Genomic DNA, 57,013 nt, shown 5'->3' with positions numbered 1-57,013 from the left:
AACTCAATACAACCTCTATAACGCCACTACGTCACTTGCCTCTTCGACCTGTTCGGAATACTCGAGACGATGATCCACGTAGCTGAGAAAACCGAGTTGCACGGTGAGAAACAGCAGGCAGAGCGAGATGTTGAGTGCCATGGCGGCGGTTGGCTCGAAAGCGGGGAATCCCGCTCGCTGAGTATAGAAGATTGTCTTTTGAACGGCTGCTGTAGGTTAACCAAAAACGGCCCGCTCCCTATCGTGTCGGGGAGCGGGATGTCGCGTTTCGCTCAGTCAGCGGGCCGGGCTCAGCCTTTGGCGTCGCCCTTCTGCTGGCTCAAGTGCTCCATGAAGCGCCGGCGCCATTCGAGCAGGCTGTTGCGCCTGAGCATGCCGATCATCTGCTGGTAGCGTTCACGACGTTCCTCCTGCGGCATGTTCAGCGCCTGTTCGATGGCGCTGGCGATGGCGTGCACGTCGTAGGGGTTGACCAGCAGGGCGCCGCTCAGCTCGTTGGCGGCGCCGGCCAGCTCACTGAGCACCAGCACGCCGGGGTCGTCGGGGTCCTGGGCGGCGACGAACTCCTTGCAGACCAGGTTCATGCCGTCGCGCAGCGGGGTCACCAGGCCGACCCGGGCGGAGCGGAACAGACCGATCAACGCTTCGCGGGGGTAGGTCTTGTTGAGGTAGTGCACCGGCACCCAGTCGAGATCGGCGTAGGTGCCGTTGATGTGCCCAGCCATTTCCTCGAGCTGGCGGCGCAGCTCGTCGTACTCGGGGATCGCGCTGCGCGAGGGGCTGGCGATCTGCATGAACATCGTCTGCTGGCGTCGGTGCTTGAAGTGGGTGAGCAGCGCCTCGAAGGCATTGAAGCGCTGCACCAGACCCTTGGAGTAGTCGAGCCGGTCGGCGCCGATGATCAGGTCGCGCTCGCCGAGATCCTGCTTGAGCTGACGCGCCTGTTCATTGGCGCAGGAGCGCTCGGCCTCGTCGGCCAGCTCATCGGCGTCGATGCCCACCGGGTAGACGCCGGTGCGCACCTGCTTGCCGTTGCATTCGATGGTGTCGCCGAAGACCACGGCATCGAAGGTCTCGATCACCGCCTGGCGGAAGGCGTGCAGGTCGTTGTCGGTCTGGAAGCCGAGCAGGTCGTAATGCAGCAGGTCGTCGAGCAGTTCGCGATAGCCGGGCAGGGCGCGCAGCAAGTCGTAACTGGGGAACGGAATGTGCAGGAAGAAGCCGATCGGGTCGGTGACGCCTTGCCCGCGCAGCTCTTTGCCCAGCGGCAGTAGATGATAGTCGTGCACCCAGATCAGTTCGCCGCCTTCGAGCAGCGTGCTCAGCGAGCTGGCAAAGCGCTCGTTGACCCGCTGGTAGGCCTTGGCGTAGTTGAGCCGGAAATCCATGGCGCCGAGGTTGAAGTGGAAGACCGGCCAGACGACCTCGTTGGAAAAGCCGAGGTAATAGTCGTCGTAGTCTTCCTTGGACAACGGCAGGGTGGCGTAGGTGATGTTGTCGTGTTGCACGGTATTGGGGCGGCTGGTCGCCGACTGACTGACCTTGCCGTCCCAGCCGAACCACATGCCGCCATATTCGTTGAGGGCGCCGGTGATCGCCACGGCCAGGCCGCCGGCCTGGGGCTTGCCGGGTTCGGGGATGGATACGCGATTGGAAATGACGACGAGACGGGTCATACGGCCTCCTCCCAGCTACGACTGAGGTGTAATGCCGAGTTGATCAACCCGACCATGCTGTAGGTCTGCGGGAAGTTGCCCCACAGTTCGTGATTCGTGGTGTCCAGATCCTCGGAGAGCAGCCCTTGATAGTTGCGGCAGTCGAGCATGTTCTCGAACAGGCGCCTTGCTTCCTCCTTGCGACCGATCGCCCAGAGCGCGTCGATGAACCAGAAGGTACAGATGTTGAAGGCGTTCTCGGGCCGGCCGAAATCGTCGGCGGCGGCATAGCGAAACAGGTGGTCGCCGCGGCGCAGTTCGGCCTCGATGGCGCAGACCGTGGAGGCGAAGCGCGGGTCGTCGGCTTCGAGGAAGTCGAGCTCGTGCATCAGTAGCAGGCTGGCGTCCATGGTTTCGCCGCCGAAGCTCTCGGTGAAGGCCTGGCGCGATTCGCTCCACGCCTCGCGGCAGATGACCTCGTGCATGCGGTCGGCCTGCTGGCGCCAGCGGGTCGAGTCCTCGGGCAGCTTGAGCTGGCCGGCGATGCGCGCCAGCCGGTCGCAGGCCGCCCAGCACATGATCGACGAATAGGTGTGCACGCGGGCGCGGCCGCGGTATTCCCAGATGCCGGCATCGGGCTTGTCGAACAATCGCGCGGCCTGCTCGCCGAGCAGCGTGAGGCGGCGGAACAGCGCCTCGTCGCCGGGGCGCGCCAGGCGCTCGTCGAAGAATGCCTGGTTGGCCGCCAGCACCACGGCGCCATAGACGTCGTGCTGGACCTGCTGGTAAGCGGCGTTGCCGGTACGCACCGGGCCCATGCCGCGATAGCCGGCGAGCCCGGGCACGTCGAACTCGTCGAGCCGCGCCTCGCCGCCGATGCCGTAGAGCGGTTGCAGCTCGTGCTCGGCGGCACCCACGACCAGGTTGAGAATGTAGTTGAGGTAATTCTCCATGGTGGCGGTGGCGCCCAGCCGGTTGAGCGCGTGGACCACGAAGTAGGCGTCGCGCAGCCAGCAGTAGCGGTAGTCCCAGTTGCGCTGGCTGTCGGCGGCCTCGGGCACCGAGGTGGTCATCGCCGCGATCACCGCGCCGGTATCCTCGAAGGTGCTCAGCTTGAGGGTGGTCGCCGCGCGGATCACCGCGTTCTGCCAGTCGAAGGGGATCGACAGCCCGCGGACCCATTCGTGCCAGTAGGTGGCGGTCTCGCTATGAAAACGCTGGCACATGGTGGTCACCGATTCGGTGACGCTTTCGTCGGGGCCGAGCAGGAAGTTGAGCTCGCCGTCGAGCACGATCGGCGATTCCTGCTGAACGTAGGTGATCGAGGCGTCGGTGGTCAGGCGCGTGACCCGGTTGCGACCGATATAGCGAATATGATGACTGCCTTGCGTGGTATCGGGCGTCTGGGCGCCATACTCGCTGGTCGGACGCAGTTTGACACGGATCACCGGCGTGCCGGCGAGGGGCTCGACGCGACGCACCAGCGCGACCGGACGAAAGGCCCGCCCGAATTGGCTGAAGCGCGGGCAGAAGTCACTGATGCGAATGCGCCCGCCGTACTTGTCGGTGAGTTCGGTGCACATGATCGCGGTGTTGCGCTGGTAGTACTGCTTGGTATCGACCAGGTCCTGCAGTTCGATGCCGAAATAGCCGCGATCCTGGGTGTCCATCAGATACGAGAAGAACGGATCGCCATCGAAGCGGGGCAGACAACACCAGACGATGCGTGCCTGGTTGTCGATCAGCGCGCCGACCTGGCAGTTGCCGATGAGGCCGAGTTCGAGGTTGTGTTCCGCAGCGTGGGGCGGGATCAAGGGTCTTGCGTTGTCAGGCTCTCCAGCCATGTCAGTACCTCCTGTACTGATTCAAGGTAGCAGGTTGCGGCAGTCTCATCCTGGCTGCCGACACGCACGGAATGCCCGCCGCGAGCGTTGACAATGCGAAAGGCGTCTTCGTCGGTGACGTCGTCGCCAATGAATACCGGCGTGCGGGCCTGGAAGGCCGGCGTTTCGTCGAGCAGGCGGGCAACGGCGGTTCCTTTATGGTACCCGCTGGGGCGCAGTTCAAGGACACACTTGCCGGGGACCAGCTCGAAGGTTTCGCCAAGCGCTCGATGCTGGGTCTCGAAGAACTCCCGGCACGCCTCGGCGAGTTGCGGGGCGCCGCGGTAATGCAAGGTCAGCGAGACCCCCTTGTCCTCGTAATACAGGCCGGGATGGGCCTCGACGAAGGCCGCCAGGGCGTCGCGGCAGGAGGCCAGTTGGGCGGGCTGATCGACCGCCGTGTGGCGCGTGCCGTCGGCGTCACGCCACTCCAGCCCGTGAACGCCGGCCATCGGCAGGGAGATCGGCGCGAGCAGGCGCTCGAGCTGGTCCAGCGGGCGCCCGCTGACCACCGCCACGGCGCCGCCGAAGGTCTTGTCGAGTTCGCCGAGCAGCGTTTTCAGTCGCGGCGACACGCGTACGTCGTCGGGATGGGCGGCAAGCGACACCAGGGTACCGTCGAAGTCGAGAAACAGCGCCCAGTCGCGGCGCGCCAAGGGCAGTTGCGAAGAGGGAAGGTGCGTCGAGGTGGGCATTGGCCTGCGCGAGCTCATCTGAATGAATGGTCGGGGTCATGGGCGCATCCCGCCTGGAGGGCTCCAGGAGAGCGCCAAGTGAGACCTGCACATGATAGGCAGATCGGGGCGGCGGTTGGCAACGCCGGCTACTCGCCGGCGTTGTTCTGGCGCGCCCTGTCTCGGGCGGAATCGGTAGGGAGGGGTGCCGTACGGCTCAGTGTTCGGCTTGTTCGAAGTGCTCGGCGGCGCGCAGCGCCTCTTCCTGAGTGGCGTGCTCGGAGACGACGCTCTCGTTGTCGGGCTGGCTTTCGTCGATGACCACCCAGCCGGTGATCGTCTCTTTCAGGTCGCTGCTGTCGAAGACCGGTTCGACGCGGGCTTGTTTCTGCATCTCTTCATCCTCCGTGATGATGTCGTTGTGATGGCTTAAAAGCCTTCCCGAGTCAGCTCGCCGGACGGCGGGCGGTTGAGCTCGGTGCAGGGGCAGTCCTGGTGCGAGCAGGGCATGCCTTGCGGATGACCGGCGGCGCAGCCGGTGCAGCAGTATGCCTGGCCTTCGCTGAGCGCGGCATTGTCGCTGGTGACTTCGTTTTCGCAGCCCGTGCAGGCGCAGGTTCCCAACTCGGCCATCGCGTCTCTCCTTGGCGTCGGCAATGAATGGCCTTGTCAGCGTAGACAAGCCATCGAACCGATTGCCAGCCCGATCGGTTCAGGCGCCGTCCGCGGCTGCTGCCTGGGCGGCGTGACACTCACGTATCGTCCATAGGTAGCTTTGTGCCCGGGCGTTAAGGCGACGTTAAGCTGCATGCGCTGTGCTGCATGGGTAAGGATCGATAACGCGTGGCCGGCTCGCGACGTGCGGGAACGCGGTTACGCCCCTGGTAACGGGAGGCACCCGATGTCGCTTGCTCATATTCATCCCATGCTGGTCCATTTTCCTATCGTGCTCTGGCTGCTGGCCGTGGCCTGTCAGTGCCTGGTGGTGTTGCGCGGCGAGTCGTTCGAGCGGCGTCGAAGCTGGCAGCAGGCGTCGCTGTGGCTACTGGCCCTGGGCACCCTCGGCGGGGCTGTCGCGGCCGGTTTCGGCGATGTGGCGATGGATATCGCCAAAGAGAAGGGGTTCCCGACTGCGCCCATTGAGGCTCATGAGGGACTGGCGATGACCACCTTGACGCTGTTCGGCGTGCTGACCCTGGTGCAGGCAGTGATCTACTGGCGGCGAATCACGCTCAACCGGGTGCTGTCCTGGGTGGTACCGATCGCGGGGCTGGTGGGCATCGCGCTGATGCTGATGACCGCTGAGCATGGCGGCGAACTGGTCTACGAGATCGGCGTCAACGTGGCCGCGGTGCAGCCCTGAGCCTCGCGGACCGGGCCCGGTGCGTGGTCGGAAGCGGTAGCAGAGCTCTGCCATGGGCCCGCCGGGCAGTTGGCCCAGGAGACGACCGGATCAAGAAACGATGAACCCGCCGGGCGAGGCTTCGCCGGCGGGTTCGTGGAAGTTCCCTGAAAAGGTTACTTCTTGCTGGCGCGCTTGCGCTCGTTCTCGGTGAGATGCTTCTTGCGCAACCGGATGTGGTTGGGCGTGATCTCGACCAGTTCGTCGTCGTCGAGGAACTCGATCGCCTGCTCGAGGCTGAAGCGTACCGGCGGAGTCAGCACGATGTTCTCGTCGTTGCCCGAGGCGCGCATGTTGTCGAGCTTCTTGCCCTTGGTCGGGTTGACCACCATGTCGCTGGCACGGTTGTTGATGCCCACCAGCATGCCTTCGTAGACCTCGGTGCCGTGATCGATGATCAGCTTGCCGCGCTCCTGCAGGGCGTAGAGCGCGTAGGCCAGCGCCTTGCCGGGAACCATCGACACCAGCACGCCGTTGCGACGCTCGATGGAGGCGTCCGGCTTGAGCGGGCCGTAGTGGTCGAAGCGGCTGGTCAGGATGCCGGTACCGGAAGTCAGGGTCAGGAACTGGCCACGGAAACCGATCAGCCCGCGCGCGGGGATGATGAAATCCAGGCGCACGCGGCCCTTGCCGTCCGGGTTCATGTTGGTCAGCTCGCCCTTGCGATAGCCGAGCTCCTCCATGACCGCGCCCTGGTGCTGCTCCTCGCAGTCGATGATCACCTCTTCGTACGGCTCCTGCTTGACGCCGTCGATCTCCTTGATGATCACCTCGGGGCGGCCCACGGCCAGCTCGAAGCCTTCGCGGCGCATACTCTCGATGAGGACCGAGAGGTGCAGCTCGCCGCGCCCGGAGACCTTGAACTTCTCGGGCGATTCGCCCTGCTCGACGCGCAGCGCGACGTTGTGGATCAGCTCCTGGTCGAGGCGGTCCTTGATGTTGCGGCTGGTGACGTACTTGCCGTCCTTGCCGGCGAACGGCGAGTCGTTGACCTGGAAGGTCATCGACACGGTGGGCTCGTCGACGGTCAGCGGCGGCAGCGCCTCGACGGCGGCCGGGTCGCACAGCGTGTCGGAGATCGCCAGATCCTCGATGCCGGTAATGCAGATGATGTCGCCGGCTTCGGCCTGCTCGGTCTGCACCCGCTCGAGGCCCATGTGGGTCATGACCTGACCGATCTTGCCCTTGCGGGTGTTGCCTTCCTTGGTGATCACGCTGATCTGCTGGTTGGGCCTGACGTTGCCGCGCTTGATGCGGCCCAGGCCAATGACGCCGACGTAGCTGGAGTAGTCGAGCGCCGAGATCTGCATCTGGAAGGGGCCGTCGAGTTCGACCTTGGGCGGCTCGACGATGTCGACGATGGACTGGAACATCGGCGACATGTCGTCGGCGAGCTGGTCCGGCTCGGGGCCGGCGATGCCGTTGAGCGCCGAGCAGTAGATGATCGGGAAGTCGAGCTGCTCGTCGGAGGCGCCGAGGTTGTCGAACAGATCGAAGATCTGGTCGATGACCCAGTCCGGGCGCGCGCCGGGGCGGTCGATCTTGTTGACCACCACGATCGGCTTCAGGCCCTGATCGAAGGCCTTCTGGGTGACGAAGCGGGTCTGCGGCATCGGGCCATCGACGGCGTCGACCAGCAGCAGCACGGAGTCGACCATCGACATGACGCGCTCGACCTCGCCACCGAAGTCGGCGTGCCCGGGGGTGTCGACGATGTTGATGTGATAGACCTGCTCGTCGGGAGCCTGCCAACGGATCGCCGTGTTCTTGGCCAGGATGGTGATGCCGCGTTCCTTTTCCTGGTCATTGGAGTCCATGATCCGCTCCTGGCCCTCGGCTTTACGATCCAGGGTGCCGGACTGACTCAGAAGCTTGTCGACCAGGGTGGTTTTGCCGTGGTCGACGTGAGCGATTATGGCTATGTTGCGAAGTTTCTCGATCACGACGGGATCCTGCAGGGAAATAAGGGCCGCATTATAGGGTCAGGCCGTTTCCACTGCTACCTTCGTGAGCCGTCTTTCACTGCTGGCGGGGCTTACAGCTGACCCAGCAGGTGGTCGAACAGCCGCCCGGGACTCTCGGCGAGGCGTTGGTTGACGGCGATCCGCGGCAGCGCCAAGGGGTTGTCGTGACGGCCCAGCCAGCCGCCCTGGCCGGCCAGGGCCAGCGAAACCCCGCAACGATTGGCCAATTGCTGAACGCGCAACGAGGGCTGGCTCTCCGGGTAGGCGAAGGCCGCCAGCGGCTCGCGGCACAGACGCGCCAACTCCTGGCGCGAGTGGCGCACCTGCCAGCGTATGGCGGCGTCGTCCTGGACGTCGAGGGCGCGCATGTCGACGCCGCGGGCGCCGAAGCGGACCAGGCCGCCGTTTTCGAGTCGGCGAATGCTGAACGGGTCGAGCCCTTGGCGGGGCTGGCCGAGATCGCCATGCAGGGTGTCGCCGGTTGCCTCGAGCGTGCGCGAGTCGTGTCGGGCGAGCTGCAGCAGGTAGCCCAGCAGGGCTCGGCTGTAGGCCGTGTCGGGATGCTTCGGGGGCATGGGCGGCAACGGTAGCCCGGCATCGCCCAGCGCATCGCGAATGCGTGTCGGGTGCTGGCGCTGCCACAGGCCTTCGCCGATGGTTTCGCGCCAGGCGCCGTGTGGCCGATGCAGCCAGCTGGTGTTGACGAAGATGCTGGCGGGTAGCGCGTAATGCTCGAGCAGCGGTGCGGCGATCTCGAGGTTGTCGCGCCAGCCGCCATCGAAGGTCAGGCTGATGCGCGCCTGGGGATCGTGATGGGGCTTGAGGGCGGTATCCAGGCAGACCAGTCGCGAAAGCTCGCTGAGCGTCAGTAGCAGCCGCTCGAAGCTCTCGGGACCCAGACACCAGGGCGCGCGGTGCGGCAGCCGGGCCTCGGCCTCGCTGGGCAACACCCGCTGCAGGACGATGATTGCGCTGCGTCCCCATAGCGGTTCGATCAGGCTACGTCGCCAGTGACCGCGCAGGCGATAGGCCAGATCCTGGGCCAGGGACAGCGCCAGGCCGGTCATCGCCCGGCCCCGGTAATCGAGTTGCGACCAAGCATGCTGCTCTCTCCTTGTGCCCGGAAGGCACGGCACACACCAGTAACCCCAGTTTACTGCGATCTGCCCGCGGGCTCTAACTAACCGATCGTCGGCACTCCTCGGGCCGGCATTGCAGGACCCGGGCGTGGCAGGCCTGCAGGCGGCCCAGCAAATCGCGTTCGGCTTGGCTGTCCAGGTCGGGATCGAAGCCGCCGAGACGTTCGAACCATACCCGCTGTACGGCGAATACCTGGGTCTGCAGTCGCGCCCGGCCGATGCGCCGAAGCCAGACGGAAGCCGGCCAGCGTTCGGCGGCCAGCGCCAGTGCGTCCCAGGCCTGGATGCGCAGCGCCTGGTCGATGTCGTACAGCCATTTATCCGAAAGATCGCTGGTCGACTCGATGAATACCAGCACCTCGCCGTGGCTGCAGTTGGCGGCGGCGTTGAGTCGCGCGCCGCGCGCCAGCCCGGGCAGGGTCAGCGTTCGGGCGCCGTGGCGTTCCGCCAGCTTGCCCAGGGACAGGCGCGGTCGGTCGACGATAAGCCAGCGTTCGACATCGCCGTCGATCCGCTCGGCCAATCTCTCCAGCGTGATCAGGCAGCGTTCTGCGCGGTTGTAGCCTCGTCGGAAATCAACGACCACACTGTATGTATTCATAAGCCTGGCGACCTGGAATCCGGAAGGGCCCCGGTTACCGTGACGCTGACGTAGGCCGTCCGATGTCACGATGCGGCAACGGCATTGCTGCCAACGTCTCGCAGGCCTCTGCTACCCCCTATCTACTGCGATAGTTGTGTAAACAAGAGTAGCTCTGGGTTTCTGAGTGTTTCAATTGGCCAGCTGGCTGATTTTGCAGCCTTTCATGGTTGGTTTTCGCCGAGTGCGAAGGGCTGAGACGCTTCATCCGGCAAGCCCTCGCAGGGCTGAGTCGACGCTAATCCTTGGCGATGGGCATCGTTGCTCATTGGTGAACCAAAATGGTGCATCAAGGGTCATTTATGCTCTTCCATGGTGCACGAGCAGGGCGTGTGCACCGCCATGATGCGATCCAGGCTGATCGGAGAGCGCTTTGCGGCATCCTCACCTGGGCGCTTTCCGCTTGTAATTCATTGGCTTGATGAATGGTCGCGATTGCCCTTGCGCCATTTTGGCACGGCTTCTGCATTTGTTTTGTCAGAAATGGCATGCATGGGCAATCCGCGCCCCGACGTGCTAAAACGACGCTGGACACGCAAGCCAATGGCTCATCTGTGGAGGACACCATGTCTGAGAAGACTCTAGCCCTGATCGAAGAACACGACGTCAAGTGGGTAGACCTGCGCTTTACCGACACCAAGGGCAAGGAGCAGCACGTTACGATCCCGGCCGGCGCGGTCGACGATGAGTTCTTCGAGGACGGTCAGATGTTCGATGGTTCTTCCATCGAAGGCTGGAAGGGCATCAACGAATCCGACATGATTCTGCGCCCCGAAGACGGCACCGGCTTCCTCGACCCGTTCACCGAAGATGCCACCCTGGTGTTGCGTTGCGACATCATCGAGCCGTCGACCATGCAGGGTTACGAGCGCGACCCGCGCTCCATCGCCAAGCGCGCAGAGGCGTTCCTGAGTGCCTCGGGCCTGGGCGATACCGCATTCTTCGGCCCCGAGCCGGAATTCTTCATCTTCGACGAAGTGCACTGGAAGGCCGACATCGAAGGCGCCATGTACAAGATCACCTCCGAAGAGGGCGCCTGGTCGACCGATCGCAAGATCGAAGGCGGCAACCTGGCGCACCGTCCGCGCGTCAAGGGTGGCTACTTCCCGGTCCCGCCGGTGGACAGCTTCCACGACATCCGTAGCGCGATGTGCAACACCCTCGAGGCGATCGGCCAGAGCGTCGAAGTGCACCACCATGAGGTGGCTAACGCCGGCCAGAACGAGATCGGCGTCAAGTTCAACACGCTGGTCAAGAAGGCAGACGAGGTTCAGGAACTCAAGTACGTGGTCCACAACGTGGCCCACGCCTACGGCAAGACCGCGACCTTCATGCCCAAGCCGCTGGTCGGCGACAACGGTTCCGGCATGCACGTTCACTCCTCCTTCTGGAAGGATGGCGAGAACCAGTTCGCCGGCGACGAGTACGCGGGGCTGTCCGAGACGGCGCTGTACTACATCGGTGGCATCATCAAGCATGCGCGGGCGCTGAACGCCTTCACCAACGCCTCGACCAACTCCTACAAGCGCCTGGTTCCGGGCTTCGAGGCGCCGGTCATGCTCGCCTACAGTGCGCGCAACCGCAGTGCCTCGATCCGCATCCCGTACACCGCCAGCCCGAAGGGCAAGCGCGTCGAGTGCCGCTTCCCCGACCCGACCGCCAACCCGTACCTGGCGTTCGCAGCGATGCTGATGGCCGGTATCGACGGGGTGAAGAACAAGATTCACCCCGGCGACGCGATGGACAAGAACCTCTATGACCTGCCGCCGGAAGAGGGCAAGTCGGTGCCGACCGTGGCCAACAGCCTTGAGCAGGCGCTCGAAGCCCTCGACAAGGATCGTGCGTTCCTGACCGAGGGTGGGGTGTTCACCGACGACACGATCGATGCCTATATCGAGCTCAAGGGCGAGGACGTCGAGCGCCTGCGCATGACGACTCACCCGGTCGAGTTCGACCTCTACTACAGCTGCTAATCAGCCGAGCGAAGCCAGCCGCTCGATCACAGAGGCCCGCCTTCCCGGCGGGCCTTTTTGCATTACACTGGCGGATATCGTAAATCGCTCAAGTGTCGGCGACAGGCGCGGTGCAAAGGGGTGAAGGATCATGATCAAGCGCGTTTTCGCGGTTCCGCTGCTATGCGTCATCGCACTGGGGATAGCGCCGGGCATGGAGGTTGCCGGGGCGGCCAACGTCTATCGCACGACCGATGCGCAGGGCAACGTGGTGTTCACCGACAAGCCGGTCGGCAACGCCGAGCGGGTCGACCTCGAGCCGTTGACCGTGGTGCCTTCCGCACAGCTCGACGCCGCGCCGCCGCGCACGCAGCGTGCCGAGCCGGCTGCCTCGCGCGACGTCGGCCAGCCCTTCATGCCCTATTCGACCTTCCGCATCGCCGCGCCCGAGGACGGGCAGACCCTGCCCACGGGAGCTGCCGGCAACGTGCAGGTGCAACTGGCCATCGAACCGGCGCTGCGTGAGGATCACAAGGTGCGCTTGCTGGTCGATGGCGCGATAAGCCAGTCGGCCCTGCACAGCTCCGCGTTCATGCTCACCAACCTGGAGCGTGGCGAACATACCCTCATAGCCGAACTGCTCGATGCCGACGGCAAGGTGCGTCATCGCAGTGCGCCGGTCACGCTCTACGTGCAACGCGCCAGCGTCAATCTACCGGCCAATCCCAACAACCCCGCCGGACTGCCACCGAGCCGCACCGGCAAATAGGAAACACTGCACAAATGCCTGCGCGGGCGAATCGCTGCGTTGTGCGGTGCGCGGAATCCTCACATATACCCCATATGCTCCGGTTCCTGTGCTCCGTACGCCTTGCGCTTCATCCCGCTCACCTATTTGTTCCGCGCTTCCTTAGCGGCGCATCGCTCTCTTCGCTGTTTTTGTAAGCGCCGCGTTTTCACCAATGGCGCGCCATCGAGCAGCTTTCTCCGTCCCTATGCACCATAATAGTGCAGAGTGCCTCAGCGCCATGCCCGCCACCCCGCTCGTTTCGGGCCTGGCCAGGCTGGCGCGCTTCTTGCAATCACCAAGCTAACGGATCTCAGGATGTCGAGACGCGCCATGTACCAACGCTTGCTGGAAAATCTGACGACGGCGGTCGTTCTGCTCGACGAGACGCTATGCGTTCGCTGGCTGAACCCGGCTGCCGAAGCATTGCTGGCGGTGAGTCGTGGCCGGGTCGAGGGGACGCGCCTGGAGTGCCTGGAAGGCGAAGGCGGGGCGGTCGCCGGCGTGTTGCGCAAGGCGCTCGCTGAGTACCACCCCTTCACCCAGCGCGAGGCCATATTGCTGCTGGCCGGCGGCGAGGCGATTACCGTCGACTTCACCGTCACGCCACTGTCGGAAGCCGAGCTGCTGCTCGAGATCGAGCCGCGCGACCGGCTGCTGCGCATCTCCCGCGAGGAAGCGCTGGTCGCCCGCCAGGAAACCATCAAGGTGCTGTCGCGCGGGCTGGCGCACGAGATCAAGAATCCGTTGGGCGGGATTCGCGGCGCGGCGCAGCTGCTCGAGCGCGATCTGCCGGATCCGCAGCTGGCCGAGTTCACCCGGGTGATCGTCGAGGAGGCCGATCGTCTGCGCGACCTGGTCGATCGCATGCTCGGCCCCAACCATCTGATTCGCCACGAGCCGCTCAACGTGCACCGGGTGCTCGAGCGGGTGCGCGCACTGCTCGAGGCCGAGCATCCCCGGGTCGGCTATGTACGCGACTACGACCCCAGCCTGCCCGACCTCTACGGCGACGAGTCGCAACTGATCCAGGCGGTACTCAACGTGGCGCGCAACGCCGTCCAGGCGATGGAGGAGAGCGGCACGCCGTCACCCAGGCTGACGCTGCGCACCCGGGCCCGGCGTCAATTCACGCTGGGTGCCGAGCGTCACCGGCTGGTCTGCGAGGTGGCGGTGATCGACAACGGCCCGGGGATCCCCGCGGCGCTGCGCGAGACGCTGTTCTACCCGATGGTCTCGGGGCGCGCCGAGGGCAGCGGGCTGGGGCTGTCGATAGCCCAGTCGATCCTGCATCAGCATCAGGGGCTGGTCGAGTGCGACTCGCATCCCGGATGTACCGAGTTCCGTCTATTGATGCCGCTGGACGCCCATCACTAGCCGGACGGAGCACTACGACAGCGCCGGATGCGCTGAGACTGCGACATTCGCCGGAGGCGAAACCATGCTACCCGCTGGAGGGCTTTATGAATGATGTCGCCCGTATCGTCATCGTCGACGACGACCGAGCCATACGCTGGGTGCTGGAGCGCGCCCTGGCCCAGCCGGACCTGGAGGTGGCCAGTTTCGACCGGGCCGATACCGCCCTCGAGGAGATCCTGAGCTATCCGCCCGACGTGCTGCTCACCGACATCCGCATGCCGGGGCTCGATGGCCTCGACCTGCTGGCGCGCGTTCGCGAGGCCTGCCCGGACCTGCCGGTGATCGTGATGACCGCGCACTCCGACCTGGACAGCGCGGTGGCCTCCTATCAGGGCGGCGCCTTCGAGTACCTGCCCAAGCCGTTCGATGTCGACGACGCCCTGGCGCTGGTGCGCCGCGCGGTGGCTCATGCCCGCGAGCGTGCCTCGCCGGCGGTCGCGCCCGAGGGATTCTCGGCGGACATCATCGGCGAGGCGCCGGCGATGCAGGAGGTCTTTCGCGCCATCGGCCGGCTGTCGCAGTCGCATATCACCGTGCTCATCAACGGCGAATCGGGGACCGGCAAGGAGCGCGTCGCCCAGGCCCTGCACCAGCACAGCCCGCGCAGGGCGAAGCCGTTCATCGCCCTGAACATGGCGGCGATCCCCAAGGATCTGATGGAGTCCGAGCTGTTCGGCCACGAGAAGGGCGCCTTCACCGGCGCCACCGCCCAGCGTCGCGGGCGCTTCGAACAGGCCGACGGCGGCACGCTGTTCCTCGACGAGATCGGCGACATGCCGCCCGACACCCAGACCCGGCTGCTGCGGGTGCTGGCTGACGGCGAGTTCTACCGGGTCGGCGGTCATCTCTCGGTCAAGGCCGACGTGCGGATCATCGCCGCGACCCATCAGAACCTCGAGACGCTGGTCAAGGAGGGGCGCTTTCGCGAGGACCTGTTTCATCGTCTCAACGTGATCCGCGTGCACCTGCCCAAGCTCGCCGAGCGGCGCGAGGACATTCCGCGCCTGGCCCAGCACTTTCTCGCCGAGGCCGCCAAGGAGTTGTCCACCGAGCCCAAGGTGCTGACCCGCGATGCCGAACTGCATCTCACCAAGCTGCCCTGGCCGGGTAACGTGCGCCAGCTCGAGAATACCTGCCGCTGGCTGACGGTGATGGCCTCGGGCCGCGAAGTGCTGATCGACGACCTGCCGCCGGAGCTGCGCGACGTCGAAGGTACCGAGGCGGCCAGTGGCGATTGGCGCGGCGCCTTCCGCGAGTGGGCCGATCGGGCGCTCGCCGCCGGGCATACCCACTTGCTGGAGGAGGCGGTGCCGGATTTCGAGCGCATCCTGATCGAGACCGCGCTCAAGCACACCGGTGGGCGCAAGGGCGAGGCGGCGGAACTGCTGGGCTGGGGGCGCAATACACTGACGCGCAAGGTCAAGGTACTGCTGCCGGCGCTGGCGGAGGAGTGAACCCTCCAGCACCGCAGCGTGCTGGCGCGGGGGTTTATCCGCTATCCTTGGGTGAGATTGCCAAGCCGGATCGCAACGTTGACCATGCAGGGGCGTGCAAGGTGGAAAGCGCCGCGCGTTATCGCCAAGATGGGCGACGGATTCCGATCCGTGCGAAAAGCAAGGACCACACTCAAAGGGAGGCGCGCAAGCCAATGACCGATATTGCCAAACTGCTGGGCGACGAGGCCGATAGCCTGCTCAATCACACCTGCCGGGGTTTCGACAAGCAAAGCCTCTACCTGCCGGGGCCGGATTTCGTCGACCGGGTGATGAGCGACACCGACCGCGGCCCGAATGTACTGCGCAACCTGCAGGCGATCTACGACCACGGGCGCCTGGGGGGTACCGGCTATGTGAGCATCCTGCCCGTCGACCAGGGCATCGAGCACTCCGCCGGCGCCTCGTTCGCCCCCAACCCGCAGTATTTCGACCCCAAGAACATCGTCGAACTGGCGATCGAGGGCGGCTGCAACTGCGTGGCATCGACGCTCGGCGTGCTGTCCTCGGTGGCGCGGCGCTATGCCCATAAGATCCCGATGATGCTCAAGCTCAACCACAACGAGTCGTTGACCTACCCGGCGATCTACGACCAGACGCTGTTCGCGCAGGTCGAGCAGGCCCACGCCATGGGTTGCGTGGCGGTGGGCGCGACCATCTACTACGGTTCGCCCGATTGCCGTCGCCAGATCACCGAGATCAGCGAGGCCTTCGAGCACGCCCACCAGTTGGGCATGGTCACCGTGCTGTGGTCGTACCTGCGCAATCCCGATTTCAAGAAGGACGGTACCGACTATCACGTTTCCTCGGACCTGACCGGCCAGGCGATCCACATGGCGGCGACCATCAAGGCCGACATCGTCAAGCAGAAGCTGCCCGAGAACAATGGCGGCTATCGGGCGATCGGCTTCGGCCATACCCATGACAAGGTCTACGACGAGCTGACCTCCGATCATCCCATCGACCTGGCCCGCTACCAGGTCGCCAACTGCTACATGGGACGCATCGGCCTGATCAATTCGGGCGGCGGCTCGAAGGGCCACAGCGATCTCGGCGAGGCGGTGCGCACCGCGGTGATCAACAAGCGTGCCGGCGGCATGGGGCTGATCTCCGGGCGCAAGGCCTTCCAGAAGCCGATGAAGGAGGGTGTCGAACTGCTCAATGCGATTCAGGACGTCTATCTGGCCAAGGATGTCACCGTGGCCTGATTCTTGACTGCCTATCACCGGGTCGGCGGCCCGGTTCGTCTCGAGGCCCGGCGCATGCCGGGCCTCGCGCGTATGTGGGCCTCGCTCGCTATTCGCCGCGGCCTTCTCCGCCGAAGTCACTCGTCGCTACCGCCATTGCCTGGGCGACATGCAGCGGCTTGGCGAGTTTCACGCCTATCCGCTCGTGGAGAGCCGCGCGGAGCGCCTGGCCCGCCATGCGTTGCTGGGCGCGTCGCGTCACGCGACGCCGTTGCGCTGGCTAATGGGTGGCTATCTGCGTGACGGCATCGGACGGCGCTAGCGCGACGCTCGGTCGAGCCTCCCTATGTTCTTCAATAATTCCCGCATGAACGGTACGCAAAGGCGCCTCACGCCCGCTCGGGCGGGGCATGCCGGCGTTCGGCCCATTTTACCGTTGGCTACCATATCTTTGACTTGGGTCAGCAATAAACTACCATATATAGATAAAATGCATTGGCCGCTCGCCCGGCCAAGCGGTAGGATCGGGTCATCTTCGCGACGCCGACTCGCTGTCTTAAACTAAAACGGAATCATTGTCATGAGCATTAAGATCTATAGCAAGCCGGACTGCATGCAGTGTCACGCAACCTATCGGGCGCTCGACAAGCAAGGGCTCGATTACACGGTCGTCGACCTGACCCAGGATCGCGATGCCATTGAGACCGTTGAGTCGTTGGGCTATCGCCAGCTGCCGGTGGTGGTCGCCGCGGGCGAGCACTGGTCGGGCTTTCGTCCCGAGAAGATCCGCGGCCTGGCATGAGCCGTGGCGATCCTTCGTCACCGATCCATCAACGGGAGAGCGACGTGAGCGAACTGGTCTATTTCTCGACCAAGTCGGGCAATACCCGCCGCTTCGTGGAGAAGCTGGGAATACCCGCCGCACGCATCCCGTCGAGTCGTGACGAGGGCGCGCTGCGGGCCGAGCGGCCATATGTGCTGGTGGTACCGACCTACGGCGACGGCGACCCGCGTACGGCGGTGCCGGGTCCGGTGATCCGCTTTCTCAACGATGAACACAACCGTTCGCTGATCCGCGGCGTAATCGCCGGCGGCAACACCAACTTCGGTGCCGCCTATGGCCTGGCCGGTCGTGTCGTCGCCCACAAATGCCAGGTGCCGATGCTCTATCGCTTCGAGCTGACGGGTACTCCCGAGGACGTCGTCGCGGTTCGTCGGCACCTGGCGCCCCTTTTGCAAACCGAGCTCTCTCATGTTGGATGAAACGACGATGCAGACCCACGAACCCGGCGTGGCGGGCGGCCCGGCCCGGCCCAGGCAGGCGCTGGATTACCATGCGCTCAATGCCATGCTCAATCTGTACGGCGCCGAAGGCCATCTGCAGCTCGACAAGGACCGCGAGGCCGCGCGTCAGTACTTCCTGCAGCACGTCAACCAGAACACCGTGTTCTTCCACACCCTCGAGGAGAAGCTCGATTACCTGATCGAGGAGGGGTATTACGAGCGCGCGGTGCTCGAGCAGTACGATTTCGCCTTCGTCAGCGCGCTGTTCGATCAGGCCTATGCGGTCAAGTTTCGTTTCCAGAGCTTTCTCGGCGCCTTCAAGTACTACACCAGCTATACGCTCAAGACCTTCGACGGCAAGCGCTATCTGGAACGCTTCGAGGATCGCGTGTGCATGGTCGCGCTGAACCTGGCGCGCGGCGACGAGACACTGGCTCGCCGACTGGTCGACGAGATCCTGCATGGTCGCTTCCAGCCGGCCACGCCGACCTTCCTCAACTGCGGCAAGCGTCAGCGCGGCGAGCTGGTGTCGTGCTTCCTGCTGCGCATCGAGGACAACATGGAGTCGATCGGGCGGGCGATCAATTCGGCGCTGCAGCTCTCCAAGCGCGGCGGCGGGGTGGCCTTTTTGCTCAGCAACATTCGCGAGGCGGGGGCGCCGATCAAGCGCATCGAGAATCAGTCGTCGGGCATCATTCCGATCATGAAGCTGCTCGAGGACGCGTTCTCCTACGCCAACCAGCTGGGCGCGCGCCAGGGCGCCGGCGCGGTGTATCTCAATGCCCACCACCCGGACATCCTGCGTTTTCTCGACACCAAGCGCGAGAACGCCGACGAGAAGATCCGCATCAAGACGCTTTCGCTGGGCGTGGTGATCCCCGACGTCACCTTCGAACTGGCCAAGCGCAACGAGGCGATGTACCTGTTCTCGCCCTACGACGTCGAACGCATCTACGGCGTGCCGTTCGGCGACATCAGCGTCACCGAGAAGTACCAGGAGATGGTCGACGACGGGCGCATCCGCAAGACCAAGATCAACGCCCGCGAGCTGTTCCAAGCGATCGCCGAGCTGCAGTTCGAGTCCGGCTATCCGTACCTGCTGTTCGAGGACACCGCGAACCGCGCCAACCCGGTGGCCGGGCGCATCAACATGAGCAACCTGTGCTCGGAGATCCTGCAGGTCAATTCGCCAACCGAGTACGACGACGACCTGGGCTATCGAAAGATCGGCGAGGACATCTCCTGCAACCTGGGCTCGCTGAACATCGCCAAGGTGATGGACTCGCCGGACTTCGCCGCCAGCGTCGAGACCGCGATCCGCGGGCTGACCGCGGTTTCCGAGATGAGCGACATTCGCTCGGTGCCGTCGATCGCCGAGGCCAACCAGCGCTCCCACGCCATCGGCCTGGGTCAGATGAACCTGCACGGCTACCTGGCCCGCGAACATGTCCACTACGGCAGCGAGGAAGGCCTGGATTTCACCAATATCTATTTCTATACGGTGACCTTCCACGCGCTGCGCGCCTCCAACCGCCTGGCCATCGAGCATGGTACCGCGTTCGCCGGCTTCGCGGATTCGCAGTACGCCAGCGGCGCGTATTTCGACAAGTACACCGAGCAGGCATGGGCGCCCAGGACCGAGAAGGTACGCGGATTGTTCGAGAACAGCGGCATCGAGATTCCGACCCAGGCCGACTGGCGCGCGCTCAAGGAATCGGTGATGGAACACGGGCTTTTCAACCGCAACCTGCAGGCGATTCCGCCGACCGGCTCGATCTCGTACATCAACAACTCGACCTCGAGCATCCACCCGGTGGTATCCAAGGTCGAGATCCGCAAGGAGGGCAAGCTGGGGCGCGTCTACTACCCGGCGCCGTTCCTCAACGACGCCAACCAGGAATACTACCGCGACGCCTACGAGATCGGTCCCGAGGCGATCATCGACACCTACGCCGAGGCCACCCGGCACGTCGACCAGGGCCTGTCGCTGACGCTGTACTTCCACGACACCGCGACCACCCGCGACATCAACCGCGCGCAGATCTACGCCTGGCGCAAGGGCATCAAGACGATCTACTACGTGCGGCTGCGTCAGTCGGCGCTGGAAGGCACGGAGGTCGAGGGCTGCGTGTCCTGCACGCTCTGAGTCTTCGCAGAACCAATGCCCCGTCGCGACCCGACGGGGCCGAGCAACCCCATTTCGAGTGAGAGTCCGTTCATGACTGCCACCGCTTCTACCCCACGCCTGCGGCGCGTCGATGCCATCAACTGGAACCGGCTGCAGGACGACAAGGATCTCGAGGTGTGGAACCGCCTCGCCAGCAACTTTTGGTTGCCCGAGAAGATTCCGCTGTCCAACGACATCACTTCGTGGAACACCCTGACCGAGCTCGAGCAGCAGCTGACCATCCGCGTGTTTACCGGACTGACGCTGCTCGACACCATTCAGGGCACGGTCGGCGCGCCGGTGCTGATCGAGGACGCCGTCACTCCCCACGAGGAGGCGGTATTCACCAACATCAGCTTCATGGAGTCGGTGCATGCGCGCTCCTACAGCTCGATCTTCTCGACGCTGTGTGCGACCCGCGACGTCGATGCCGCCTATCGCTGGAGCGAGGAAAACACCCACCTGCAGAGCAAGGCCGAGCTGATTCTCGAGCGCTATCGCGCCGAGGACCCGCTGATGCGCAAGGTCGCCAGCGTATTCCTGGAGTCGTTCCTGTTCTACTCGGGCTTCTACCTGCCGATGTACTTCTCGAGTCGCGGCAAGCTGACCAATACCGCCGACCTGATCCGCCTGATCATCCGCGACGAGGCGGTCCACGGCTACTACATCGGCTACAAGTTCCAGCGCGCGCTGGAGGCCGAGTCGGCGGAACGCCAGCGCCAGATCAAGGAGTACACCTTCGACCTGCTGCTCGAGCTCTACGACAACGAGGTGCACTACACCGAGTCGCTCTACGACGAGGTGGGGCTGACCGAGGAGGTCAAGGCGTTTCTACATTACAACGCCAACAAGGCGCTGATGAACCTGGGCTACGAGCCGTTGTTCCCCGGCGCCGTGGAGCAGGTCAACCCGGCGATTCTCGCCGCGCTCTCGCCGGGTGCCGACGAGAACCACGACTTCTTCTCCGGGGCGGGGTCGTCCTACGTGATCGGCAAGACGGTGCGCACCGAGGACGAGGACTGGGCGTTTTAGCGACGGTGCGGCCATAGGCGCAAAAAAGCACGGCTCTCGCCGTGCTTTTTCGTTTTCGCGCATACGGCGTCGGGCGCCGTCGCTCAGTCGGCGCTGCCCAGCAATAATTCCTCGACCTGGGCGACGACGTTCTCGACGGTAAAGTTGTAGTACTTGAACAGGTCGCCGGCCGGCGCCGATTCGCCGAAGCTGTCCATGCCGACGATACGCCCGTCCAGGCCCACGTACTTGTGCCAGTAGACGCGATGGCTGGCCTCGATCGCCACCCGCTTGCGGACGTTCGGCAGCAACACCGCGTCGCGATAGCTCTGCGGCTGGGCGTCGAACACATCGGTCGACGGCATCGACACCACGCGCACCGCCTTGCCCTCGGCTTCCAGCGCATCGGCGGCCTGCATCGCCAGGTCGACCTCGGAGCCGGTGGCGATCAGGATCGCCGCGGCCGGCTCGTCGCTGTCCTTGAGCACATAGCCGCCGCGCTGGATGTCGGCCAACTGGTGCTTGTCGCGCTGCTGCGGCGCCAGGTTCTGGCGCGACAGCACCAGCGCGGTGGGTGCGCCGCGGCGATGGATGGCGGCATGCCAGGCGGCGGCCGTCTCGGTGGCGTCACACGGGCGCCAGGTCGACAGGTTGGGCGTCGAACGCAGGGCGCTCAACTGCTCGATGGGCTGGTGGGTCGGGCCATCCTCGCCGAGACCGATCGAATCGTGGGTGTAGACGAAGATCGCCTGACGATTCATCAGCGCGGCCATGCGTACCGCGTTGTGCATGTACTCCATGAAGGTCAGGAAGGTGGCGCCGTAGGGAATGAACCCGCCGTGCGCGCTGATGCCGTTCATGATCCCGCCCATGCCGAACTCGCGTACCCCGTAGTGCAGGTAGTTGCCCTCTAAGTGGTCGCGATTGATCGCCCGCGAGCCCTTCCAGAAGGTCAGGTTGGAGGGCGCCAGGTCGGCGCTGCCGCCGAACAGTTCGGGCAGGTCCGGGCCGAGCTCGTTGAGGCATGCCAGCGAGGCCTTGCGGGTGGCCAGCGTCTCGCCCTTCTCCTGGGCCTCCTCGATCAGCTTCTCGCTCTTCAGGGTGCTGGGCAGCTGGCCCTTGAGGCGCCGCTGGAGCTCCTTGGCGAGCTCCGGATGCTCGGCCTGGTAGCGTTCGAAGCGCTCGTTCCAGTCGGCCTCGGCTTTTTTACCGCGATCGTGGGCATCCCAGGCGCTGTAGATCTCCTCGGGCACGTGAAAGGGCGCATGTGGCCAGCCCAGCTGCTTGCGAGCCGCAGCCACCTCGTCGTCGCCGAGTGCGGCGCCGTGGGCCTCTTCCTTGCCCTGCTTGTTGGGCGCGCCGAAGCCAATGATCGTCGTGCAGATGATCAGACTGGGCCGGTCGTCGTGCTGGCGGGCCAGCTCGATCGCCGCCTTGACCTCGTCGGAATTGTGGCCATCGACGTTGGGCACCACGTGCCAGCCGTAGGCCTCGAAGCGCTTGGCGGTGTCGTCGGTGAACCAGCCCTCGATCTCGCCGTCGATGGAGATGCCGTTGGAGTCGTAGAAGGCCACCAGCTTGCCCAGGCCCTGGGTGCCGGCCAGCGAGCAGACCTCGTGGGAGATGCCCTCCATCAGGCAGCCGTCGCCGACGAACACATAGGTGTAATGGTCGACGATGTTATGTCCCGGCTGGTTGAACTGGGCGGCCAGGGTGCGCTCGGCGATCGCCATGCCCACCGCGTTGGCCAGGCCCTGGCCGAGCGGGCCGGTGGTGGTCTCGACGCCGGGCGTATAGCCGAGCTCGGGGTGGCCCGGGGTCTTGGAGTGCAGTTGACGGAAGTTCTGCAGATCCTCGAGGGTCAGCTCGTAACCGGTCAGGTGGAGCAGCGAATAGAGCAGCATCGAACCGTGACCGTTGGACAGCACGAAACGGTCACGGTCGGCCCAATGTGGATTGGCCGGGTTGTGCTCGAGGTAATCGTTCCACAGCACCTCGGCGATATCGGCCATGCCCATGGGGGCGCCGGGATGACCGGACTTGGCCTTTTGCACGGCATCCATGGACAGTGCGCGGATGGCATTCGCCAACTCGAAACGGGACGGCATTCTTGAGCTCCTCGCTGCGGCAAATCGGCAATGGCAGTCGTCGGCGGGCATCCCTGTCGATCAGCGCCCGACCCACTGCCGCTTGGCTGGACCACGCCGCAGTACAGCGCGGCACGATAATCAGGCGGTTATTGTCGCCGAGATGCGAGTTGCCATCAAATGCCGAGATCGCCGGCATGCGGCGCTGCCCGGCGCGTTCGCTAGGCAGCTAAGCGGGCAGCGTGTAGACTCTTGACCCCCGGGCCCGGCTCCATCGCCAATCCGGCTTGTCGCGCGTCGTCCTTGCCGTCCCGGCGGTCGCGGCGCTGTTTTCCCCTTTTCTCCGACGCATCGGAACGCCTACCAGAGAGGGTCGAGGACGCCATGAGCGAATATTCCCTGTTTACTTCCGAATCCGTATCCGAGGGCCATCCGGACAAGATCGCCGATCAGATCTCCGATGCGGTGCTGGACGCGATCATCGCCCGCGACAAGCAGGCGCGGGTGGCCTGCGAGACGCTGGTCAAGACCGGCGTGGCGATCGTCGCCGGTGAAATCACCACCAGCGCCTGGGTCGATCTCGAGGAACTGGTGCGCAAGGTGATCCTGGATATCGGCTACAGCTCCTCGGATGTCGGCTTCGATGGCGAAACCTGCGGCGTGCTCAACCTGATCGGCAAGCAGAGCGTGGACATCGCCCAGGGCGTCGACCGCTCGAAGCCGGAGGACCAGGGGGCCGGCGATCAGGGCCTGATGTTCGGCTACGCGACCAACGAGACCGCCTCCTACATGCCGGCGCCGATCCACTATGCGCACCGCCTGGTCGAGCGCCAGTCGGAACTGCGCAAGAGCGGCATGCTGCCGTGGCTGCGTCCGGACGCCAAGAGCCAGGTGACCTTTCGCTACGACGAGGACGGCAAGCCGCTGGCGGTGGAGGCGGTGGTGCTCTCCACCCAGCACGACCCGGAGATCGACCAGGACGACCTGCGCAAGATGGTCCGGCGCGAGATCATCGAGCAGGTGCTGCCGGCCGAATGGCTGACCGCCAGCACCCGCTACCACATCAACCCGACCGGCAAGTTCGTGATCGGCGGCCCGGTGGGCGACTGCGGGCTGACCGGGCGCAAGATCATCGTCGACACCTATGGCGGCATGGCGCGTCATGGCGGCGGCGCCTTCTCCGGCAAGGATCCGTCCAAGGTCGATCGCAGCGCCGCCTACGCCGGACGCTACGTGGCCAAGAACATCGTCGCCGCGGGACTCGCCGACAAGTGCGAGATTCAGGTCTCCTACGCCATCGGCGTGGCCGAGCCGACCTCGGTGTCGATCGATACCTTCGGCACCGGCAAGATCAGCGACGCCAAGATCATCGAGATGGTCCGCGAGCACTTCGACCTGCGGCCCTACGCGATTACCCGCATGCTCGATCTGCAGCATCCGATGTATCAGCTGACCGCGGCCTACGGTCACTTCGGTCGCGAGCCGTTCGAGGCGAGCTACACCTGGACCGATGTCCACGGCGAGGCGCAGACCGAAACCTTCACCGCCTTCCCGTGGGAGAAGACCGACAAGGCCGAAGCCTTGCGGAGCGCTGCCGGGCTCTAGGACGACACCGCCGGGCAGTCCGCGACGCCCCGCCACAATGGCGGGGCGTCGTCGTTTGTGGCTTGTCGTAGAGCCTTCTACGCTGTGTGTGGGAACTGGATATCGCTAATCAATGGATGAGGAACTTAAACATGGAAAATCGCAAACTTGCTTGGTTAGCCGCGATGGCGTTGTCCGGTGCGCTGTTGGTCGGTTGTGGTGACGACGGCGAAGAACAGCAGCCTGGTGGTGGCGACGAACCGGCCACCAGCTCGGAAGCCACCAGCGGTGGCACGGCCGATTCGGGCACGACCTCCGGTACGACCGGTACGACCTCCGGCACTACCTCCGGCACGACCGGCGGCGGCGCGACGTCCGGTTCGGCCGGTGGTTCGGCAACCGGCTCCACCGGGACCGGCGACTCCTCCGGCGATCTGGGCATGAGCGAGGATCAGGCCCAAGGCGGCTCGTCAGGCGCTACCAACGACGACATGACGGACGATCAAAGCGCCACCCAGGATGGCCAGGACGACCAGCAGCAGACTGAAGAGCAGCAGTGACTGCTGATGAATCCGAGCGAATCAGGCGGCCCTGCGGGGCCGCTTTATCGTTGAGGGGAGGTTGGCCCGCCACAGGATGCGCGAAGCCGATTGAAAAAGCCCTCCGGCTGTAGTGAACTGCCAACTGGGTCATGGACCCAGGTCGCGTTGCCGCCGCTCGAGGGGCGCTGCAGCACGTCGACGCCAAGCGTCGGTGTGCGAGGCTCGAACGGCAAGCCGCAAGCAAGCAACGGCGCCCATTCCCCGGGAATGGAGTAAGACGACGATGACAGCCATGGCGAATGCCCAAGCCAACCTCGCTCAGGACTACAAGGTCGCCGATATCGCGCTGGCCGACTGGGGCCGCCGCGAGATCCGTATCGCCGAAACCGAAATGCCGGCGCTGATGAAGATCCGCGCCAAGTATCGGGACCAGCAGCCGCTGGCCGGTGCGCGCATCGCCGGCTGCATTCACATGACCATCCAGACCGCGGTATTGATCGAGACGCTGATCGAACTCGGCGCCTCGGTACGCTGGTCCTCGTGCAACATCTTCTCGACCCAGGATCATGCCGCCGCGGCGATCGCCGCGGCGGGCATCCCGGTGTTCGCCTGGAAGGGCGAGAACGAGGAGGAGTTCTGGTGGTGCATCGAGCAGACCGTGGAAGGCCCCGACGGCTGGACCCCGAACATGGTGCTCGACGACGGCGGTGACCTGACCGCGCTGCTGCACGACAAGCGTCCCGAACTGCTCGATGCCATCCACGGCATCTCCGAGGAGACCACCACCGGCGTGCACCGCCTGCAGGAGATGCTGCGCGACCGGACCCTCAAGGTCCCGGCGATCAACGTCAACGACGCCGTCACCAAGTCCAAGAACGACAACAAGTACGGCTGTCGCCACAGTCTCAACGACGCCATCAAGCGCGGTCTCGATCACCTGATGGCCGGCAAGCAGGCGCTGGTGGTCGGCTACGGCGACGTCGGCAAGGGCTCGGCGGCCTCGCTGCGCCAGGAGGGCATGATCGTCAAGGTCAGCGAGATCGATCCGATCTGCGCCATGCAGGCGTGCATGGACGGCTACGAGGTCGTCTCGCCCTATGTCGATGGCGTCAACAACGGCGTCGAGAGTATCGATCGCGAACTGCTCGGCAGGATCGACCTGGTGGTGACCTGCACCGGCAACATCGGTGCCTGCGACGCGCCGATGCTCAAGGCGCTCAAGAAGGGCGCGGTGGTCTGCAACATCGGTCACTTCGATAGCGAGATCGACACCGCTTACATGCGCCGCCAGTGGCACTGGGAGGAGGTCAAGCCGCAGGTCCACAAGATCTACCGCGACAGCGACCCGGGCGACTTCGACCCGCAGAGCCGCGATTACCTGATCCTGCTCTCGGAGGGTCGGCTGGTGAATCTGGGCAACGCCACCGGTCACCCGTCGCGGATCATGGACGGCTCGTTCGCCAACCAGGTGCTGGCGCAGATCCACCTCTTCGAGCGGCGCTTCGCCGATCTCGCCGATGACGAAAAGGCCGGCGGCCTCAGCGTGACGGTGCTTCCCAAGCAGCTCGACGAAGAGGTCGCACGCTACATGGTCGAGGGCTTCGGCGGGGTCGTCACGCGCCTGACCGCCGAACAGGCCAAGTACACCGGCGTGCCGGCCGAGGGTCCCTACAAGCCGGACGAATACCGCTACTGAGCCCACGCGTCCCGTCTATGCGCAACGCCGCCGGCAGGCGGCGTTGTCGTGTCGGGCCAGCCAGGATCGGGACAAGCCATCGCCAGCAGCCGGCCAGGGAGGGCCCATGCTCGATCTCATCGCTATCATCATCTCGTTGACCGCCGTGCTGGCGTGGTTCAACCACCGCTTCCTCGGCCTGCCGCTGACCATCGGCGTGATGGCCATCGCGCTGTTGCTGTCGGGGGCCATGCACGGGCTCACCGCGCTGGGCTGGACGGCGCTCGAGGGCCGGGTCGAGACCTGGCTCGGCCAGATCGATTTCAATGCACTGCTGATGGACGGCCTGCTTTCGCTGATCCTGTTCGCCGGGGCGTTGCACATCGATCTCGATCGGCTGCGTCGCTACCGCTGGTCGATCGGCTTTCTCGCCACTGTGGGGGTGGTGATCTCGACGCTGGTGGTCGGCAGCGCGAGTTATGCACTGTGCACGCTGTTCGGCTTCAACGTCTCCTGGCTGTACTGCCTGACCTTCGGCGCGCTGATCTCGCCGACCGACCCGATCGCCGTGCTGGGCATCCTGCGCAATGCCGGGGCGCCCAAGGACCTGGAACTGCGTATCGTCGGCGAATCGCTGTTCAACGACGGCATCGCGGTGGTGGTGTTCACGCTATTGCTGGGCGCGGCTACCGGCGAGGAGGCGTTGACGGTCTCGCATGCCGGAACGCTGTTCCTGCAGGAGGCCGGCGGCGGCATCCTGCTGGGATTGGTCGTGGGCGGGCTGGCGTATGCTCTGATGCGCAGCATCGACGCCTACCGTATCGAGGTGCTGATCTCGCTGGCGGTGGTGCTGGGCGGTTACGCACTGGCCCAGCACCTGCACGTCTCCGGGCCGCTGGCGATGGTCGCCGCCGGCCTGCTGGTGGGCAACAAGGCCCGCGAGAGCGCGATGTCCGAAACCACGCGACAGTATCTCGACGCATTCTGGGAGTTGGTCGACGAGATCCTCAACACGCTGCTGTTCGTGCTGATCGGCCTCGAGGTAATGCTGATCCCCTTCGAGACCGGCTATTTCTGGGTCGGCCTGGGCGTGTTGATAGTGTTGCTTGCGGTGCGTTTCGTGACCATCGGCCTGCCGGTCATGTTGTTGCGCGACATGTTGGGGTTTCGCCGCGGGGCGGCGCGCATTCTCACCTGGGGTGGTCTGCGCGGCGGCATCTCGGTCGCGCTGGCCCTGTCATTGCCCGACGGCGAGAACCGTGACGTATTGCTCACCGTGACCTATCTGATCGTGCTGTTCTCGATTCTCGTCCAGGGGCTGTCGATCGGCAGGGTCGTCAAAGGTTTATTGAAGGATGTCTGAGCGCCTGGCTCGCCTTGACCTGTGTGCAGGCCACAGGTCTATGTTCGAAGATTCGGCGGGAATATTCGATACCATCGTGGTGTGGATTGGGGCGTGTTTTTTCCGTTTCGTGGCGTCCTGCTATTTATAACTTCTTGAGCGTTTAAGTTTTTAGTTAAAAAGCGGTCTTTTTGTTGGCGGCGGATAGATGACTTGCCCCGGGCTGATAAAGCCACTAAACCTTAAGAAGCGCATGAAATGAGGCGCTAGACGTGTGCCTAACAAGCATGTTTATCGAACCGACATATCGAGCCAAAGCTATCTAGCCAGCCAAGGAGGCCGAAATGGATTTCGGAAAGCATCAGTCCTGTATCGAAGCGTGTAATGTCTGCGCCGCCTATTGCGATGCCTGCGCGGTCGATTGCTTGAAGGAGGACGACGTCAAGATGATGGCCGAGTGCATTCGCCTGGATAGGCAGTGCGCGCAGATCTGCCGACTGGCCGCGTCGTTCATGGCGCAGGGCAGCGAATACGTAGGCCAGATCTGCAGGATCTGTGCCGACATATGTCGTCAGTGTGGCGATGAGTGCGCCAAGCACGAGCATGAGCATTGCCAGGAGTGCGCCAAGGCCTGCCATCGCTGCGCCGAAGAGTGCGCTGCCATGGCGGCATGAGAGTGACGCCTATCTTGCGCCAGCCGACACGGGCCCGGTCTAACCGGGCCTCGGCGTGTTCGGGCCAGCCACGATGCAGTGCGCTGGTAACAGGGACGAGGGAATCGCATGGAACTGCTGACATTGCTCGTAGTGTTGCTGATCTCGCTGGGCGTCGGCCTGGCGCTGCAGTGGCCCGAACTGCGCCGTCGGACACTGCCGAGCTACTCCCAGCGCGCGCCGTTCCTCGGTGGCGGCACCCCCGATAGCCACGCCTGGAACCGCTATCACATCCGCTATTACCCGATGACTCTGCTGCTGATCGCCTTCGAGATGGAGATGATGTTCATGTACCCATGGGCGGTGGTGTTCGTCGAAAAAGGGCTGATGGCGGTGATGGAGATGGGCATGTTTCTGGCCATCCTGTCGGTGGGCATCGTCTACGCCTGGCGCGAAGGGGTGTTCAAGTGGCAGTGAGCTGGCTCGAACGACTCGCGGCGCGCGCGCCGGTTCCGGTCTATCCGCTGCTGGGTATCGGCGGCGAGCGGGTGCTGTACGAACTGGCCCTGGCCGGACGCGTCGCGCGGGTCGACTCGCCGCGCCATGCCAGCGTGCTGCTGGTCGCCGGACACGTGCCGGCGCAGCACCACGAAGCGCTCAAGCGCGTGCATGACCAGTTGCCGCGCCCGTTCGCCACGCTGTGGTTTCGCAGCCAGCCGTTGCCCGGGCTGGAAAATGCCCGGCGGGCCGACGATCTCGCGACACTGGCGGACGAGCTGGTCGCGCTGCACCGCGAGCTGCACACCGGTCAGCGCGGCAGCTCGCCGCGGCTGCTGCCCGACGAGCCGCCCAATCCCTGGCAGGGGTTGGGCGACGACGGCCACGGTGGAGAAGGGATGATGGGCGGCACGCCTTATGGCCGGCCGATGGCGATGAACATGCAGGACGACATCCGCGACGGCCTGACGCTCGATTCGCTGACCTTCCGGCTGGGACCGTTCTATCCGCTGCTGCCGCCCGGGCTGGCGGCCGAGATCACCCTGCAGGGCGACGTGATCCAGTCCTGGACGAGCCTGTCGTCCGCCTACCCCCGCGCCCTGGATGCGATCTTCCAGACGGCCCGCGAGCAGCCGGTGTCGATCGCCGAACTCGAGCTGGCGCGGGCCCGGCATCATCTCCGGCAACTCTACCTGGCGCTGCGCCTGGCCGGCCTCGAGAGCCTCGGGCTGCAGGCGCTGCGTCTGGCGCGCGGTCTGACGCCGGCGAGTCGCATCAATGGCCTGCGTCGGCGACTGATGCGCTCGGGATTCTTCAACCTGGCGGCGCTCGACGGTGGCGTGCTGGATGCCGAGATGGCGCGCCGGCTCGGCGGTCCGGCGGCGCGCGCCGCGGGCATCGACGCCGACCTGCGGCGCGACGATGCGCACTATCGCCGCCTCGGTTTCAGTCCGGTGTTGAGCTGGGGCAGCGACACCCGGGCGCGCTGGCAACAGGCTCTCGGCGAGATCGAGCAATCGCTGGCGCTGGCCCGACGCGCCGTGGACGAGGGCGATCCGTTGACCGCCGCTCCCGGCAACGTGGAGACCCCCTGCGGCCCGTGGCGCGATCGACCCTCGCCGGCGGCCGGCGGCTGTCTCGATGAGCTGCTGCCCGGCCTGGAATGGGACAGCGCGCTGGCGACCATCGCCAGTCTGGATCTCGCCCCCGTCAGCGCCTCGCCGCCACCCGGCGAGGCGTCTGCGGAGTCGGCAAGCGCGTCCAGTGGGTCGCATGAAGAGGGCGCGCCATGAATGTATTGCCGGCTCTGGCCCTGGTGTCGCTGACGCTGATCGCGGGCGGTTATCTCGTGGCGGTCGCCGACCGGCTGATCGCCGGCGCCTGCGGCTGGCCGCGCCAGGGGAATCCCTGGCTGGCCCCCCTGGCGCGTGGCGCCTGGCTCTACCGCCAGGACGCCAACGTCACCGAGGCGCCCGACCGCCCCGCCTGGCGGCTGGCCCCGGCGCTCTACCTGGCGCTGGCCGCACTGGGCCTGGCGCTGGTGCCCTGGTCGCCGACCCTGATCGCCTCAAACCTGGCCACTGGGGTAGTGCTGTGGGGCAGCCTCGAGGCGCTGGCCACGGTGGCGATCTTCCTGCACGGCTGGTCGGCCAACGCGCCGTTGGCGCTGATCGGCGGCTACCGCTACGTGGCGCTGGGGCTCTCTTACATCCTGATCAGCATGTTCGTGCTGATCGGCGTGGTGCTGCCCGCCGAGTCGCTGCAGTTCTCGCAAGTGGTGGCCACCCAGGGCGAGCTTTGGAACGTGGTGCGCCAGCCGCTGGGGCTGCCGCTGTTTTTGATCGTCGGGCTGGGGCTGACCTTCTGGGGTCCGCTCAACCTGGCCGACTCGACGGATCTGGCCGGGGGCACCGCCAGCGAGGTCTCGGGGCCGCCGCGGCTGGTCTGGGAGATCGCCCGGATGGCGATGCTGGTGGCCTTCAGCGCTATCGCGGCCACGGCCTTCCTGGGGGGCTGGCAGGGGCCGTGGCTGCCCGGGCCGTTGTGGCTGGCGCTCAAGATGCTGGCGATACTGCTGGCGCTTTTGTGGCTGGGCCGGGTATTGCCGCGCCTGGCGCCGGAGCGCTGCGTCACGCTGATGTGGGTGGTGCTGTTGCCGCTGTCGTTCGTGGATCTCGTCTGGGCCGGGCTGGAGGCGCTGTGATGCAGTCGAGCCTGCTCGCCGACGCGATCTTCTGGGTACTGGCCGCGCTTGCCATAGTCAGCGGCTGGCGGGTGTTCCGCACCGACTCGATGGTCCGTGCATCGTTCTTTCTGCTCGCCTCGTTCATCGCCGTGGGCGCGATCATGCTGCTGCTGGCGGCGGTTTACCTGGGAGTGGCGATGCTGTTCATGATGGCCGTCGAGATGACGGTCATGGCGCTGTTCATGGTGATGTTCATGATGAATCCGGCGGGGCTCAACCCGATGATGATGGTCCATCAGCATCGCCTGTCGATCGTCGCGGGTGGCCTGGCCTTCGCGCTGCTGGGGACGCTGGCGCTGTTCGTCGAGTTCCCCGACCGGCCGTTGCCCCAAGGGCTCGAGCCGGTGGCTTCGCTGGGCCGCGAGATGCTCGGCGATTCGATGCTGGTCTTCGAGTCGGCGGGCATCGTGCTGCTGGCGACGATGCTCGGCGTGGTGGTGTTGTCGAGCCATCGCGGGCGCTTCGGCGCCGCCAACGAAGGCTCATTGCCGCCGGGACTCGAGCCGGGCGGTGCCCCGGCCGGCCCGCAGTCCGACTCGGGGGAGTCGGACGGCCATCACCACCATTGCCACTAGCCTCCAGGGAGCGATCAACACAGGGAGACGTGGAATGACCTTGGTAACCCTCCTGCTGGTCGCCGCCGCGCTGATCGGCATCGGCCTGTATGGCGCGCTGTCGCAGCAGTCGTTCGTGATGCTGATGATGGGGCTCGAGCTGATGCTCAATGGCGTCATGCTGGCCGCGGTGGCGTTCTGGGCCTATAGCGGCGCGGGCGCGCCGGAAGGGCAATTGCTAACGATCATCGTCATGGCGGTAATGGCCATCGAGATGGCCATGGGCTTCGCGCTGGTGGTGGCGGTATTCCGCGGTAAGCAGGCCGACACCACCGAAGCGCTCGACGAGCTCAAGCACTGATGTTGTGGTCGCTGGGACTGTTGCCGATAGGCGCGGCGGCGCTGCTCTACCTAGGTGGCGCGCGGCTGGGACGCATCGCCGTGACGGCGTCGGCGGCGTTGGCCGTGCTGGCCACGCTGGGGCTGGCGGCGCTCGCGCTGGCCACCGGCTGGGGCGAGGCGGCGTATCGCTGGAGCGACGTCTTGGCGTTGACCCTGGCGCCGTCGGATGCGGCGGCGGTGTTTACCCTGGCGGTGCCGCTGATCGCGCTGCCGATCATCGTCTACGCGGGCTTCCACGAGCTACCGCCGGGCGAGACCGGCCGGGGCGGTGTTCGGCTGCTGGCGCTGTTGGTCGCCTTCGTCGGAGCCATGCAACTGCTGGTGCTGGCCGACGACCTGCTGATGCTGTTGATCGCCTGGGAGCTGATCGGCGCCTGCTCGTGGGCGCTGATCGGTTACCGCTGGGGCGAGGCGGAAGTGACGCGCGATGCGCTGACGGCCTTTTTGACCACGCGCTGCGGCGATCTGGGGCTATACGTCGCCGCGGCGGCGGTATTCGCCGGCAGCGGCGGCTTCGGCTACGCCGACCTAGCCGCGCTCGAGGGACCGTTACTGGACATCGCGGTGGCCGGCATCGTGTTGGCGGCCGCCGCCAAGTCGGCACAGCTGCCGTTTTCCGCCTGGCTGTTCGCCGCCATGGCCGGGCCGGTGTCGGTCTCGGCCCTGTTGCACGCGGCAACCCTGGTGGCCGCGGGGCTCTATCTGCTGGCGCGTCTGCAGCCGATCCTCGACGGCGTGGCCTGGTTCGTGCCGCTGGTGATCGCGATCGGCCTGACCACCGCGCTGGCGGGTGCCATGACGGCAATCTGCCAGGGCCATGCCAAGAAGCTGCTGGCGGCCTCGACCTCATCGCAGTACGGGTTGATGTGGCTGGCGGTGGGGGCGGGCTTTCCGGCGGTGGCGCTGGTGCACTTCGTCGCCCATGCGTTCATGAAGGCCGGGTTGTTCCTGTCTGCCGGGCTCGCCGCCAAAGAGTCCGGCGGCTATGAATTGGCCGGCATGCGTCTCGGCCGCCGGCTGCCGGGCGTCGCCGCGACTACGCTGGTCTCGAGTCTGGCGCTGGCTGGGATGATTCCGCTGGGCTCGGCCTGGAGCAAGGAGCAGGTCGCCTCGGCGGCCAGCCAGCAGTCGCTTTGGCTGGCGCTGGGGGTGGCGCTGGCCGGCGGGCTGAGCGCGCTCTACGCGACTCGCTTCCAGCGCCTGGCCTACGGTCGCGCCGACCGCCAAACGCACGATCGCCTGCCGCCGTCGACGCCTCCCACCCGCGGCGAGATCGTCGCGCTGCGCAGCCTGGCGGCCGGTACGCTGCTGCTGTCGATTTTGTGGTGGCCGCCCGCACACCAGGCCGTCGCCGGCTGGCTGGCGACCCACTGGCCGCCCAGCCACTTGTGGCTGCTGCTGGCGTCGCTGGCGCTGGTGCTGGCGGGGATCGTCGGCGGCCTGCTGATGACCCGCCCCGGACGCCGGGTCGAGCCGGCCTCGGCCAGTCAGGCCGTCGTCGCCGAGTGGTTCGGCCTGACCGCGCTGCTCGCGCGCGTGGCGGGCGCGGTCACCGCGCTTGCCCGGCGTTTGGCGCGCTTCGACGATGCGAGGGTCGATGCCGGACTGCACGCCACGGCGCGCTTCGCCGACGCCCTGGCACGGCGCAGCGCGGGGCGCGGCGAAACGCTCGCTGATGGCCTGCCCGGCGGCTTGAGCCGCCTGACCGACCGGGCCGGCGGGTGGGCGCGCAGCGCCCAGAGCGGCCAGACCCACCACTACTACAGCGGTATCGCCATCGGTGTCGCGCTTGTCCTGAGCTTGCTGGTGATAGGAGTCCTGTTGTGATCCTGAGTATTGCCCTGGTCGTACCCCTGCTGGGGGCACTCGCACTGGCCGGTTATCCGCACTGGAACGCCGTTCAGGTGCGTCGGCTGGCCATGGGCACCGCCGCCGTCTCGCTAGCGGCGCTGATCGTCGCCTGGCTGGGATTCGACCCGCAGGGGCCGCAGTTCCAGTACGTTACCGAGCTGCCCTGGGTGCCGTCGCTGGGTGTCGCCTACCGGCTCGGGGTCGACGGCATCGCGCTGGCGGTGGCGACCATGAGCGCGCTGCTGTTCACCGCGGCGGCCGTCTATCCCGTCGATACCCGCGGCGAGCCGCGTGGCTACTACGCCTGGCTGCTGTTCATGCAGGGCGTGTCGCTGGGGGTGTTCCTGACCCTCGACCTGCTGCTGTTCTATGTGTTCTTCGATCTCAGCCTGGTGGGCATGTTCTTCCTGATCGGCCGCTGGGGACATGGCCGGCCGCAGCTCTCGGCGCTCAAGTTCTTCCTCTTCACCTTCGCCGGCTCGCTCTTGCTGCTGCTGGCGATCATCGGCCTGTACCTGGCGCTCGAGCCGCACAGCTTCGACATGCGCCAACTGATCGAGCAGCGCCCGCTGGCCGGCGGCGGGCTCTACGCCGGTCTGGTGTTCCTGGCGCTGATGCTGGGCCTGGCGATCAAGACCCCGCTGGTGCCGCTGCACACCTGGCTGCCGCAGGCCCACGTCGACGCCCCGGGGCCGGTCTCGGCGATTCTCGCCGGGGTGCTGCTCAAGATGGGCGTCTACGGCATGATCCGCCTGCCGCTTTCGATGATGCCCGGGACCTTCGCCCGCTATGCGCCCTGGGTCGGGGCGCTGGCACTGCTGGCGATCGTCTATGGGGCGCTGGTGGCGCTGGGCCAGGGCAATCTCAAGCGGCGCATCGCCTACACCTCGATCAACCACATGGGCTATAGCGTGCTGGGCATCGCCGTGGCGGCGTCGGCATGGGGCGACCCGGCCGCAAGGCAGCTGGCGCTGACCGGGGCCTCGCTGCAGATGGTCGTGCATGGCCTGATCACCGGGGCGCTGTTCTTCATCAGCGGCTCGCTGTGGCAACGCACCGGCGGCTACGAATTGGGCCGCTACGGTGGCCTGGCCCACCAGGCGCCGCGGCTCACCGGCTTCACGGTGCTGGCCGCCTTCGCCAGCCTGGGCATGCCCGGGCTGGCCGGGTTCGTCGCCGAATTCCAGGTGTTCGCCGGCACCTTCGCCGTCTACCCCTGGCTGGCGGCAGTGGCGATCGTCGGCATCCTGATCACCGCGGCGCTGTTCCTGGACATGCTGCGGCGGCTGTTCTTCGGCCATCTGCCGGCTTCGCTGGGCACCTTCAGCGACCTGAATCGCGCCGAGGGGCTAGTGCTCGGCGTGCTGTCGCTGGGTATCGTGACCATCGGCGTCTACCCGAGCTTCGTGCTTGCGCTGCTCGAGTCGGCCTCGGGCGCGCTGGTCGGAGGGCGCTGATGCCGGTCGGCGATCTGCTTCCCGAACTCATCCTGCTGCTGGCGGCGGTGGTGATCGTGCTGTTCGCCTCCTTCGCCGCGCAGCGCCACCAGGCGTGGGCCGCCGGGCTGGCACTGGTCGCGCTGGCCGGCGCGGCGGCGGCCAGCGTGGCGCAGTGGACGCAGGCGCCACAGCTGAGCTTCGCCGGGGTGTGGGCACTGGATCGCCCGGCGATCGTCGCCAAGCTGTTGATCCTGACCGGCGGCGCGGTGTGCGTCGGCCTGTCGCCGGACTGGCTGCGTGGCGATCGTCGCCACGGTGAATACTACGCGCTGTGCCTGTTCACGCTGCTCGGCGCGCTGATGATGGCCTCGGCCCACGACACCATGGAGCTGATGGTCGGGGTGCTGTTGACCTCGGTGGCCAGCTATCCACTGGCGGCCTTCCATCGCGGCTGGGCACCGGCGCTCGAGGCGGCGATGAAATACTACCTGATCGGCGCGCTGACCAATGCGCTGCTGGTACTCGGCGTGGTGCTGCTGTTCGGGTTGGTCGGCGACCCCGGCTATGCGGCCACCGCCGCGGCGTTGGCCGCCGGGGCCGATCCCTGGGGGCTGGTGGTGGCAGTGGCCTGCATCGTCATTGGCCTGAGCTTCAAGCTGGCGGCGTTTCCCGGCCACTCCTGGCTGCCGGACGTCGCCCAGGCCGCGCCGGCGCCGGTCGCCGCGCTGCTGACGGTGGTTCCCAAGATCGCTGCGGCGCTGGCCCTGGCGCGCTTCGTCGCCTTGCTGCCCGATGCGGTCGCCTGGCCGGCGATCGTCGCGCTGATCTCGGCGGTGACCATGACGCTGGGCAACCTGGCGGCACTGCGCCAGCGCGACCTGCGCCGGTTGCTCGGCTGGTCGTCGGTAGCGCAGTCCGGCTATGCGCTGATGGCGATCGTGGTCCTCGATTCGGCGCCGCGCGCGATGCCGGCGCTGCTGGCGTTCCTCGCCGCCTATGCGGTGGCCAATCTGGCCGCCTTCGCGGTGGTCACCCACTGGCGCGGGCGCACCGCGCTCGACGACTATCGCGGGCTGGGGCACAGCCGGCCGCTGGCCAGCGCGGTGCTGATCGTCGCACTGCTGTCGCTGGTGGGCATCCCGCCGCTGGTGGGCTTCGTCGGCAAGCTGCTGCTGTTCGAGGCGACAATCGCGGGCGGCCATGCCTGGCTGGCCGTGCTCGCGGTGATCAACACCGTGATCTCGCTCTACTATTACCTGCGCGTCGCCGCCACGCTGCTGTTCGAGTCGCCGTCGGGCGAAATCGCCGTGCTGGGCCGGGCGTCGGGTTGGACGCTGGCGCTGACGGCGGCGCTGCTGATCGTCATCAGCGTTGCGGTACAGGCGCTGCTGGCGCCGCTGATGGGGATCGGCTTCGTCGGCTAGTGCTGCGCTTCGGGATCATTCCAGCCCGACCATTGCCAGCAGCACCCCGAGATAGGGCGGGATCAACAGCGGCGCCGCCAGGGTCGTCAGCAGCACCGCGATGGCACCCTTCTCGGGCCGGATGTTGAGCTCCATGGCGACCACCACCACGTTGGCGGCCATCGGTACCACGCCGAGCAGCAGCAGCGCCGTGGCCAGGGTGGCGTCGATGCCCACGCTGGCCTGCAGCAGCGCCACCGCGGCGACGCTGAGCAACGGCCAGACGAGATAGCGCAGCGTCACGCAGGCGGCGATGAAGCGCGTGTCGAACTCGCGTAGGGTCACCCGGCCGAGGGTCATGCCGATGATCATCATGCCGAGCACGGTATAGCAGTACTTGAAGTACTCGAGCCCGTCGAGCAACGCGCCGGGCAGCGGCACGCCGAGGCCGCTGACCAGCAGCGCGGCGAGAAAGGCGTAGATCAGCGGCAGCCGGGCGATGCGCACGAGGCTCTGGCGCACCGAGAAGCGCCCGCGGGCACTCAGGTAGAAGCCGACGGTGAACTCGAAAAGGTTGATTCCCAGCAGGCAGAACAGATACTGGGTCACGCCTTCGGGGGGCAGCAGCACCATGGCGATCGGCAGACCGAAGTAGCCGGTATTGCCGGTGCCCGAGGAGAACGCCAGCAAGGCGCTCTCCTCGGCGGCGAAGAACGGCCGGGCCAGCCGCGCGACCAGCAGCGCGATGGCGCTCGACAGCAGGAACAGCGCCGCGCTGAGCAGCAGGTCGTCGGCGCCCGGATCGCCGAGCACCAGGGCGCGAAAGAAGGTCAGCGGGGCGATGACATAGATCAGCAGCGTGGCGATGGGGCGCGGGTCGAGCGCCAGCCGGCGGGCGCACAGCCAGCCCAGGGCGACGAAAGCCAGCAGCATCCATAGCGGTTGGTAGAGATCGGCGTGAGACATCGCTGTTTCCGTGACAAAAGCGCCATGATGCCTGTTCGTCGCGCTGATTGGCAGCGCCCGCGCCTGGTGTCCCGGCGATACTTGACCCTATAGTGACTACAGGCGCGGTAATTGAGTCAAATTCGTCAACGGAGTCCGCTATGGCGCACGACCACGACCACGACCACGACCACGACCACGACCACGCACCCACGGTCACCGCCGACAGTGCCAGGCGCGTCAAGCTCGCCATGTACCTGACCGCCGGCTTCATGCTGGCGGAGGCGATCGGCGGCTGGATGGCGGGGTCGCTGGCGCTGCTGGCCGACGCCGGGCACATGTTCAGCGACAGCTTTTCGCTGGGGCTGGCACTATTCGCCTTCTACATGGGCGACAAGGCGCCGGACAAGCGGCGTACCTTCGGCTATCAACGCTTCCAGGTATTGGCGGCCTTCATCAACGGGCTGACGCTGTTGGGCATCGCGGTATGGATATTCATCGCCGCCGTCGAGCGTTTCACGCAGCCGGTGGACGTGCTGGCCGGGCCGATGATGGCCATCGCGATACTCGGCTTGCTGGTGAATCTCATGGTGTTCAAGATCCTGCACGGCGGCGATCAGGCGAATCTCAACCTGCGCGGCGCGGTATTGCATGTGATGGGCGACTTGCTGGGTTCGGTGGCGGCGATTGCGGCTGCGCTGGTGATCATGCTGACCGGGTGGATGCCGATCGATCCCTTGCTGTCCATGCTGGCCGCGGCCTTGATCCTGCGTGCCGCCTGGAAGATCCTGCGGCGCTCGACTCATACCCTGCTCGAAGGCACGCCGGAAGGCGTCGATGTCGACAGGATTCAAACGGCGCTGGAAGACATCGACGGCGTGGTCGGCGTCCATGACCTGCATGTATGGGGATTGACGCCGCAGGATCCACTGCTGAGTCTGCACCTGGTGGTGCGCGATGACATCTCGCACCCGGCGATCCTGAAGACGGCCTATGCCCGCCTTCAGGCGGATTTCGGCATCAGCCACGCCACCCTGCAGGTCGAAGGCAATGCCTGCCTGACCGGTGGCGATTGCGCGGAGCCGGGGAGCGTCGCCTCGCGCTGAGCCGTCGTGGCCAGCGTGAATCTCGACAAGCGCCAACATGACTGTCATTGAAGTTGCGGCGCGAAACTTTCATTGGTCCCCTACCGGCTAGGGGGGCACAATGCGCTGCATCGACTGGCCGCGATGCGGCCCACTAAAAACGCCGACTGCGCTGGACAAGGGTTGACCGATGAGCACACGAGAGTATCCGCTGGGCATCAGTTTCGAATTCTTTCCCCCCAATACCGACGCTGGACGGGAAAAGCTGTTGCTGGCCCGCGATGCCCTGGCCGAGCGCCGGCCACGCTTCTTCTCGGTGACCTACGGTGCCGGCGGCTCGACCCAGGCGCGCACCCATAACACGGTCAAGCAGGTGCGCGAGTGCGGCATCACCACGGCGCCGCACTTGTCCTGCATCGGCAGCGAGAAGGCGCAGATGCGTGAGCTGCTCAACCGCTATCGCGACGACGGCATCGATAGTCTGGTGGCGCTGCGCGGCGATCTGCCGTCGGGCATGGGCGGCATCGGTGAGCTGCGTTACGCCAACGAGCTGGTCGAATTCATCCGTGCCGAGACCGGCGATCATTTCGAGATCGCGGTCGCCGCCTATCCCGAGGCGCACCCCCAGGCGCCGAGTTTCGAACACGACCTGCAGAACTTCGTACGCAAGGTGCAAGCCGGCGCCGACCTGGCGATCAGCCAGTATTTCTTCAGCGCTGACGCGTACTTTCACTTCGTCGAACGGGCCCGCGCGCTGGGCGTCGAGGCGCCGATCGTGCCCGGTATCATGCCGATCACCAATTACACCAAGCTGGCGCGCTTCTCGGATGCCTGCGGCGCCGATATACCGCGCTGGATTCGCAAGCAGCTCGAAGCCTACGGAGACGATAGCGAGAGCATCCGGGCGTTCGGCGAGGAAGTGGTATCGAATCTCTGCCAGCGTCTGCTCGATGGCGGCGCGCCGGGGCTACATTTCTATACCCTCAACCAGTCGGCGCCGTCATTGCGGATCCTCGATAACCTTGCCTGATTGCGAGGCCGGCGGTTTGTCAGCCTGGCGTGGCGTTGACTAGCCTGAAGAGGCACGTTCACATCACGGATGAGGTAACGCCATGAGCATGATTCGCCAATGCACGCTGGGGCTGGGGGCCGCGCTGCTCCTCGCCGGCTCGGCGCAGGCCGCCGAAGAGCAAGTGCCGATCCATCAGGTTTCCAGCGAAGGCCTCGGCCAGAAGATCGGTGTCGTCATGCTGGAGGATACCGAGCAAGGATTGCTGTTGACTCCCGAACTCGAGGAATTGCCACCGGGCAGCCACGGCTTCCACGTCCACCAGAACGCCAGCTGCGAGCCCGCCATGAAGGATGGCGAGAAAACCGCGGCCGCGGCCGCCGGCAGCCACCTCGACCCCGAGAACACCGGCACCCACCAGGGGCCTAATGGCGAGGGCCATCTGGGCGATCTACCGGCACTCGCGGTGGACGATCAGGGCAAGGCCACCACGCCGGTGCTGGCGCCGCGTCTCGAGGTGGCCGATCTCGAGAATCATGCGCTGATCATCCACGAGGGCGGCGACAATTACAGCGACAACCCCGCGCTGGGCGGTGGCGGCGCACGCATCGCCTGCGGGACCATCGGCTTGAATCCTGATGCGACCCCCGCGACCGGTACCTGATCGGCACGCGCCCTTTTTGGGATGACAGACCACAGAAAAAGCCCTACCGCACGCGGTAGGGCTTTTTTGGCTTAGCCTCTGCTGGAACTCAGCGGGCGTTACCGATCACTCTGGCCATTATTCAGGACTTGGCCGCCGTGTAGAGCTCGTTGGCGTATTCCCAGTTGACCACGCGCCACCAGTTCTCGACGTAGTCGGGACGCTTGTTCATGTAGGTCAGGTAGTAAGCGTGCTCCCAGACGTCCAGGCCCAGCACGGGCTTGCCCTGGACACTGGCGACGTCCATCAGGGTGTTGTCCTGGTTGGCGGTCGAGGTGATTTCCAGCTCGCCGTCGGACTTGACCACCAGCCAGGCCCAACCGGAACCGAACTGACCGGTCGCGGCGCCCAGGAAGGCCTTCTTGAACTCGTCCAGCGAGCCGTACTTGGCGTTGATCGCTTCACCCAGCGCACCCTGCGGCTCGCCACCACCGTTCGGCGACATCATCTTCCAGAACAGGGCGTGATTATAGAAACCGCCGGCATTGTTGCGCACGACCGGCTTCTGCTGGGAGATGTTGGCGAAGATCTGCTCGAGCGATTGGTTTTCCAGTTCGGTCCCCGAGATCGCATCGACGAACTTGTCGAAGTAGGTCTTGTGGTGCTTGGTGTGGTGAACCCGCATGGTGGTTTCGTCGATGACCGGTTCCAGCGCGTCGTAGGCGTAGGGTAAGTCGGGAAACTCGTGTTGCATGATGCATCTCCTCCACTGTCGTTGCTTGATGACGCGTCCTGGCGCCTTGGCTCGGATAATGCGGCTATCGCCGTCGCGGCAATGGCGAAAGAGGCCGCCGCCACGACCTGCCCATTGTAAAGGTATCTGCCATCAGTGTTGATGATAAGAATTCTGCTTTCAAACATAGGCGGGATATCGGTGCGGCGACAGCGGAAATCAGGCAATGTGTGGATTTCCGCACGTCGGCTCGGCAAGCTTGTGTGGATATGCGCACAGTTGCTCGGCCTTGGGTGGCTATCAAAGCCTATGATGGCTGGTAAGCAATTGTTTTCATGAATATTGCTCTTATTGGCACAGCTATTGCCATAAGAGAGACGACAGGTGCCGTCGCAGGCGGCCAATGAGCGGCCGATACAACAAGCCGGACGGTCGCCAGAACTTTCACCGCTATAACATCCGTAAGGAGCCAACAACATGCGTACGCTCAAGCTCGCTTCGCTCACCTCGCTGGCCGCCGGTATCCTGATGGCCGGCTCGGCCTTCGCCGCCGACCCGATCACCATCAAGTTCTCCCACGTGGTCGCCGAGAACACCCCCAAGGGCCAGATGGCCGAGAAGTTCAAGGAGCTCGTCGAGAAGAGCTCGGTCGGCGACCAGGTCGACGTCGAGGTCTATCCCAACTCCCAGCTCTACGGCGACGACCAGGTGCTCGAGGCCATGCTGCTGGGCGACGTCCAGCTCGCCGCACCGGCACTTTCCAAGTTCCAGAAGTACACCGACCAGCTCCAGGTCTTCGACCTGCCGTTCCTGTTCAAGGACATGGACGCGGTCGAGCGCTTCCAGAACAGCGAGACCGGCGAGCAGTTGCTGACCTCGCTGGAGGAGAAGGGCCTGACCGGTCTGGGCTATCTGCATAACGGCATGAAGCAGCTGTCGGCCTCCGAGCCGCTGCGCGTGCCCGAGGACGCCGCCGGCAAGAAGTTCCGCATCATGACCTCCGACGTACTCCAGGCGCAGTTCGAGGCGGTCGATGCCGCGCCGCTCAAGAAGCCGTTCTCCGAGGTCTTCCTGCTGTTGCAGACCCAGGCGATCGATGGTCAGGAGAACACCTACTCGAACATCTACTCGCAGAAGTTCTACGAGGTGCAGCCGTACATCACCGAGTCCAACCACGGCCTGCTCGACTATATGGTGGTGTCTTCAGCCAGCTTCTGGAACGGCCTGCCGGATGACGTGCGTCCGGTCGTCGAAGAGGCGCTGCAGAAAGCGATCGCCTATGGCAACGAGATCTCCGCCCAGGAGAACCAGGAGGCCAAGCAGGCGATCATCGACTCCGGCAAGTCCGAGATCATCGAGCTGACTCCCGAACAGCGCCAGCAGTGGGTCGACGCCATGAAGCCGGTGTGGAAGCAGTTCGCCGACGAGATCGGCCAGGACGTGATCGACGCCGCCCAAGCCGCCAACGAGGGCTGAGGCAGCGGCCATCGTGAACGACGGCGAGCCCCAAGGGCTCGCCGTCTTTGTGATCGAGCGAGGTAAAACCAATGATTGTGCGCTGGCTCAACAAGCTGGAAGAGACGATCTTCTGCGCGCTGCTGGTCGCCATGGTGTTCCTGGTATGCGTCGAGGTGTTCTATCGTTTCGTCCTCGCCCAGGGCATCAGCTGGGCGCAGGAGGGCTCGCTGTATCTCTCGGGCTGGTTCGTGCTGTTCGGCGTGTCGTGGGGCGTCAAGCACGGCGCGCATATCGGCGTCGACGTACTGGTCAAGAAGCTGCCGCGTGGCGGCCGGCGGATCGTCACTCTGATCGCTTTGGCGGTATGCCTGACCTATTGCACGCTGATTCTCGTGGGCAGCTATCAGTACCTCCAGTTGACCCACATGATCGGCATCGAGCTTCAGGACATTCCGATTCCCAAGTGGCAGGCCACGCTGATTCTGCCGGTCGGCATGGCATTGCTGATCCTGCGTTTTCTCGAACTCGGCTGGCGCGTGATCAAGGGTGATACCGACAGCTTCGGCTTCTCCGACGAAGGCCAGGAAAGCATGCGTCTCGCCGAACAGCGCGACCCCGAAGACTATGACAAGGAGGGCCGCCCGTGACCATCGCGACCCTGTTCATCCTGCTGTTCCTCGCCATCTTCCTGGGCATGCCGATCGCCTTCGCGCTGGGTTTTTCCAGCGTGACGACGATCCTGCTGTTTTCCAACGACTCGCTGGGCTCGATCGCCATCAAGCTGTTCGAGGCGGTCTCGCATCACTATACGCTGCTGGCGATCCCCTTCTTCATCCTGTCCAGCGCCTTCCTGTCCACCGGCGGCGTGGCACGCCGCCTGATCAACTTCGCCACCGACGTCGTGGGCCACGTCAAGGGCGGGCTGGCGATGGCCTCGGTGATGGCCTGCATGCTGTTCGCCGCCGTTTCCGGATCGTCGCCGGCCACCGTCGCCGCGATCGGCTCGATAACCATCGCCGGCATGGTGCGTCAGGGCTATCCGCAATCCTATGCCGCCGGGGCGATCGCCAACGCCGGCACGCTGGGCATCCTGATCCCGCCGTCGATCGTCATGCTGGTCTACTCGGCGGCCACCGAGGTCTCGGCGGCCAAGATGTTCATGGCCGGCCTGATTCCGGGGCTGTTGATGGGCGGCATCCTGATGGTCGCCATCTATGTCTCGGCGCGATACATGAAGCTGCCGGCCCAGCCTTTCCCGGGATTCGGCCAGCTGTTTCGCTCGGGCGGCAAGGCCCTGGCCGGCCTGCTGCTGATCCTGCTGGTGCTGGGCACGATCTATGGCGGCGTGGCCAGCCCCACCGAGGCGGCGGCGATTGCCGCGATCTATGCCTGGCTGGTGGCCGTGGTCGGCTACCGCGACATGGGGCCGCTCAAGGACGACCCGTGGAAGCGTCCCGGCGAGAGCCTGGGGGGCGCGCTGGCGCGCAGCCTGTGGCAGGTGCCGCTGGCCATCGTTGGCTCCTTCACCAACCGCGAGGTGCGCGGCGTAGTGTTGGACGGCGCCAAGGTGTCGATGATGCTGCTGTTCATCATCGCCAACGCCATGCTCTTCGCCCACGTGCTGACCACCGAGCGCATCCCGCATCACATCGCCGAGGTGATCGTCTCCTGGGGCCTGCCGGCGTGGGGCTTTCTGATCGTCGTGAACCTGCTGCTGCTGGCGGCGGGCAACTTCATGGAACCCTCGGCGATCCTGCTGATCATGGCGCCGATCCTGTTCCCCATCGCCATGCAGCTGGGCATCGATCCGATCCATCTGGGCATCATCATGGTGGTCAACATGGAGATCGGCATGCTTACGCCGCCGGTGGGGCTCAACCTGTTCGTCACCGCGGGGATCACGGGACGCTCGATCGGCTGGGTGATCAAGGCTTGCCTACCCTGGCTGTGCTTGCTGCTCGGCTTCTTGATATTGATCACCTACGTGCCGGCGATCTCGCTGTGGCTGCCGAACCTGCTGTCCTGAGGTCGCAGGCTGGAACGCAAAAGGCCCCGCCATCGGCGGGGCCTTTTCGTTTTCATGCCTCCTGGCGTTCGGCTAGCCCTTGGGACCCTTGGGGTCGAGGATGCGCACCGGCTGCACGCTGTTGCGTCGTTCGTCTTCGCGCGCCTTGTTGACCCGGGTGGCGAGTTCCGGCGCGTCCTGCTCCTCGATCGGCAACTGCTCGAAAAAGTCGCAGGCCACGCAGTCGCGGTAGCGGATGCCGTTGGCCTCCCAGGTGCGCACCTTGTCCATGGCCGCGCAGCGTGGACAGATGGCGCCGGCGATGAAGCGTTTGGGGATCGACATGCTCTCTCCTGTCAGGCGGCGCGGATGCCGCTATGGCGAAGCAGGGGCTCGACGCTGGGTTCGCGGCCGCGGAACGCCTTGAACAGCTCGGCGGCATCGCGCGAGCCGCCCTGCTCGAGGATCTCGCGGCGAAAGCGCTTGCCGGTGTCGGCGTCGAACACGCCGGCCTCCTCGAAGGCGCCGTAGGCGTCGGCCGACAGCACTTCCGCCCACTTGTAGCTGTAGTAACCGGCCGCGTAGCCGCCGGCGAAGACATGCCCGAAGCTGTTCTGGAAGCGGTTGAAGTCGGCGCGCGGCACCACCGAATACTGATCGCGCACCGCATCGAGCAGGCGCTGGACGTCGCCGGCCGTGGGCGCTTCGAGTTCATGGTGGAGGCGGAAGTCGAACAGCGAGAACTCGACCTGGCGCAGCATGCCCATCGCCGACTGGAAGTTGCGTGCCGCCTGCAGCTTGCCGAGCAACTCGTCGGGCAGGCGCTCGCCGGTGTCGACGTGGGCGGCGATCATGTCCAGCCCCTCGCGCACCCAGCAGAAGTTTTCCATGAACTGGCTGGGCAGCTCGACCGCGTCCCAGGCCACGCCGTTGATGCCCGAGACGTCGGCGACGGTCTGGCGGGTCAGCATGTGATGCAGGCCGTGGCCGAACTCGTGAAACAGCGTGGTCACCTCGTCGTGGGTGAGCAGCGCCGGCTTGCCACCCACCGGGCGGGTGAAGTTGCAGGTCAGGTAGGCGACCGGCAACTGCAGGCTGCCATCCTCGCGCTCGCGGCGCACCCGGCACTCGTCCATCCAGGCCCCGCCGCGCTTGCCCTCGCGGGCGTAGAGGTCGAGATAGAAGCCGGCGATCGGCGTGTCGCCCTCGCGGATCGCGTAGTAGCGCACGTCGGGGTGATAGCGCGGCGCATCGTCGTCGGCGACGAACTGCACGCCGTAGAGCCGTTCGGTGACCCGGAACAGGCCATCGATCACCTGTGGCGCGGGGAAGTAGGGACGCAGCTGCTCCTCGGAGATGGCGTAGCGGGCCTCGCGCAGCTTTTCGCTGGCGTAGCCGACATCCCAGGGCTGCAAGTCGTCGAGGCCGAGCGTTTCCTTGGCGAAGGCCTCGAGTTCGTTGAACTCTTCCTGCGCCTGGGGATGGGCGCGCTTGGCCAGGTCCGCGAGGAACTCGAGCACCTGGGCGGGGGATTCGGCCATCTTGGTCGCCAGCGAGTAGTCGGCGTAGGTCGCGAAGCCCAGCAGCCGAGCGAGCTCCTGGCGCAGCGCGAGGATCTCCTCGATCAGCGGCGCATTGTCGTATTCGCCGGCGTTGGGACCGAGCTCCGAGGCGCGGGTCACGAAGGCGGTATAGACCTCCTTGCGCAGCCCCCGGTCGTGGGCGTAGCTCATCACCGGGAAGAAGCTGGGGAAATCCAGGGTGATGCGATAACCGTCGAGCTGCTTGGCCTCGGCGTTGGCCCTGAGCGTGTCCAGCGCGCTTTGGGGCAGGCCGTCGAGCGCCTCGGCGTCGGCGATGTCCTTGTGCCACGCCTGGGTGGCATCGAGCACATGATTGGAGAAGGTGTTGGTCAGCTCGGAGAGCCGGGCCTGGATCTCGCCGTAGCGACGCTTGTCGTCGGCCGCCAGATCGACGCCGGCGAGGCGGAAGTCGCGCAGTGTATTGTCGACCGAGCGCTGCTGCGCCGGAGCCAGCTCGGCGTAGGCCGGCGAGTCCTTGAGCGCCTGGTAGGCGCGGAACAGCCCCTCGTGCTGGCCCAGCCAGGTGCCGTATTCGGAAAGCTTGCCGAGACAGGCCTGGTAGGCGTCGCGCAGCGCCGGGCTGTTCATGGTGCCGTTCAAGTGCGATACCGGCGACCAGGCCTGCGACAGCCGGTCGTTGAGTTCCTCGATGGGCGCGGCCAGGCTCTGCCAGGTCGGCGTCTCGCGACTGGCCTGCTCGGCCAGGCGATCGATGGCGCTACGGTTCTCATCGAGGATCTGCTCGACTGCCGGAACCACATGATCGGGCTGAATCTCGCCGAAGGGCGGCAGGGTATGCGATTCGAGCAGCGGATTGCGGGACATGACGGAACCTCGTGTGAAACCGGATATACCGAGATAGATGCGGGCGCGAGCGGCGGGTTTCAATGACCGGCTGCGCCATTGGCGGTCGCGGGCCGGCCTGCTAGTCTTGCGCTTTCGCTCGGGGCACGTTGCTCGGGGGCACGTTGCCCACGCTCGGCCGAGTGCGGGTCGCGCCATTAAAGGATAGGGGATCATGAACGAAACGCTGGAACGCTGGAGCTCACGGCGTGCATTCATACTCGCGGTCACCGGGGCCGCGGTGGGCCTGGGCAACATCTGGCGCTTCCCCTACATGACCGGCGAGAACGGCGGTGCGGCGTTCTTGTTGCTATACGTGGTCTTCGTCGTGCTGCTGGGGCTGCCGGTGATGATGGCCGAGATCCTCATCGGACGCGCCGGACGGCGCAGCCCGATGCAGTCGCTGGGCCACCTGGCGCGCCAGGCCGGGGCCTCGCCGCACTGGCGCTGGCTGGGCCTGTTCGGCGTGATCACGGTGTTCTTCATCCTGTCGTTCTACTCGGTGGTCTCGGGCTGGTCGATCGAGTACCTGGTCGAATCGGTCAATGGCAATTTTACGGGCATGCCCCCGGAGGCGGTGGGCGCCAACTTCAACGAGTTTCTCGCCGATCCGCTGCGCATGACCTTCAATCACACCCTGTTCATGCTGCTGACCATGTCGGTGGTCGCGGCGGGCATTACCGGCGGCCTCGAGAAGCTCAACAATCTATTGATGCCGCTGCTCTACCTGTTGCTGATCGTGCTGGCGGCCTACGCCACCACCACCAACGGCTTCGGTACGGCGATGGCCTGGCTGTTCACGCCCGATCTCGCGGCGCTGAGCGTGCCGGTGGTGCTCAACGCCATGGGCCATGCCTTCTTCACGCTGGCGTTAGGCGCCTGCGCGTTGATGGCCTACGGTGCCTACATGCCCGACGATCAGAGCCTGCCGCGGGCGGTCGGCGCCGTCGCGGTGCTCGACGTGGCGGTGGCGTTGCTGTCGGGGATCGCGATCTTCTCGGTAGTGTTCTCGCAGGGCCTGGACCCGGGCGAAGGGCCGGGGCTGATGTTCGTCACCCTGCCGATCGCCTTCGCCGAATTGCCCGGCGGGTCGCTGTGGTTGGGGGTATTCTTCCTATTATTGCTGCTGGCGACCTGGACCTCGTCGATCAACCTCGCCGAGCCGATGGTGGTCACCCTGCAGGGCTGGGGACTAAAGCGCGGCCGCGCGGCAGCCTGTGTGGGTATTGCGGTATGGGCGGTGGGCCTGCTGTCGGTGTTCTCGTTCTCGTCGATGGCCGAGGTGCACTGGATCGGCGACATGAACTTCTTCGACCTGGTGACCACCGTGCCCACCGACCTGTTCCTGCCCGTCGGCGGCCTGCTGATCGCGATCTTCGCCGCCTGGGTGATGCCGCGCGATAGCGCCGAACTGGCGCTGGGCGCCGGGCCGGCGGGTTTCCGCAGCTGGCAGACGCTGGTGCGTTGCGTGTCGATCCCGCTGGTCGCGGTGGTATTGCTGTCGGGATTGTTTTGACTGTGAGGGTTTGAACGCGAGGCCCGCAACGTTGCGTACGGCGGGCCCGACTGTCCAGGAGATGAGCCCATGAGTCTGAGAACCTTTCAAGGCCATACGCCGCAACTCGGCGATCGCGTCTACATCGACCCCGCCTGTGTCGTGCTGGGCGACGTGGCGCTCGGCGACGACTGCTCGGTATGGCCGATGGCAGTGATCCGCGGCGACATGCACCGTATCCGCATCGGTGCGCGCACCAGCGTCCAGGACGGCAGCGTGCTGCATATCACCCACGCCAGCGATTTCAATCCCGGCGGTCACCCGTTGACCATCGGTGATGACGTGACCATCGGCCACAAGGCGATCCTGCATGGCTGCACGGTGGGCGACCGGGTGCTGGTGGGCATGAGTGCGACGGTAATGGACGGGGCGGTGGTCGAGGACGAGGTGATCATCGCCGCCGGTGCGGTGGTCACGCCGGGCAAGCGGCTCGAGAGCGGCCACGTCTACGCCGGCAACCCGGCCAAGCCGCTGCGTCCGCTCAAGGACAGCGAGCGGGCGTTCTTTCGCTATACCGCCGGCAATTACGTCAAGCTCAAGGACCAGTACCTGGTCGCAGACGACTAAGTTCGCGGCAAGCGATTGTTTTTCAGGGCCACTCTGGGGATAATCTGGATTTATATCCAGCTTTTCTGGCAGGCGTTGCGTGGCCGACTTCCGTACCCATTTGAGTGTCGCCGTTTCCGGCGGCGCATTGCTCGCCGTGAGTGGCTGGCAGGCCGCCCTGTGGTCGCCGGTCGACGGTGCGTCGCTGGCCGCACTGACCGCCTTCGGCGGCATCCTGCCGGACGTCGACTCCGATCATTCTCATTCCATTCGGCTGATCTTCAACCTGGTCGCGCTGCTGGCGGTGGTGGCCGGAGTCCTGTGGCTGCAATCGCGGCTCAACCTGGCAGGACTGCTGGTCGCCTGCGGTGGACTCTATCTCGGGGTGCGTTTCGGTGTCGGCGCGGTGTTTCGACGTTTCACCGTGCACCGCGGCATCTGGCATTCGCTGCTGGCGACCGGCTTGTGCGGGCTCGGCATCACCACGCTGAGTTACCAATGGCTGGCGCAGGATGCCTGGCAGGCCTGGTCGCAGGGGCTGGCGTTGATGCTCGGCGGGATGATTCATCTGCTGCTCGACGAAGTCTACAGCGTCGACCTGGCCGGCTCGCGGCTCAAGCGCTCGTTCGGCACCGCGCTCAAGTTGTTCGACTATCGCGAGCCGGGCAATTCGCTGGTCATGCTGATGCTGGCGGCGGGCCTGGCGCCGTGGCTGCCGCCCTGGCAGGCGCTCGCCGAGCTGGTCAGCCAGGGGGCGCGGCTGTGGCATTAGCATGCCCGCCGTGTCCTAGTCGCCGGCGTGGCGCAGGCGATAGTCCTCGGCGCGCAGGTCGTACTTCTTGAGCTTGTCGTAGAAGGTCTTGCGCGGCAGTCCGAGGTGTTCGCAGACTTCGTTGACGCGTCCGCCGTGATTGGCCAGCGACTGACTGATCAGGCTCTTCTCGAACAGCTCGACCTGCTGCGGCAGGGTCATCTCGCCGGTGCCGCTGTCGCCACCCTCGACAAGTCGCTCGAGACGGTAATCGTAGGTCGCGCCGAGCAGTACGAAGCGCTCGGCGAGATTGCGCAGCTCGCGCACGTTGCCGGGCCAGTCGTGGGCCATCAGCACCGAGACGCCGGCGGCGTCGAGCGGCGGCGCCTCGAGTCCGCTGCGGTTGGCGGCGACCACCGCGAAGTGCTGAAACAGCAGCGGCAGGTCCTCGCGGCGCTCGCGCAGCGGCGGGATCGGCACGGTCACCACGTTGAGCCGGTAATAAAGATCCTCGCGGAATTCGCCGCGCTCGGCGGCGACCTTGAGGTCGGTCTTGGTCGCGGCGATTATGCGGATATCCAGCGCCACGGACTGGTTGGATCCCAAGCGCTCGATCGAGCGCTCCTGCAGCACCCGCAACAGCTTGACCTGTAGCGCCAGCGGCATCGACTCGATCTCGTCGAGGAACACGCTGCCGCCATTGGCGTACTCGAACTTGCCGATGCGCCGTTCGACGGCACCGGTGAAGGCGCCCTTCTCGTGCCCGAACAGTTCCGATTCGATGATGCTCTCGGGCACCGCGCCGCAGTTGATGGCGACGAAGGGATGGCCGCTGCGCGCGCTGCGCTCGTGCAGCGAGCGGGCCACCAGGTCCTTGCCCACGCCGGTTTCGCCGAACAACAGCACGTCGGTCTCCACCTGGCTGACGCGCTGCAGCATCGCCGAGAGGTGCTGCATGGCCGTCGTGCGCCCGACGATGCGTGGCCCCGGCGCGGCGCGCTGGGCGTCGAGCTCGGCCTTGAGGCGGCGGTTCTCGAGACTCAGTCGGCGCTTCTCCGCGGCGCGGCGTACCACGTCGGCGAGCCGCTCGCCGGCGAACGGCTTCTCCAGGAAATCCCAGGCGCCTTCGCGCATCGCCTCCACGGCCGTGGAAATGTCGCCGTGGCCGGTGATCAGGATCACCGGCAGGTCGGGGTCGCGGCGGCGCACCTCGCGCAACAGCGCCAGGCCGTCCATGCCCGGCATGCGGATGTCGCTGACCAGCACCCCGGGATAATCGTCGCTCAGCGCGGCCAGGGCGGCTTCGGCATTGCTCACCGCCTGGGGACGATAGCCGGCCAGTTCGAGTGTCTGGCCGGCGGTGATGCGCAGGTGCTCCTCGTCGTCGACGATCAATACCGGCGTTGCGTCGGACTCATGCATGGTGATCCTCTTGCGCGTGATGACGGGTTGCCGCCGGGGCCGCTTCGCCGGCCGGCAAGTCGATAGTGAACCGCGCGCCGCCGGCAGCGGCATTGCAGGCCTCGAGCCGGCCGCCGAGATCCTCGACGATGCGCGCCGAGATCGACAGCCCCAGCCCCAGGCCCTTGCCGACCGGCTTGGTGGTGAAGAAGGGTTCGAAGACGCGTCCCAGGTGCGCTTCGGCGATCCCCGGGCCGCTGTCCTGCACGGCGATGCGCACACGGCCCGCGACGTTGGCGATGCTCAGCTCCAGGCGTGGCTCGGGTGTATCGGTCATCGCCTGCAGCGCGTTACCGATCAGGTTGACCAGCACCTGCTCGAGGCGTACCGGATCGGCATGCACCCACACCTCGTCGGCGGACCAGTCGCGGATGATCGTGACGTCGGCACTGAGCAGCCGCGCCCGGTACAGGCGCAGGGCATAGCCGAAGCCGGCCTGGACCGAGACCGCGGCGAGGCTGTCGCCGCTCTTGCGCGAGAACTGCTTGAGCTGGGCGCTGATCTCGGCCATGCGCGCGGTGAGTTCGACGATCTGCGCTAGGTTGGCGTCGGCGGCATCCAGGCGGTTGCGAGCGATGAAGGCGCTGGCATTCTCGGCATAGGCGCGGATCGCCGCCAGCGGCTGGTTGAGCTCGTGATTGATGCCGGCCGCCATCTGTCCCAGCACTGCCAATTTGGCGGCCTGAATCAATTCGTCCTGGGCCTGGCGCAGGTCGGTTTCGGCGCGGCGGCGTTCGTCGATCTCCGCGGATAGCCGGCGGTTGGAGTCGAGCAGGTCGCGGGTGCGTTCGGCGACGCGCTGTTCGAGCTGATCGCGCGCCCGCGCCAGGGCCTGTTCCTGAGCCTTGCGCTCGCTGATGTCGAACACCGTGGCCAGCCAGCGCTGGCCGTGGGGACTGACCAGCGCCCCGACGGTCAGCTCCAGTGGCACGTGCTGGCCGCCGGGGCGCAGCGCCACGACCTCGATCGCCGGGCTTTCGGCGGTCGAGCGATGCCAGGCGTCGCGACGCAGGGCGTCGATGCGACGCGCATCGGCGGGGGCCAGCAGTTCGGTGAGCTGGCGTCCCTCGACCGCCGCCGGGGTGTGGCCGAACAGCGCCTGGGCGGTGGGGTTGAGGTAGGTCAGCGCCGAGCGCTCGTCGAGCACCAGCAGGCCGGCGCGGGTACGGTCGATGATGCCGCGCACGCGGGCCTGGCCTTCGGCCAGGGCGCGCCTTTCGCGGTTGGCGAACAGTTCGCGCTCGCGGCGCAGCCGGTGGCGCTGCCAGCCGATGCCGCTGCCCAGCACCACCACGCCATACAGTCCCGCGGCGAGGAAGGCCGCCTGCCATTGGGCGCTTTTCAGCGAGTCGAGGGGCTTGAGCATGTGTATCTGCCAGTTCTGGTCGGGCAACGTACGGCTCACCGAAAGGAACCCGCGACCGGCCAGCGGGCCGGCTTCGAAGCGCACGAGTTGCGAGCCGTCGGGCCGTGAGCTGAGCCGGTCGAGGGGCAGCGGGGCCAATCGGGCGCCGTCGTAGCGGCGAGTCTCGCGCAGGCGCGCGCGTACTTCGGCATCCAGCGGCGCGAGGCTCATCAGGCGTAGCTCCGGCTGGCTGGCCATGAACACCACGCCATTGCCATCGCTGATCAGCAACTCGCCGTTCTGGCCGGTCCAGTTGGCCTCGAGCGGAGCGATCAACACCTTGACCACCATCACCCCGGCGATGCGCGCTCGCCCGGATTCGTCGGCCCACACCGGCGCCGAGAAATAGTAGCCGCGCTCGCCGGACTGGGTGCCCAGGCCGTAGAAGTGGCCCATGCGGCCCTGGATGGCCTCCTTGAAATAGGGCCGGAACCCGTAGTTCTGGCCGACGAAGCTGTGGGGCAGTGCCCAGTTGCTGGCGGCCAGGGTGGTGCCCTGGCGGTCGAGCAGGTAGATGTCGGAGACGTCGCTGGCGACGCGGAATTCGTCGAGGATGCGGTTGAGCCGGTCGACCACCTGCGCATCGTCGGGGTGGGCCAGTGCCCGGCCGACCGCTTCGCGGCTGGCCAGCAGGCGTGGCAGGTAATCGTGGCGCGACAGATAGGCCGAGACGCCCGCGGCGGACAGCCGCAGTTCGTTATGCGCTTCGCTGTAGAGCGTATCGAGAGCCTGGTCGCGGGCCAGCTGGATCGCCTGCCAGACACATAGCGCCAGGCCCAGCGGCACCAGCAATAGCAGCAGGCGTCGCCAGCGCGAGGGGAGTCGGGTCGCCTGCATCGTCAGTGAGCCCTCACTCGGTGCGCTCGGGCAGGGCATGGGTACGGCGCAGGGCGCGCTGGGCACGGGTCTCGGCGCGCTCCAGCTCGTAAAGGCCCTGCTCGACGAAGGCCAGGTGCTCATGGACCCGCGCCCGGGCATCCTCGGCACGGCCTTCGAGAATCGCCTCGAGCAGCGCGCGGTGCTGGGCCATCAACTGCTCGCGCGAGCCGGGGCGCTCGAACAGGTGAGCGAGGCTCGAGACGATGCTCTTCTCCAGCAGATGGAAGATGCCGCGAATGGTATGCAGCAGCAGCACGTTGTGACCGGACTCGGCGATCGCCAGGTGAAAGGCGGCGTCGGCCTTGGCTTCACGATGCGGGTCGTCCTGCAGCGCCGGTTCGGCGTAGCAGGTCTCGAGTTCCGCGAAGCGCCGCTTGAGCAACTTCTTGTCGGCGGGCGTCGAGCGCAGCGCGGCATAGTAGGCGGAGAGCCCTTCGAGGGCGTCGCGGAACTCGAGCAGGTCGAGGTGGAATTCATCGTGACGCGAGAGCATCTCAAGCAGAGGGTCGCTATAGCCGCTCTTCAGTTCCTCGTTGACGAAGGTGCCGCCGCCCTGGCGGCTGCTCAGCAGGCCGCGTGCGGCGAGCTTCTGGATCGCTTCGCGCAGGGAAGGTCGCGAGACGCCGAAGCGCTCGGCGAGTGCACGCTCCGGCGGCAGGCGCTGTCCCGGTGCGAGGCTGCCCTCGATAATCATCGACTCCAGGCGCTCGGTGATGACATCGGCGATGCGCGGCTGGCGAACCGGCTGGTAGACCATGCATTGTTCTCGTGAAAAGGGTGACTGACGGGGCGCGGTAAAGGGCTAGGTGAATTGTCTCAGAAGGCCGCAGCGAATCGCGTGGACTGAATTGGTTTTACCTATCTGGCTGGCGACGTTGGGCATACCACAGCCATTGGCCGTTCTGAGGCTGGCCGGTGTCAAGTGGCCGTCTCCGTAGTGAAAATACGCCACCAAGGCATAACCGCTATCCGCCTGGCCACCGTGGTAGCTGGTTGACTCGTTCAGGAACTTGACCATAAGGTGCTTCTGAGGCCAATTGTCAATTGGTATTACCAATTAGCCGGGTGTGATGGATGTCGCTCGGCCGGCACGGATTCTTCGATGGCCACTCATCGATACATTTCCCTCGATAGCGCATCCATTGCACAGGGCTCGCCATGATCATTTCAGCTTCCACGGACTATCGCCAGGCCGCCAAGCGCCGTATTCCACCCTTTCTGTTTCACTACGCCGACGGGGGCGCTTACGCCGAGTATACGCTGCGACGCAATGTCGAGGATCTTGCCGGTATCGCGTTGCGCCAGCGTGTGCTGAAGGATATGTCCTCCCTGTCGCTGGAGACCGAGCTGTTCGGCGAGACCCTGGCCATGCCCGTTGCCCTGGCCCCCGTGGGACTGGCGGGCATGTACGCCAGGCGAGGTGAGGTGCAGGCGGCGAGAGCCGCGGCCAGGAAAGGAGTACCGTTTACGCTGTCGACGGTGTCGGTATGCGCCATCGACGAGGTCGCCTCGGCAGTCGATCGTCCTATCTGGTTTCAGCTCTATGTGCTGAAGGATCGGGGGTTCATGAAGCATGTCCTGGAGCGAGCCAAGGCCGCCGGCGTCAAGACGCTCGTCTTCACGGTCGACATGCCCGTGCCGGGGGCGCGTTATCGCGATGCCCATTCCGGCATGAGCGGCAAGCACGCTGCGATCCGGCGAATGCTCCAGGCCGCGACGCATCCTTTCTGGACCTGGGATGTGGGCATTCATGGCCGTCCACATGATCTAGGCAACGTATCGGTCTACCGCGGCGAGCCGACGGAGCTCGAGGACTACATGGCCTGGCTCGGCCAGAATTTCGATCCCGCTATCTCCTGGAAGGATCTGGAGTGGATTCGCGAATTCTGGGATGGCCCGATGATCATCAAGGGGATACTCGACCCCGAGGATGCTCGTGATGCCGTCCGCTTCGGTGCGGATGGCATCGTCGTTTCCAATCATGGCGGCCGCCAACTCGATGGTGTCTTATCTACCGCGCGTGCCTTGCCGGCCATCGCCGACGCGGTCAAGGGCGAGTTGGCGATCCTGGCCGATTCCGGCGTGCGTAATGGGCTCGACGTCGTGCGCATGATCGCCTTGGGCGCCGATACCGTATTGCTTGGACGTGCTTTCATCTATGCACTCGCGACTGCCGGGGAGTCCGGCGTCGCCCATCTGCTCGAGCTATTCGATAAGGAGATGCGGGTTGCGATGACGCTCACCGGGGCGCGCAGCATTGCCGAGCTGGGTCCGGATTCGCTGGTTTCGGGCTCGAGCCGCGTGAACTCGTGGTGATTCTTCGCCATGCTGATTCGCTACGTATTCACAACCAACTAGAGAGAGCGGCATGGCCGAAGAAAGAGTAGAAGTACTGTTATTCGATGCCGGTGGGGTACTGGTCGACTGGCGCGGCACGTCCGGGCTGGTCGAGTTGATGCAGGGGCGTTTCGATGCCGAACAGGCCCGGCGCTTCTGGATGGGCTTCGCGGCACTGACGGCGTTCGAGACCGGTGACGACGACGGGGCGGACTTCGCCCGGGAAGCGGTCGAGGCGCTCGGTCTCGACATGACGCCGCAGGCGCTCCTCGAGGTGTTCGATGGCTGGATGCGCGGTCCCTACCCGGGAGCGCTGGAGCTGATCGAGCGCATCCGTCCCGCCTATCGTCGCGCCGTGCTGAGCAATACCAATCCCGTTCACTGGCCGCGGCTGATCGACGACTATCGTCTCGATGCGCCCTTCGAGCGGGCCTTTGCTTCCCATCAGCTCGGCGCGCGCAAGCCCGATGCCGAGGCCTACCGGCGGGTCTGCAGCGAACTCGGGGTCGAGCCGAGTCGGGTGCATTTCTTCGACGACAATCCCGAGTGTATCGAGGGCGCCCATGCGCTGGGCATGCCGGCTACCCAGGTGCGCGGTCTCGAGGAATTGCGCGAGGCGCTGGCGGCGCTCGACGTGCTCGAGCCGCTCGCGGCCAATTGAGCCTTCCTTGTCCGACTCCTGGGGCTCACGCGCTGGGGTATAGGGGGCGGACATGAAACCATTGCGACCTTGGTCGCAAAAAATCCTTGCGTTCACCGCTGTCGAGCCGTAAAGTACGCATCCGCTGCTCACGACGGACCCACGTCGCAGGCGGTGGAGGTGGCGCAAGGTCTTGTTCCTAT

The 57,013-nt window shown here is 65.6% G+C and carries 51 protein-coding genes and 1 riboswitch; of the genes, 34 read left to right on the top strand and 17 right to left on the bottom strand.

Annotation, left to right across the window (positions count from 1 at the left end; genetic code table 11):
* Positions 1–15 precede the first annotated feature (15 nt).
* The 6 genes from R6258_RS16865 to R6258_RS16840 all read right to left on the bottom strand — a co-directional run bounded on the left by R6258_RS16865 (position 16) and on the right by R6258_RS16840 (position 4,845).
* The gene (locus R6258_RS16865) at positions 16–141 is read right to left on the bottom strand and encodes a hypothetical protein (RefSeq protein WP_318452869.1); all 126 of its coding nucleotides are present in this window, start codon (positions 139–141) and stop codon (positions 16–18) included.
* A gap of 149 nt (positions 142–290) precedes the next feature.
* On the bottom strand, positions 291–1,676 hold the full coding sequence (locus tag R6258_RS16860; RefSeq protein WP_318452868.1) for an alpha,alpha-trehalose-phosphate synthase (UDP-forming): 1,386 nt from the start codon (positions 1,674–1,676) through the stop codon (positions 291–293).
* Complete coding sequence (locus tag R6258_RS16855; RefSeq protein WP_318452867.1) at positions 1,673–3,499, bottom strand: glycoside hydrolase family 15 protein; 1,827 nt, start codon at positions 3,497–3,499, stop codon at positions 1,673–1,675. The genes R6258_RS16860 and R6258_RS16855 overlap by 4 nt, the downstream gene beginning before the upstream one ends.
* Complete coding sequence (otsB, locus tag R6258_RS16850) at positions 3,466–4,233, bottom strand: trehalose-phosphatase (protein ID WP_318452866.1); 768 nt, start codon at positions 4,231–4,233, stop codon at positions 3,466–3,468. Before otsB ends, R6258_RS16855 begins: the two co-directional genes overlap by 34 nt.
* A gap of 196 nt (positions 4,234–4,429) precedes the next feature.
* Positions 4,430–4,606, bottom strand: coding sequence for a hypothetical protein (locus R6258_RS16845; RefSeq protein WP_318452865.1), 177 nt, complete (start codon positions 4,604–4,606; stop codon positions 4,430–4,432).
* A gap of 35 nt (positions 4,607–4,641) precedes the next feature.
* Positions 4,642–4,845, bottom strand: coding sequence for a hypothetical protein (locus R6258_RS16840; RefSeq protein ID WP_318452864.1), 204 nt, complete (start codon positions 4,843–4,845; stop codon positions 4,642–4,644).
* 268 nt (positions 4,846–5,113) lie between these two features.
* On the opposite strand from R6258_RS16840, the gene R6258_RS16835 reads away from it, so the two are divergent.
* Positions 5,114–5,575, top strand: coding sequence for a DUF2231 domain-containing protein (locus tag R6258_RS16835; RefSeq protein ID WP_318452863.1), 462 nt, complete (start codon positions 5,114–5,116; stop codon positions 5,573–5,575).
* A 155-nt stretch (positions 5,576–5,730) separates the two neighbouring features.
* Here R6258_RS16835 and typA read toward each other — a convergent pair whose 3' ends face one another.
* The 3 genes from typA to R6258_RS16820 all read right to left on the bottom strand — a co-directional run bounded on the left by typA (position 5,731) and on the right by R6258_RS16820 (position 9,318).
* A complete protein-coding gene (gene typA, locus R6258_RS16830) occupies positions 5,731–7,557 on the bottom strand; it encodes a translational GTPase TypA (RefSeq protein ID WP_318452862.1) in 1,827 nt (608 codons plus the stop codon).
* A gap of 92 nt (positions 7,558–7,649) precedes the next feature.
* Positions 7,650–8,645, bottom strand: a complete 996-nt coding sequence (locus R6258_RS16825; RefSeq protein WP_318452861.1) for a polysaccharide deacetylase family protein — start codon at positions 8,643–8,645, stop codon at positions 7,650–7,652.
* Positions 8,646–8,754: 109 nt separating this feature from the next.
* The gene (locus R6258_RS16820) at positions 8,755–9,318 is read right to left on the bottom strand and encodes a hypothetical protein (protein ID WP_318452860.1); all 564 of its coding nucleotides are present in this window, start codon (positions 9,316–9,318) and stop codon (positions 8,755–8,757) included.
* Positions 9,319–9,923: 605 nt separating this feature from the next.
* Between R6258_RS16820 and glnA the strand changes: the two genes are divergently transcribed.
* The 9 genes from glnA to nrdF all read left to right on the top strand — a co-directional run bounded on the left by glnA (position 9,924) and on the right by nrdF (position 20,678).
* A complete protein-coding gene (gene glnA, locus R6258_RS16815; protein ID WP_318452859.1) occupies positions 9,924–11,330 on the top strand; it encodes a glutamate--ammonia ligase in 1,407 nt (468 codons plus the stop codon).
* Between the two features lie 130 nt (positions 11,331–11,460).
* On the top strand, positions 11,461–12,078 hold the full coding sequence (locus tag R6258_RS16810; RefSeq protein ID WP_318452858.1) for a DUF4124 domain-containing protein: 618 nt from the start codon (positions 11,461–11,463) through the stop codon (positions 12,076–12,078).
* Positions 12,079–12,429: 351 nt separating this feature from the next.
* Positions 12,430–13,473, top strand: coding sequence for a nitrogen regulation protein NR(II) (glnL, locus tag R6258_RS16805; RefSeq protein WP_318452857.1), 1,044 nt, complete (start codon positions 12,430–12,432; stop codon positions 13,471–13,473).
* An 86-nt stretch (positions 13,474–13,559) separates the two neighbouring features.
* On the top strand, positions 13,560–14,969 hold the full coding sequence (gene ntrC, locus R6258_RS16800; protein ID WP_318452856.1) for a nitrogen regulation protein NR(I): 1,410 nt from the start codon (positions 13,560–13,562) through the stop codon (positions 14,967–14,969).
* Positions 14,970–15,163: 194 nt separating this feature from the next.
* A complete protein-coding gene (locus tag R6258_RS16795; protein WP_318452855.1) occupies positions 15,164–16,216 on the top strand; it encodes a class I fructose-bisphosphate aldolase in 1,053 nt (350 codons plus the stop codon).
* A 559-nt stretch (positions 16,217–16,775) separates the two neighbouring features.
* A complete protein-coding gene (nrdH, locus tag R6258_RS16790; protein ID WP_318452854.1) occupies positions 16,776–16,997 on the top strand; it encodes a glutaredoxin-like protein NrdH in 222 nt (73 codons plus the stop codon).
* 44 nt (positions 16,998–17,041) lie between these two features.
* Entirely contained in the window at positions 17,042–17,458 is a 417-nt protein-coding gene (gene nrdI / locus R6258_RS16785; RefSeq protein ID WP_318452853.1) for a class Ib ribonucleoside-diphosphate reductase assembly flavoprotein NrdI, read from the top strand.
* A 7-nt stretch (positions 17,459–17,465) separates the two neighbouring features.
* Positions 17,466–19,625 (top strand): class 1b ribonucleoside-diphosphate reductase subunit alpha, encoded by a 2,160-nt coding sequence (gene nrdE / locus R6258_RS16780; protein ID WP_318452886.1) that lies wholly within the window; start codon positions 17,466–17,468, stop codon positions 19,623–19,625.
* 72 nt (positions 19,626–19,697) lie between these two features.
* Complete coding sequence (gene nrdF, locus R6258_RS16775; protein WP_318452852.1) at positions 19,698–20,678, top strand: class 1b ribonucleoside-diphosphate reductase subunit beta; 981 nt, start codon at positions 19,698–19,700, stop codon at positions 20,676–20,678.
* An 83-nt stretch (positions 20,679–20,761) separates the two neighbouring features.
* Here the strand turns inward: nrdF and tkt are convergent, their stop codons facing one another.
* Positions 20,762–22,765, bottom strand: a complete 2,004-nt coding sequence (gene tkt, locus R6258_RS16770) for a transketolase (RefSeq protein WP_318452851.1) — start codon at positions 22,763–22,765, stop codon at positions 20,762–20,764.
* Between the two features lie 363 nt (positions 22,766–23,128).
* On the opposite strand from tkt, the gene metK reads away from it, so the two are divergent.
* From metK to R6258_RS16705, 13 genes are all read left to right on the top strand, one after another.
* Positions 23,129–24,349 (top strand): methionine adenosyltransferase, encoded by a 1,221-nt coding sequence (gene metK / locus R6258_RS16765; protein WP_318452850.1) that lies wholly within the window; start codon positions 23,129–23,131, stop codon positions 24,347–24,349.
* A gap of 131 nt (positions 24,350–24,480) precedes the next feature.
* Complete coding sequence (locus tag R6258_RS16760) at positions 24,481–24,888, top strand: hypothetical protein (RefSeq protein ID WP_318452849.1); 408 nt, start codon at positions 24,481–24,483, stop codon at positions 24,886–24,888.
* 153 nt (positions 24,889–25,041) lie between these two features.
* Positions 25,042–25,133, top strand: a riboswitch (S-adenosyl-L-homocysteine riboswitch).
* Positions 25,134–25,153: 20 nt separating this feature from the next.
* A complete protein-coding gene (gene ahcY, locus R6258_RS16755; RefSeq protein ID WP_412176390.1) occupies positions 25,154–26,566 on the top strand; it encodes an adenosylhomocysteinase in 1,413 nt (470 codons plus the stop codon).
* A gap of 106 nt (positions 26,567–26,672) precedes the next feature.
* Positions 26,673–27,908, top strand: a complete 1,236-nt coding sequence (locus R6258_RS16750) for a sodium:proton antiporter (protein WP_318452847.1) — start codon at positions 26,673–26,675, stop codon at positions 27,906–27,908.
* 323 nt (positions 27,909–28,231) lie between these two features.
* Positions 28,232–28,561 (top strand): four-helix bundle copper-binding protein, encoded by a 330-nt coding sequence (locus tag R6258_RS16745; RefSeq protein ID WP_318452846.1) that lies wholly within the window; start codon positions 28,232–28,234, stop codon positions 28,559–28,561.
* Positions 28,562–28,669: 108 nt separating this feature from the next.
* Positions 28,670–29,017 carry an NADH-quinone oxidoreductase subunit A gene (locus tag R6258_RS16740; RefSeq protein WP_318452845.1) on the top strand — a complete coding sequence of 116 codons (348 nt, stop codon included), beginning with the start codon at positions 28,670–28,672 and terminating at the stop codon, positions 29,015–29,017.
* Positions 29,008–30,330, top strand: coding sequence for a hypothetical protein (locus R6258_RS16735; protein ID WP_318452844.1), 1,323 nt, complete (start codon positions 29,008–29,010; stop codon positions 30,328–30,330). The genes R6258_RS16740 and R6258_RS16735 overlap by 10 nt, the downstream gene beginning before the upstream one ends.
* On the top strand, positions 30,327–31,241 hold the full coding sequence (locus R6258_RS16730) for a complex I subunit 1 family protein (RefSeq protein WP_318452843.1): 915 nt from the start codon (positions 30,327–30,329) through the stop codon (positions 31,239–31,241). The genes R6258_RS16735 and R6258_RS16730 overlap by 4 nt, the downstream gene beginning before the upstream one ends.
* Complete coding sequence (locus R6258_RS16725; RefSeq protein WP_318452842.1) at positions 31,241–31,858, top strand: NADH-quinone oxidoreductase subunit J; 618 nt, start codon at positions 31,241–31,243, stop codon at positions 31,856–31,858. The genes R6258_RS16730 and R6258_RS16725 overlap by 1 nt, the downstream gene beginning before the upstream one ends.
* Positions 31,859–31,892: 34 nt before the next feature.
* Positions 31,893–32,198 carry an NADH-quinone oxidoreductase subunit NuoK gene (nuoK, locus tag R6258_RS16720; RefSeq protein WP_318452841.1) on the top strand — a complete coding sequence of 102 codons (306 nt, stop codon included), beginning with the start codon at positions 31,893–31,895 and terminating at the stop codon, positions 32,196–32,198.
* The gene (locus tag R6258_RS16715) at positions 32,198–34,066 is read left to right on the top strand and encodes an NADH-quinone oxidoreductase subunit L (protein ID WP_318452840.1); all 1,869 of its coding nucleotides are present in this window, start codon (positions 32,198–32,200) and stop codon (positions 34,064–34,066) included. Before nuoK ends, R6258_RS16715 begins: the two co-directional genes overlap by 1 nt.
* Positions 34,063–35,547, top strand: a complete 1,485-nt coding sequence (locus R6258_RS16710) for an NADH-quinone oxidoreductase subunit M (protein ID WP_318452839.1) — start codon at positions 34,063–34,065, stop codon at positions 35,545–35,547. The genes R6258_RS16715 and R6258_RS16710 overlap by 4 nt, the downstream gene beginning before the upstream one ends.
* Positions 35,547–36,953: an NADH-quinone oxidoreductase subunit N gene (locus R6258_RS16705; RefSeq protein ID WP_318452838.1), complete on the top strand. Its 1,407-nt coding sequence runs from the start codon at positions 35,547–35,549 to the stop codon at positions 36,951–36,953. Before R6258_RS16710 ends, R6258_RS16705 begins: the two co-directional genes overlap by 1 nt.
* A gap of 15 nt (positions 36,954–36,968) precedes the next feature.
* On the opposite strand, the gene R6258_RS16700 is transcribed toward R6258_RS16705, so the two are convergent.
* Entirely contained in the window at positions 36,969–37,898 is a 930-nt protein-coding gene (locus tag R6258_RS16700; protein WP_318452837.1) for an AEC family transporter, read from the bottom strand.
* A gap of 140 nt (positions 37,899–38,038) precedes the next feature.
* Here R6258_RS16700 and R6258_RS16695 point away from each other — a divergent pair, with 140 nt between their 5' ends.
* The 3 genes from R6258_RS16695 (at position 38,039) to sodC (ending at position 40,635) form a co-directional block, all read left to right on the top strand.
* Positions 38,039–38,983: a cation diffusion facilitator family transporter gene (locus R6258_RS16695; protein WP_318452836.1), complete on the top strand. Its 945-nt coding sequence runs from the start codon at positions 38,039–38,041 to the stop codon at positions 38,981–38,983.
* Positions 38,984–39,152: 169 nt separating this feature from the next.
* A complete protein-coding gene (gene metF, locus R6258_RS16690) occupies positions 39,153–39,992 on the top strand; it encodes a methylenetetrahydrofolate reductase [NAD(P)H] (RefSeq protein WP_318452835.1) in 840 nt (279 codons plus the stop codon).
* 82 nt (positions 39,993–40,074) lie between these two features.
* The gene (gene sodC, locus R6258_RS16685) at positions 40,075–40,635 is read left to right on the top strand and encodes a superoxide dismutase [Cu-Zn] SodC (protein ID WP_318452834.1); all 561 of its coding nucleotides are present in this window, start codon (positions 40,075–40,077) and stop codon (positions 40,633–40,635) included.
* A 121-nt stretch (positions 40,636–40,756) separates the two neighbouring features.
* Here the strand turns inward: sodC and R6258_RS16680 are convergent, their stop codons facing one another.
* On the bottom strand, positions 40,757–41,368 hold the full coding sequence (locus R6258_RS16680) for a superoxide dismutase (RefSeq protein ID WP_318452833.1): 612 nt from the start codon (positions 41,366–41,368) through the stop codon (positions 40,757–40,759).
* Between the two features lie 456 nt (positions 41,369–41,824).
* On the opposite strand from R6258_RS16680, the gene R6258_RS16675 reads away from it, so the two are divergent.
* From R6258_RS16675 to R6258_RS16665, 3 genes are all read left to right on the top strand, one after another.
* Positions 41,825–42,823, top strand: a complete 999-nt coding sequence (locus R6258_RS16675) for a TRAP transporter substrate-binding protein (protein WP_318452832.1) — start codon at positions 41,825–41,827, stop codon at positions 42,821–42,823.
* A gap of 71 nt (positions 42,824–42,894) precedes the next feature.
* The gene (locus R6258_RS16670) at positions 42,895–43,452 is read left to right on the top strand and encodes a TRAP transporter small permease (RefSeq protein ID WP_318452831.1); all 558 of its coding nucleotides are present in this window, start codon (positions 42,895–42,897) and stop codon (positions 43,450–43,452) included.
* A complete protein-coding gene (locus R6258_RS16665; RefSeq protein ID WP_318452830.1) occupies positions 43,449–44,831 on the top strand; it encodes a TRAP transporter large permease in 1,383 nt (460 codons plus the stop codon). The genes R6258_RS16670 and R6258_RS16665 overlap by 4 nt, the downstream gene beginning before the upstream one ends.
* Before the next feature lie 72 nt (positions 44,832–44,903).
* On the opposite strand, the gene R6258_RS16660 is transcribed toward R6258_RS16665, so the two are convergent.
* The gene (locus R6258_RS16660; RefSeq protein WP_318452829.1) at positions 44,904–45,155 is read right to left on the bottom strand and encodes a YheV family putative zinc ribbon protein; all 252 of its coding nucleotides are present in this window, start codon (positions 45,153–45,155) and stop codon (positions 44,904–44,906) included.
* 11 nt (positions 45,156–45,166) lie between these two features.
* Positions 45,167–47,218 carry an oligopeptidase A gene (prlC, locus tag R6258_RS16655; protein ID WP_318452828.1) on the bottom strand — a complete coding sequence of 684 codons (2,052 nt, stop codon included), beginning with the start codon at positions 47,216–47,218 and terminating at the stop codon, positions 45,167–45,169.
* Between the two features lie 193 nt (positions 47,219–47,411).
* Here prlC and R6258_RS16650 point away from each other — a divergent pair, with 193 nt between their 5' ends.
* The 3 genes from R6258_RS16650 to R6258_RS16640 all read left to right on the top strand — a co-directional run bounded on the left by R6258_RS16650 (position 47,412) and on the right by R6258_RS16640 (position 50,109).
* Positions 47,412–48,752, top strand: coding sequence for a sodium-dependent transporter (locus tag R6258_RS16650; RefSeq protein WP_318452827.1), 1,341 nt, complete (start codon positions 47,412–47,414; stop codon positions 48,750–48,752).
* A 69-nt stretch (positions 48,753–48,821) separates the two neighbouring features.
* Positions 48,822–49,358, top strand: coding sequence for a gamma carbonic anhydrase family protein (locus R6258_RS16645; protein WP_318452826.1), 537 nt, complete (start codon positions 48,822–48,824; stop codon positions 49,356–49,358).
* Positions 49,359–49,437: 79 nt separating this feature from the next.
* Positions 49,438–50,109 (top strand): metal-dependent hydrolase, encoded by a 672-nt coding sequence (locus tag R6258_RS16640; protein ID WP_318452825.1) that lies wholly within the window; start codon positions 49,438–49,440, stop codon positions 50,107–50,109.
* A gap of 15 nt (positions 50,110–50,124) precedes the next feature.
* On the opposite strand, the gene R6258_RS16635 is transcribed toward R6258_RS16640, so the two are convergent.
* Genes R6258_RS16635 through R6258_RS16625 form a run of 3 tightly spaced genes read right to left on the bottom strand, consistent with a single transcriptional unit; the run spans position 50,125 to position 54,590 of the window.
* Positions 50,125–51,510, bottom strand: coding sequence for a sigma-54 dependent transcriptional regulator (locus tag R6258_RS16635; protein WP_318452824.1), 1,386 nt, complete (start codon positions 51,508–51,510; stop codon positions 50,125–50,127).
* Positions 51,503–53,791, bottom strand: coding sequence for an ATP-binding protein (locus R6258_RS16630; protein ID WP_318452823.1), 2,289 nt, complete (start codon positions 53,789–53,791; stop codon positions 51,503–51,505). The genes R6258_RS16635 and R6258_RS16630 overlap by 8 nt, the downstream gene beginning before the upstream one ends.
* Before the next feature lie 13 nt (positions 53,792–53,804).
* The gene (locus tag R6258_RS16625) at positions 53,805–54,590 is read right to left on the bottom strand and encodes a GntR family transcriptional regulator (protein ID WP_318452822.1); all 786 of its coding nucleotides are present in this window, start codon (positions 54,588–54,590) and stop codon (positions 53,805–53,807) included.
* Between the two features lie 401 nt (positions 54,591–54,991).
* Between R6258_RS16625 and lldD the strand changes: the two genes are divergently transcribed.
* Positions 54,992–56,149: an FMN-dependent L-lactate dehydrogenase LldD gene (gene lldD, locus R6258_RS16620; protein ID WP_318452821.1), complete on the top strand. Its 1,158-nt coding sequence runs from the start codon at positions 54,992–54,994 to the stop codon at positions 56,147–56,149.
* A gap of 52 nt (positions 56,150–56,201) precedes the next feature.
* Entirely contained in the window at positions 56,202–56,831 is a 630-nt protein-coding gene (locus R6258_RS16615) for an HAD family phosphatase (protein WP_318452820.1), read from the top strand.
* Positions 56,832–57,013 lie beyond the last annotated feature (182 nt).

The sequence above is a fragment of the Halomonas sp. HP20-15 genome, from assembly GCF_033446685.1.
Taxonomy (GTDB): Bacteria; Pseudomonadota; Gammaproteobacteria; order Pseudomonadales; family Halomonadaceae; genus Modicisalibacter.
This window is presented reverse-complemented; position numbering and strand designations above follow the sequence as displayed.

Excerpts from the sequence above, each read along its gene's own strand:
- R6258_RS16865 (WP_318452869.1), bottom strand. The coding sequence starts at position 141 with ATGGCACTCAACATCTCGCTCTGCCTGCTGTTTCTCACCGTGCAACTC.
- R6258_RS16860 (WP_318452868.1), bottom strand. The coding sequence starts at position 1,676 with ATGACCCGTCTCGTCGTCATTTCCAATCGCGTATCCATCCCCGAACCC.
- R6258_RS16855 (WP_318452867.1), bottom strand. The coding sequence starts at position 3,499 with ATGGCTGGAGAGCCTGACAACGCAAGACCCTTGATCCCGCCCCACGCT.
- otsB (WP_318452866.1), bottom strand. The coding sequence starts at position 4,233 with ATGCCCACCTCGACGCACCTTCCCTCTTCGCAACTGCCCTTGGCGCGC.
- R6258_RS16845 (WP_318452865.1), bottom strand. The coding sequence starts at position 4,606 with ATGCAGAAACAAGCCCGCGTCGAACCGGTCTTCGACAGCAGCGACCTG.
- R6258_RS16840 (WP_318452864.1), bottom strand. The coding sequence starts at position 4,845 with ATGGCCGAGTTGGGAACCTGCGCCTGCACGGGCTGCGAAAACGAAGTC.
- R6258_RS16835 (WP_318452863.1), top strand. The coding sequence starts at position 5,114 with ATGTCGCTTGCTCATATTCATCCCATGCTGGTCCATTTTCCTATCGTG.
- R6258_RS16825 (WP_318452861.1), bottom strand. The coding sequence starts at position 8,645 with ATGACCGGCCTGGCGCTGTCCCTGGCCCAGGATCTGGCCTATCGCCTG.
- R6258_RS16820 (WP_318452860.1), bottom strand. The coding sequence starts at position 9,318 with ATGAATACATACAGTGTGGTCGTTGATTTCCGACGAGGCTACAACCGC.
- glnA (WP_318452859.1), top strand. The coding sequence starts at position 9,924 with ATGTCTGAGAAGACTCTAGCCCTGATCGAAGAACACGACGTCAAGTGG.
- R6258_RS16810 (WP_318452858.1), top strand. The coding sequence starts at position 11,461 with ATGATCAAGCGCGTTTTCGCGGTTCCGCTGCTATGCGTCATCGCACTG.
- glnL (WP_318452857.1), top strand. The coding sequence starts at position 12,430 with ATGTACCAACGCTTGCTGGAAAATCTGACGACGGCGGTCGTTCTGCTC.
- ntrC (WP_318452856.1), top strand. The coding sequence starts at position 13,560 with ATGAATGATGTCGCCCGTATCGTCATCGTCGACGACGACCGAGCCATA.
- R6258_RS16795 (WP_318452855.1), top strand. The coding sequence starts at position 15,164 with ATGACCGATATTGCCAAACTGCTGGGCGACGAGGCCGATAGCCTGCTC.
- nrdH (WP_318452854.1), top strand. The coding sequence starts at position 16,776 with ATGAGCATTAAGATCTATAGCAAGCCGGACTGCATGCAGTGTCACGCA.
- nrdE (WP_318452886.1), top strand. The coding sequence starts at position 17,466 with ATGCAGACCCACGAACCCGGCGTGGCGGGCGGCCCGGCCCGGCCCAGG.
- nrdF (WP_318452852.1), top strand. The coding sequence starts at position 19,698 with ATGACTGCCACCGCTTCTACCCCACGCCTGCGGCGCGTCGATGCCATC.
- tkt (WP_318452851.1), bottom strand. The coding sequence starts at position 22,765 with ATGCCGTCCCGTTTCGAGTTGGCGAATGCCATCCGCGCACTGTCCATG.
- metK (WP_318452850.1), top strand. The coding sequence starts at position 23,129 with ATGAGCGAATATTCCCTGTTTACTTCCGAATCCGTATCCGAGGGCCAT.
- R6258_RS16760 (WP_318452849.1), top strand. The coding sequence starts at position 24,481 with ATGGAAAATCGCAAACTTGCTTGGTTAGCCGCGATGGCGTTGTCCGGT.
- ahcY (WP_412176390.1), top strand. The coding sequence starts at position 25,154 with ATGACAGCCATGGCGAATGCCCAAGCCAACCTCGCTCAGGACTACAAG.
- R6258_RS16750 (WP_318452847.1), top strand. The coding sequence starts at position 26,673 with ATGCTCGATCTCATCGCTATCATCATCTCGTTGACCGCCGTGCTGGCG.
- R6258_RS16745 (WP_318452846.1), top strand. The coding sequence starts at position 28,232 with ATGGATTTCGGAAAGCATCAGTCCTGTATCGAAGCGTGTAATGTCTGC.
- R6258_RS16740 (WP_318452845.1), top strand. The coding sequence starts at position 28,670 with ATGGAACTGCTGACATTGCTCGTAGTGTTGCTGATCTCGCTGGGCGTC.
- R6258_RS16730 (WP_318452843.1), top strand. The coding sequence starts at position 30,327 with ATGAATGTATTGCCGGCTCTGGCCCTGGTGTCGCTGACGCTGATCGCG.
- R6258_RS16725 (WP_318452842.1), top strand. The coding sequence starts at position 31,241 with ATGCAGTCGAGCCTGCTCGCCGACGCGATCTTCTGGGTACTGGCCGCG.
- nuoK (WP_318452841.1), top strand. The coding sequence starts at position 31,893 with ATGACCTTGGTAACCCTCCTGCTGGTCGCCGCCGCGCTGATCGGCATC.
- R6258_RS16715 (WP_318452840.1), top strand. The coding sequence starts at position 32,198 with ATGTTGTGGTCGCTGGGACTGTTGCCGATAGGCGCGGCGGCGCTGCTC.
- R6258_RS16705 (WP_318452838.1), top strand. The coding sequence starts at position 35,547 with ATGCCGGTCGGCGATCTGCTTCCCGAACTCATCCTGCTGCTGGCGGCG.
- R6258_RS16700 (WP_318452837.1), bottom strand. The coding sequence starts at position 37,898 with ATGTCTCACGCCGATCTCTACCAACCGCTATGGATGCTGCTGGCTTTC.
- R6258_RS16695 (WP_318452836.1), top strand. The coding sequence starts at position 38,039 with ATGGCGCACGACCACGACCACGACCACGACCACGACCACGACCACGCA.
- metF (WP_318452835.1), top strand. The coding sequence starts at position 39,153 with ATGAGCACACGAGAGTATCCGCTGGGCATCAGTTTCGAATTCTTTCCC.
- sodC (WP_318452834.1), top strand. The coding sequence starts at position 40,075 with ATGAGCATGATTCGCCAATGCACGCTGGGGCTGGGGGCCGCGCTGCTC.
- R6258_RS16680 (WP_318452833.1), bottom strand. The coding sequence starts at position 41,368 with ATGCAACACGAGTTTCCCGACTTACCCTACGCCTACGACGCGCTGGAA.
- R6258_RS16675 (WP_318452832.1), top strand. The coding sequence starts at position 41,825 with ATGCGTACGCTCAAGCTCGCTTCGCTCACCTCGCTGGCCGCCGGTATC.
- R6258_RS16670 (WP_318452831.1), top strand. The coding sequence starts at position 42,895 with ATGATTGTGCGCTGGCTCAACAAGCTGGAAGAGACGATCTTCTGCGCG.
- R6258_RS16660 (WP_318452829.1), bottom strand. The coding sequence starts at position 45,155 with ATGTCGATCCCCAAACGCTTCATCGCCGGCGCCATCTGTCCACGCTGC.
- prlC (WP_318452828.1), bottom strand. The coding sequence starts at position 47,218 with ATGTCCCGCAATCCGCTGCTCGAATCGCATACCCTGCCGCCCTTCGGC.
- R6258_RS16650 (WP_318452827.1), top strand. The coding sequence starts at position 47,412 with ATGAACGAAACGCTGGAACGCTGGAGCTCACGGCGTGCATTCATACTC.
- R6258_RS16645 (WP_318452826.1), top strand. The coding sequence starts at position 48,822 with ATGAGTCTGAGAACCTTTCAAGGCCATACGCCGCAACTCGGCGATCGC.
- R6258_RS16635 (WP_318452824.1), bottom strand. The coding sequence starts at position 51,510 with ATGCATGAGTCCGACGCAACGCCGGTATTGATCGTCGACGACGAGGAG.
- R6258_RS16630 (WP_318452823.1), bottom strand. The coding sequence starts at position 53,791 with ATGCAGGCGACCCGACTCCCCTCGCGCTGGCGACGCCTGCTGCTATTG.
- R6258_RS16625 (WP_318452822.1), bottom strand. The coding sequence starts at position 54,590 with ATGGTCTACCAGCCGGTTCGCCAGCCGCGCATCGCCGATGTCATCACC.
- lldD (WP_318452821.1), top strand. The coding sequence starts at position 54,992 with ATGATCATTTCAGCTTCCACGGACTATCGCCAGGCCGCCAAGCGCCGT.
- R6258_RS16615 (WP_318452820.1), top strand. The coding sequence starts at position 56,202 with ATGGCCGAAGAAAGAGTAGAAGTACTGTTATTCGATGCCGGTGGGGTA.